Consider the following 45,471-nt stretch of genomic DNA (forward strand, 5'->3'; position numbering starts at 1 on the left):
GACCTCGAAAAGGACCATGACCCCGGCACGGACAAAACAGACTTGACTAAGTCCCGCAATTAAAGGGCCGAAACACAACCTGGACCGTTGGCAGGAAATCGCTGCCCTCAGCGGTCAGGTTGATGCGGTTGGCCGTGCGCTCGAACAGCGGGCGCCCGAGATGGCCAATGCCAATTGCGGATACGGGACTCGATTACCTAGCGATCCGCCAACGTCGGTTGCAGCTTCCTAACAATTATGCCGAAGCCGTCGCTGCTATCCTCTATGAATGTTATGCCAGCGACCTCAAACACCTGCGTTATCGCGCCCAGTGTGGCGTCCCTCAGCAGTTCACCTCTTTCCAGGCGGCTTATCGTCTGCGTCGATACGTTTGCCGCGGCAGCTAGGTCGCGCACACCCCATCCCAAGGCGACACGAGCAAGTTTGCACTGGATACCATTCATTTCACAACACTGTTGTGATTTTTCTTGCTCATTTGGCTTGGCACCGGTACCCTCCTGATTTGCAATCGGCTAGCCCCACGTGTTCGTACCACGCGGGACCAGCCTAACCACAATCTAGCTTACAGGAGCTTGGATCATGGCTGATTCTGAGAATAGCAGAACTTTGCCGGCAATTAAGCTTAGAAAAAAAGGTGCCGACGAAAGCTGCGGCAAAAATCTTCCATACCATATCGATCGTCGCAACCTTCTGCGGATCGCCGCGCAAGTGTTGAGCACGGGCGTTTCGAGAATTGGCGGAAGAAGGGAAAGCGGTCCGACACCGGTTAGGGAACTATGGCCCATCTGGTACACATATTACCAAAGCCGCGTCCGATACGCTCTTCGAAAAAAACGGCTTGCTTCCGACATGATGCTATCATCGGGCAATTTACCGAGTGCTCAGCCGAAAAGTGTTAATGACGGCGGCGCCGATCGATCGCTGGCCGCTCCCGAGCGCGTCGCTCACTTGTATACCGCTCCTGGAGGGGTCGATCTGTGCGAACGTCAGAAAACACGCAAACGGGCTGATAAGTGCACTGCCTATTGTGACATCGCTGCTCTAGAAGAAGAGCTCGCAGAACAAGCATTGTTAACGGGGCGGGTGATGTTGATTGCACCAGTCTCATCGGCGGTGGAAGTTGCCGCGAAGCTGCATTGCCTGATCGTTACGCACGATCCTGGCCTTAAGCTTCAAGACGCCCCTTGGCCACAGTTACGCACCATCCTGAAGGACCTTATCCGTATCGCTGGACGCGAAAACCAAGAGCATTTTTTGCGACCGACAGACGAGTCGATTGGATCAAACTCCAAGGTTTCGCTCTGATGGGGGATTTGCCAAAATGAAGGGCACGAACACTGTAAAAGTGCAGGATTTACTGAGTCTGGCGTCGCAATATCGCGCCGCCGCCTTCAAACTTGAAGTTGCACCACCTCCCACACAACTTCCACAACGGCTTTTGGCTCTTCATGCCATAGAGCTCTATCTCGATGCCCTTCTTCGGGTAAAAGGTATTGAGGAACAACCAATTGGCACCTTTCGACATGACTTGGGTGAGCGGGCGCGAATAGCGGTCAGCACAGGGCTAGTACTTCGCAACCGTACCCTTGCACATTTGCAAACGCTCTCCTCAGCGACCGAATATGTCGTCGTGCGGTATGATCCTAAGCTGACGAGCACGCTCTCGCAGTTAAACCGGGTTATGGCGACGCTCGAGGAGGTTTCGCGGAAGGTATCGAAAATGATGAGGCAAAAAAGGGCCGTTAATGGCACGCAAGTTCGTCAAGCCAACCTCGAAAATTTGCGTGACAGCGGGTGCTACATGGCCGAGGAAGCACGGAATTAAGGGGCAATATTCCACAAAACGCCCTTAGGGGAAACGACTGGAAATGACGGCCACTGCGACCGTTCCCGAACGGGGACGTACTCGTCGCAGGAAACGATGCAAGCCAAGTTTAAAATAAGCGGGGCGGTCGTCCCGCTCCCATCGGCGACCGAAAAACCTTCGTTGCCGCAGGGTAAATCCTGTCGCGGACATTGCGTTGGGCGCGGTGAACATCACATTTCAATCGTCCGACAGCCAACGGCTAGAACAGGTCGACCAACGCGTTAAGAAAGAAGCGAACAGCCCAGATTGGCGCGCCGGCGCACGGGTTAGACAATCGTAACATTGCTACGCTACGGGGAATTCCTTAGGGCAGGCTGGAGTTCCCGCGGCAGATCCACGGTTCACCTATGGCGCTCCTTCGACCCTTTAGCACCGCTGAAGACTTCAGAGTTTCCAGCGAGGGGAGAGGCGCCGTGATTCTCTGGTGTGAATTGTTCGTCTCCCAGAGGGTGAAAGACAGTGCAATTGTGCTTCTGCCTACTTTGAAGCTGAGCTTGTTCCCTGCCTCAAATGGAAAGAACTGGCGCGCGGCCAGGACGGGGTTTCGTCACCGCTTCGACGGATGGCCTCAATCGGCACAGGTGCCAAGGATCGTGGTCATAAGCCGCACATGCGTGTCGATGCGCTCGAGCACTCTGGCGGGAACGACTGTTCGTTCCGGCAACGACCACCAAACTTCGTTCACGCGCTCAACCGTGTCGGTCACCGCCTTGAGTACGGCCGGTTCCGGCAAGCGCGCACGATTGGCGAAGGCTTTCCATCGTTGTGCATTCAACGCCTTGAAGGGGCGCTCGCCGGCAAGCGACAGCGCCATGGCGTCCGAAGGGATGTAAGGTACTGTCGAAAGCACGTCGTAGACAGGCGACAACGCCGGTTTGTCGCCCGCTCCGCGATAGATCAGCGACCAGTTTTTCAGATGCATGTCGCCATTGCCGGTGATTGCAGCGAAAGCCAGCCGGCGGACGAACTCGAGCGCAGCGTCGGACGAAACGGCAACGTTCAGCGCTGCAGCGATGTCATGATAGGCTGCTCCCTCGTATTTGCGGGACGGATAGACACCAAACACCTGCGCGAAGTCCTCGATATGGATCCGCTCTCCGTTTGCGGCACGATCGAAACGTTTGACGAGCAAGACTTTTCCATCGGACAGAGTCTCGAACTCCTTCGGTATACCTTCAAACTCCGATTGCTCGACAAGCTCCCGCTCCGGCACTTCCATGCCGATAGCTTCCGCCAACGCAAGATTGGCATATTCGTTTTCCGAAACGTCGGGAAACGAGGTCGATGGAAACTTCGCTATGTAGGATCCTTGGTCGTCGCCGAGCGGCAAGGTCAGTCCACCACCCTTGCCCGTATTCTTGATGACTGAAAGCTTCATCTGGACGCCGGCGATTGAAAATCGGGCTTTCGGTTTGGAGGTAGGCGGGTTGTCGAGGGGGGTAACCGTCCTGTCGCTCGGCACAACGCGGACGGCGCCTGGCAGATCCGAGCCCAATGCGACGAGCAGATCGAAATCGTTTCCGGCGCGAACGCTCCCTGCGTGGTGTTTTTCCATCGCCTCGCGCAGCTTGTCTTCGGGGAGCAGATTGGCGAAGAATGCCGGCAACGCTCTGGCAACGGGTTTGGGGTCCTTGCGCAGGGCTCCTGTAGCTGCACGGAAAGACAGGCTCAGCACCGGAAAGCCGCCCGTCGCGCGATAGCTCTCCTCGAAGCTGAAGGCGTTAAAGTCGCCAGGCGTCCGGATAACCGTGCCGACCCTCACATCGTTCAGCAGGACGTCGAGCGATGAAATGGATTTCAGGTCATAGGAAGCTTCAGGCATTCTCATCCCCGTCGGGATGAGCCATGAATGCCGGAACATCATCGAGATCGTCATATGGCCGCAGCAGTGCGTCGACAGCCGGAACCATGGTTTGGGGTATAAGCATTAGCTCAAGCCCGAGCGCGCGGCCGATGTTGATCAGGGTCGTCGTGCGCGCGGCACTGCTTCCGGCTTCTATCTCGCGATAACGCGGACGCGATATTCCCGCCATGTCGGCAACCTGCTCCTGCGTCAGTTGCCGGCCTTTTCGCGTAGCCTTCAGCAACTGCCCGATTTCCCGCAGGGCTTCTGACTCAGATTGTGCCATCCTACCTATCAGCCATTGTGCGTGGACGACGCCAATCTATCTTAGACGTTCACGACCAGTCAACGCAAAAGATATGAGTTCAGATCATTATTGAGTAATTGATCTGTTTAGTTGCCGTGAGCGCCATTTTTGCGTAGGAGCATCGCTGTAAGAGGGCCATATTCACCATACATGGGTTGTTGGTCTTGGCCCGAAGCGGTCATAGCCTTGCTCTTGATGGGATGCGAACCAGCGATCCCGTGCTCTTCATCTGCTAAGCTATTGAAGTTTCATCACTCTATGAACTGGGCGTGTCAACTCTCCATGAGTATGCGTGGAGGTGGCGTACCGACTTCAAAGCGGCTTGGTTTTCCGGAGTGAACCCGGCGCAGCGGTTGAGAACGGCGGATAAAGGTTCAGATCGCGTCTCCTACTCGTGAGATCGGAACAACACTCGCCCATATGGTCTTTCTGCTCCACATAAATAGGGAGTCAGTTATGAAGACTATCACAATCGCCATTCTGGCGGCCGGCCTGACATTAACACAGACGCATCCCGCCACTGCTAGCGAAGAGCAGTTTCTCACGTCGCTGAAAGGGCAGTACGAAGGGACAGGACAAGTGCGCCTGCGTACCAATAGGGACCCAATCAACGTTTCGTGCAGCTTTCGCTCCAACACAACTTCAAGCACCCTCTCTCTAAATGGAAAATGTCGAGGACTGGTCGTCGTTTCACGCACGATAAAAGCTGACCTGACGAGCAAGGCCGGTGCTTACCGAGGGTCGTACGTTGGCGCGGGCTCCGGCCCGGCAACCTTGGAAGGCAAGAGAAGCGGCAAAGCGTTGAACCTCACCATTCGGTGGGCAAAGGAAGTAAACGGAGACCGCCAGGCGCGGCTCTCGGTGGCTAAATCCGGTTCTCGCGGGCTCACATTGACGACGACGGATATGGACCCCGCCACGGGTAAGGCGGTCGTTACGAGCAAGATCGTTTTGCAGCGCAAGTAGGTTTGGCTTCTGAGCCTCCTTGACCCTTGCTTGCCCCGATTAGAACATAAAGGGAACAAAGTCGAGGTGCCGATGCAAACAGATGTCATCCAGAAAGCTCTCGAAGCCATTGCTGCCAGCCCCCCGCTACGGGAGCGCAAGTTGGCTGACTGTACTGAATTGCAGCGGAAGGCGGCCGCATCGGCAAAGCCACCGTACGTTCTTAAGTCCAACCGCCAGTTGGGGCCCGACGTTAGTAAAGCCCAATCTGCGGAACGACAGGTCGCCCGCCTCAGGTATATGCGGATTCTGGAGACCGCGCGCGACGCCGGTCGAAAGTATGGCATCACGCTGAAGATGATCTATCAGTCGATCGGCCAGTTGCGCGAAACCTACGGCGGGCGCGACGCTTCAAGCTAGTGGTTCGAGAGCGCTAGCTGGATCAGCTTTGCCGCCATCAACGATCCGGAAACCGCTGACTACATCTCTCGTCGCTGCGGCACGACGACGGTCGAGATCGATTAGGTTGGCCGAAGTTTCCAATCACGTGGGTCGTCGCGGCCCCGCTCAAAGCAGCTGGCCGCCCGGCCACTCATAGAGCCTTATGAGGTGATGCGCATGGCGTCGCCTTAATCGAGCACAGCACGCGATCATGCAATGCGAACTCAACGAGTGTCATGTCACAGCGGTACGGCACACATAGGAAGGGCCATTTCTATAAAAAGCGGCATCAACGTGGCCGGCCATTGCAATTACGACAAAAAGATGACATTGCAGCTCCACTTTATCTCAGGGGGCTTTTTAGATGAAGATTTTCAACGCCGTGTTTCGCCGTGGATTGCAGACAGTATGGCTGGGAGCCATGATGGTTGGTCCCGTGGCTGCGCAGCAGGCGGATCAAGTCTATGAGCTGCCGGCCATCATCGTCACGGGAGGCGGCGTCGAGGGTTCTGCCGAATCCGCATTGATTGCACGTCGCGAATCCCCGAATGCGAAAGTCGTGATCGAGGGTGAGCAGCTCAACCAGTTTAATGATCTGAGTGCGGGCGATGCCATTCGTCGCCTTCCTGGCGTCACCTTTCCCGGCGTGAACCGCCCACGCGAGATCAAGCTGCGCGGTATTGGCAAAGAGTACACGCAGGTGCTTATCGACGGGCGCCCGTTGATTGACGGTGATGCAAGCCGCAACTTTGAAGTTGACCGCATTCCTGCCGCGATGATCGAGCGCATAGAGATCATCCGAAGCCCGTTGGCAAACAGCTCGTCACTTGGTGCGGCGGGAACCGTCAACATCATCACCAAGCGCCAGTTCAAGAAAGATGGCGGTGGTCTTTCGCTGGGTGGCGGCTATCTTACCGAGAACGGCCCGATTGGCGATGCCTCCGGCTGGGCCTCGGGAGAAGAAGGCGCATTCCGCTATTTTCTGGGTGGCCAGGCTCAGCGTCGCCGGGTCAACGAGAGCAGTGCGGAAGACATTTTCGGTGCGAATGGCACGACACCCAACCGCGGCAGCCGGCAGGAACAGGCTCGCGAGTTTGATGAGTACTTCGCGAACGGGCGTTTCGAGTACGACATTACCGACGATGATACCCTCACCTTTGCACCGACTTTCTCGCGATCGCATGAGCTTCGTGAGCAGAGCGAATATCGTCTGAATACGGCTCAGACGGGTTTTGATCGTCGTACGGATGAGATGCGCAACCGCACGCGCCAGACATTTGCAGCCTACAATGAATGGAAGCACGATTTCAGCGCCGAAACCCAGTCTCGTCTCTTCCTCGACTGGCAGACTGGCACTGAGGATACCACCCGCGATGGATCGCAGCAGACGCTCAATCCGATCACAGGCCTGCCAGTCGGTCTTCCATCTCCGGATCAGCGCATCGCGGGGATCAAGCTTGGCAGGACCGCGCCCGGCTTCGTCCTGAATGCACAGATCGATGGTCATGCCATCGAAGGAGGTTTTGGCGCCTCGTTCAGCACGCGCAGGGAGCAGGAGACGCGCTACCGCAACGGAGGTGTCGAACCGAATTTTGGACGAACCTATAAGGTCGGCGAAGACATCTTCTATGGCTACATCATGGATAAATTCTCGCTGTTTGGGCCGGATGAATTTACTGCCGGTCTCCGCATTGAGAACAGCTCGACCAGAACGACCGATGTTCTCGGCAACGACTTCAGCATCGACGAGACATTTGTAAATCCGTCCTTGCAGTACAAGTACAGCATGAACGACGATCTCGATTTCCGCATGGGCGTTGCACGCACATTGCGGCGCCCGGATCTTCGTGACCTCACGCCCACCCTGTCCACCAACAGCGGGACATTGTCCTCACCTGATACCCGCGGTAACCCGAACACCAGACCGGAAGACATCTGGGGTGTTGATGGCGGGTTCGACTGGCATGTCCTCGATGGCAAGGGTATCGTTTCAGCAAATCTCTTTGCCAGAAATTTCCATAACAAGATCGAAAGTGCGCTGAGCCAGGAAGCGGGACGCTGGGTCTCGGATCCCCGCAATGTCGGCGACGGTACGCTCTACGGTGCCGAGCTCGAGGTCCGGTCTTCCCTGGATTTTGTGGAAATGCCGAATTTGACCTTCTTCGCCAACGCGACCGCTATGCGAAGCAGCCTGACGGATCAGCTGACCGGGCAGACGCGCCGTTTCGCGGAAACCCCGAATTTCGTCTCGAACATCGGGCTCGATTATTTCGTGCCCGATTGGAAAATGACATTCGGCCTGAACCTCAATACGGTTTACGGCTACTCGCAGAACATTGCTCAGGCCACCAACACCGCTGGAGTTGTAAACAACGTTCACACCGAGTTTTCGACGCTCAATCGCCTCGACTTCAGCATCAAGACCGCCCTCAGCGAGAACTTCAACCTGTCGTTCAGTGCGCTCAATCTCCTGCGCCCCACCGATAAGCGTGTACGAACGACGTTCGACCGGGATAGCAACATTACCAGCCTGACGAGGTCGAGCGAACCGTCCTATAGCAGCTACTATGTGCGTGCTTCCTATACCTGGTGATAGAGGAAGCAGGTTGTTGCGCATCTTCGGCCAACATCCATCCATTGCATCGGGAAGACGACTCGTCTTCCCGATGGTGTTCGCCGCAGCATTGGCGCTGGCGTCGCAGCCGGCCCTGAGCGGTTCACTTGAGGTCGTATCGTCAGACAGCCAGATGCGAACCGTATCGCACCAGCTAGGACAAGCGCGTATTCCGCTTCATCCGCAACGGGTCGTAACCCTCCATAACATCTTTGCGGAGGCCTTGCTGGTCTGCACAGAGGTGCCGGTCGGAACGGTGGAGCATGGCAGGAAACTGCCAAGCCATCTGGCCGATGCCCTGAAGGGGGCGCATGTAGTCGGCCAGCAGACTACCCCGGATTTCGAGACCATTCTCTCGTTGCAGCCCGATCTGATCCTCGCCACCGCCACTGAACACGGGCATGCCTATCCGCTGCTGAACGCAATTGCGCCGACGTTGCTCGTCGACGAGCCGAAGGAAGACTGGCGGGAATGGTTTCTCGCGACGGGTCGGGCTCTGGGCTGTGCCTCACCCGTTGCAGACGCGATCGCCTCCTACGACCAGCGTGCGAGCGAGGTCAAGGAAAGGCTGAAGATCGCGCATGCCGGGGAAACGGTCCTCGTGCTGCGGGTGCGCGAGAAGGATATCAGGGTTTACGGTGGTGCGAGGCGTTCGGGACAGGTTCTTTTCCGCGATCTGGGCATGGAGCCACATCCACTGGTGCCGCTCGAGGAGAACAATGTCACTGTATCGAACGAGATCATTCCGCAACTTACCGCGGATCATATTTTCCTGATGATCGAGGACGCTGCAAGAATGCAGGGTCTTCAGGCAACCACGCTCTGGCAGAGCCTCCCCGCCGTCAGAAACGGCCACGTCTACGAAGTCGATATCGAGCCGTGGAACCAGTCCAGCGGCCCCATAAGTTTCGGCAGGATCGTTGACGACGTGGCCAGGCTGATTGCGGACAAACAATGATCGGCGGGCGCAGCGTTGTCTTGCTTGCAGCTGCAGCACTGCTGATTGCCGGCACGCTCGTGTCCGTCATGGTCGGTGCCGCAGATATAAAGCCGGGTACGATCGTTGCAGCACTCTTCAGTTTCGATGCGCTCGAACCGGATCATCTTGTCATCCGCGAGTTCCGCCTTCCTCGCACGGTGGCGGCGCTGCTGGTCGGCGCAAGCTTGGGTGCGGCCGGAGCGATCATGCAGGGAATGACGCGCAATCCGCTTGCAAGTCCCTCGCTCATGGGCCTGAATGCCGGCGCAGGCCTCTTGCTTGCGCTTGGCCTCGTCTTCTTTCCGACAATCGGCTTCACCGGACTGATCATGCTCTCCTTTCTGGGGGCGTTTCTCGGTGTCGTACTGGTCTATGGCATCGGCTCGGCTCATCCCGGGGGGCTTGCGCCTGTCAGGCTGGCCTTGGCCGGCGCGGCGGTGTCCGCCCTGTTTGGAGCAATGACGAGCATTCTCGTCATCTACTTCGGGATAGCGCAGGACGTTCTGTTTTATGTTGCCGGAGGTCTCCAGGGCGTGCGATGGCCCCAACTGAACCTTGCGTTTCCCTGGATGACGGCCGGACTTGTCGGAGCGCTGGCGATCTCGCGATCCGTTACGCTACTCTCGCTGGGCAGCGACGTTGCAGCAGGCCTTGGTCAGAACCTCCGCGCCGCGCAGATCGGCGGTGTCGTCGTGACCTTGCTTTTGGCCGGAACGGCTGTAGCACTTGCTGGCGGCATAGGTTTCATCGGGCTCGTCGTGCCACATGTCGTCCGCTTCATCCTGGGCGTGGACTATCGCTGGGTAATCCCTGGTTCGGCGCTCTGCGGCGCTCTCTTACTGGTGATAGCCGACCTCTTTGCCCGCATGGTCAATCCACCCTATGAAACGCCGGTCGGGCTCGTCACGGCGCTCATCGGTGTCCCCTTTTTCTTGTGGCTGATGAGGCGCACCTGAGATGCGCACCCGTAATCTCGTCATTCTCGTGGGTGTTCTGATGCTGGCGACGCTGACAAGCCTCCAGGTGGGATCTTACCCGGTCGGGCCAAGGGCCGCGCTCGAAACGCTCGCCGGCAACGGGACGGAGCAACAGGATCTCGTGCTCTTCGGCATCCGGCTTCCGCGCCTGATCGTTGTCATTCTGGTGGGGCTTGCCCTCTCGCTGTCCGGGGCGATCCTGCAGGCCGTCTCACGCAATGCACTTGCTGATCCGGGCATACTGGGGCTCACGTCCGGTGCGGGTCTGGCGGTCATGCTGCAATTGTATCTCACGCAGGAAAGTATCCTACACCCCACGCTGTCTCGCCCGCTTGCCGCATCATTGGGTGCATTTTCCGCGGCGATCCTCGTTCATCTCCTCACCTACAAGCGCGGACGTCTCGATCCGAACCGTCTGTTACTGGCCGGCATCGTCATAAATGCCGGTCTGACGGCGGTCACATTGATCATCTCCATGCGTCTCGATCGTCGGTTATACGATGCAGCAGTCATGTGGACCTCGGGCTCGGCGTCTGGAAAGGGCTGGCACGATGTCCTGATGATGCTCCCATGGCTCATGCTGCTGATCTCGATGGCTCTGTCACAAACGAAGGCTCTGGACGTTCTCGATCTGGGAGATGAGACAGCCAGTAGCATTGGTCTGCAAGTTCAACCTCGTCGCATCCTGTTGCTTGTAACTGCCGTCGGGCTGGCGGGCACCGCCGTCGCCATCGTCGGGGGCGTTGGATTTGTCGGCTTGCTCGGTCCTCATATTGCGCGCCGGCTTGTTGGCCCCCGTCACGGGCTTCTGCTGATCGCCGCAGCATTGACCGGCGCGACCCTGATGGTTGCGGCCGATGCCGCTGCGCGTAGTGTTCTGGCGCCGGTTGAGCTACCGGTCGGCGTCGTTGTAGCCTTACTTGGCGCGCCGTATTTCCTCTATCTGATGGCAACCGCCATGAAGCGATGATCAGACATGACACTTGAAAGCACGGCTCTCACCTTTACCTACGGAGCGGAATCCGTCCTGACGGATATCGACCTCGTCATCCCCGACGGGCGCATCACCGCTCTCGTGGGTGCAAATGGCTCCGGCAAGAGTACGATCCTGAAGAACCTTGCCCGGCTGCTGAAACCTACCCGTGGTTCTGTCCTCATTGATGGAAAGGACATTCACACGATGGGATCCAAGGAGGTTGCGAGGAGAATATCCATCCTCCCGCAGAAGCCCGAAGCCCCTGATGGGTTGCGCGTGGCCGAACTTGTTGCTTACGGCCGGTTCTCCTGGCAGAGCCCGCTCGCGCAACTGAATGCCCTCGACAAGGACAAAATCTCTTCCGCCCTAGAGTTGACTGGGATGAAGAAGTTCGCAGAGCGCGAACTTTCAACGCTTTCCGGCGGCCAGAGACAACGTGCCTGGATCGCGATGGCGCTCGCGCAGGATAGTAGAACGATGCTGCTGGACGAGCCTACCACATTTCTTGACCTGGCTCATCAGTTCGAGGTTCTGACACTCCTGAAGCATCTGAACAGAGAAAACGGCAAGACCATTGTCATGGTCCTGCACGATCTCAATCAGGCAGCCAACTTTGCGGACAACATGATTGTCGTTTCGAATGGCCGCGTTCTCCGCCACGGCCCACCTTCGGAAGTCATAGTTCCGGAGGTGATTGCCGAAGCATTCGGGGTGGTGGTCGATTTTATCGAAGATCCGAAGTCGGGAAACAGGCTCGTTGTTCCGGTTGCACTCACTGAGCAATAAGCGAGTAGTTCTCAGAACGGTGATGTCACGTTGTTTGCCCGCGTTCAGATCTTCCTTGGCGCGCAGGATCTGGAGGATCAACGCTATGTTTCGCAACTGCTCGGCGATCGGAAAGGCGTGACGGCCGACAACTTTTTTTCGACGGGCGCGACCCTCTTTGATCAGAAGTGTTGGTTTCCACGCAGAACTGAGCCGGCGGTGGGTGAACCCTTCGGGCTGGACCAGCGAGGCGCTTCAAACTAAGCCGCCTGCTGGGCGAGTTGGGTTTCAAATTCTGCTGGCGACATGTAGCCAAGGCCCGAGTGTAGCCGCTTGGCATTGTAGATCTCCTCAATGAACCTGGGCAAGCGTTCGGCTACATCCGCGAAGGTCTCGTAGCCGGCGATGTAGACGTCCTCGACTTTTAGGGTTTTCATGAAGCTCTCTGCCTGAGCATTGTGATAAGGGTTACCGACGGCGCTCATGGACCCCTGCAGACCGGCAGCATCGAGCGCTCGTCGATAGGTCTCACTCGCGTATTGGCATCCGCGGTCCGTGTGGTGGATGCAGCCGGGTGGAGGCTTTCTGTTCTCAAGCGCCGAATGCAACGCTGCCAATGCCAGCGGCGTATCCAAGCGTTTTGACAGACCATAACCGACGACTTTCCGGCTGCAAGCGTCCAGAATGACTGCAAGATAGCAGAAGCCGACGGCTATGCGGATGTATGTGAAGTCAGCCACCCAGACCATGTTAGGCCGCGACGGGATCACATTGCGATAAAGGTTCGGGTAGATCGGTGAATCGTGGTTGCTATCCGTCGTGCGAACATACAGCTTGCGAGGCTTGATTCCGAGGCCGTTGACCCGCATGACGCGGGCGACACGCTTGTGGTTGACCAAGTGGCCTCTTCGCTGAAGCTCGTGCGTTACGCGTCGGTATGAAGATCGATCATTTTGCACCCCCGTCTGATAGAACAGGCCGGGGACCGGTGATGATTGAGGAGTTCCCGCTGTCGCCGGCGATCGGCTGGCGCGGAGTTTTTTTTAACCAGGTCCAGCTCCATGGTAAGCTGGCCGACCTTGCGTTCGAGCGCCGCAATGTGTGCCTCGTACTCGGCAAATAACACTAGCCTCTGCTTCCTCGTCGTTCAGTTCGCCACGATCGAACTGCGTGAGCCACAACTGGATGAGGTTAGCCGAAACGCCATAGGTGCGCTGCGCATCGCGCTGTCCAATGACGCGGTTCCGGATATCCTGGCAAAGCTGCAATTTAAACGGCGTCGAATGCCGACGATATGGACCTCGGGACTTCATGAGCCTTCTCCGATTGAGGCCCGCAGAGTGTATCAGTTTTTCCTTGTCCCGTGGTCCAGCCCGAAGGGTTCACTCCATAACCGGCTCAGTTCTGCGTGGAAACCAACAGAACGAGAGTTAACGGAACATTAACGGAACGCCAAGGCCACAACTAAACCGCGATATTATTCCGAACCGCTACCCTTGTGGCATTTGCTACATAATTCCGGAAAAACGCCAGCGGGGCCGACCGGCCTCGTGTGCGACAATCAGGACCTCAACGCTGTCTGTCCGGAGCGGCAATCAGAAAATGACGAAGAACTCGTCAGCGGCAATCAGCATGATAAGTAGATCCTGACCGCCATCTAAGAATCTCATCCAGATTATCGCCAGCGTCTCATCCTGTTCGCCGCGCTATAGTCCAAGGTCGAGGTTTCGAATTTCTTGGCAAAGCTGCAACTTGACGGTGTCGAGGGCAAGGATACGCAAAGAGACTGCGGCGAACGGTAGGACCCTCCTACGAACACCTGTGTCTGACAGGATGCTTACGGATGATGGGGGGCCGGTCGTTCGCCGCAGGCAGGCAGTTAGAAGCTGACGCCTTCCAGTTTCCCAATTAGCGTGTCGCGATCATCGATGGATTTCAGCCGCACCGTGAGCGCCTCGCTCTTGACCGGCACCTGGGGCGGCAGGGATACGGCAACACCTGGAATGTTCTCGACCGCCCACTGCTTGAAGCGCGGCAATTTATTCGGGCCGCTCATGGGGAAGGTATGGCTGTATCTAAAAGTCATGTCTGGTTCTTTCTGTATATGGGCAACGTCGGCATAGTTAGGCCGGGTTGCTCCGCAGGTTTCAGGATTGAAGAAATACCTGACGTCACTCTTGCGATCGCAGTTAGTGACGCCAGGCAGTCAGCGTCCGACACTGCGCCTGCGGATGGGAAAGGCGGGGGAGATCCGGCACGCGAAACCTGTTGCAAACATCGTGGTTACCTCAGCTTCCGAGTGCATGCGGGCCGCGGAAAAAGACTTCGCCAATTGGACGAACTGCCTGCTTCCAGCCTCTCCGGGTCCGATTCGAGCTCTCTTACGAACTCGGCAAGCTCGACATCGTCGAGCTTGCCCGCCGCCGCTTCGAGAGAAAACCATCGTCGCTGTCTTTGCCCCTTCTCGCACCAATGGCTCAGCGTACCGCGCACGTTCATGCCGAAGACGGTACCGCGGCAGGCAACCTGTGATCCGTCATCCCGGACCTTCATGTATCGATAGGTGGTTACTGGAACAGACGAGATATCACCGATGATCCCTGCCTCCTCGAAGGCTTCTCGCGAGGCCGCGAAGAAGAGAGGATATCCCTTCTTGGGGCACCCATTGGGTACGATCCATCGCCCCCGCCTGCGCGAGGTGATGAGGAACAGCTTCCGCTCGCCAGCACGCCGGATACGCCAAGGGAGAACCCCGACCTGCTGCAACTCTTCCGTATGGCAAGCCATTAGGACGTTATCGCTGGTTATGGTCGCGCAAGTCATAATCGGGCATCCTCTTTGAGCCAGAGGAACGCCTGTCGAGACGCGCTGCGCTTGTGAAAGGCAGCACGGCGGGCACCAGGTGAAGGAATCAATGTCTTACACCAGGGGCAACGCGCCGCAGCCCCCGGCAGATGCCGGTTACACGTGACACAGATGGGACGAGATCGGAAAAGGGACATGGATACGCTCCATTGGAACGTCGCACGAGCGACGCGAAACGAACCGCACTTTCAATTGCATGGTTCCCGGAGCGGCTGGGATTTGTGGCGGCGTTACAGGATCAGTGCTACCAGCTCCGGGTTAGGGAGCGTGCTTGGTCGGTAAGCCTAGAGACGCGGTTGAGCATTGCCTTTTCCATGACGCTTATCTGAGCAGAGATCGCGTAACCTGCAAGGCGACCTTTCGCCACACGGGATTGATCCTCGAGAAAATCGGCCGCGTCTCCTCGCGTCCCGGCCGGGCGGGTCGTGGCAGCACCTCGATTGGCGATTAGAACGCTCCAAGAGATCCCTTCCATCCTCAAGGCATGTCACGCCACACGCCATTAACGCGGTCGGTAATCTTGTCGCCCTCTCAGTCCGATCACTAGAGCGGGTCCATGCTGCCAATAATTCGGCTTTGTTTCCGGACGTATTACCATCTAGGCTCAGGACCTATTAATGGTATGAGATATGATTCACGGTTTCTGGAAGGAGACCGTGATGGGTGATTTGTTTCTGCTGAGCGAACGCCAGATGGCTCGGATCGAGCCGCATTTTCCCTTGGCGCATGGTGTTCCACGCGTTGATGATCGCCGTGTCGTCAGCGGCATCGTCTACGTCATAAAGCATGGCCTGCAATGGAAGGATGCACCAAAAGATTACGGGCCACACAAAACGCTCTATAACCGTTTCATTCGCTGGAGCCGCCTTGGCGTGTTCGACCGCATCTTCGCGGCGCTCGCCGGTGAAGGTTCCAGGCCCGAGCGCATCATGATCGACGCCACGCACCTGAAAGCACACCGCACGGCGGCGAGCCTGCTCAAAAAGGGGATGTTCCCCGTCGTATCGGGCGAACCAAAGGCGGATTGAACTCCAAACTGCACACCGTTTGCGATGGCGAGGGACGCCCGATCATCATGCTGCTCAGCGAAGGCCAGATGAGCGACCATAGGGGTGCTCGTCTCGTGCTGAATGCCTTGCCACCAGCCAAGACGCTGATTGCTGACCGTGGATATGACAGCAAGACCTTCCGAGAAGCCTTGCAGGCAAAGGGCATCGAACCCTGCATCCCTTCGAGCCGCAGCAGGAAGGTGCCATACCCCTATGACAAGGCGCTCTACCAGAAGCGTCATAAGGTCGAGAACCTCTTCGCCAAACTCAAGGACTGGCGGCGCGTCGCAACCCGGTACGACCGCTGCGCACATACCTTCTTCTCAAGCATATGCATCGCACCAGCCGTCATCTTCTGGCTTTGATTTAACGAGATGCTGTAACGGGACCTGCGCCGTGCACCACCGGCTCAAGCATCTTGCAATTGCTCACGGCAAGCTGTCGCTGTTCCCGTATCAGTCTCAATCGGAGGAATACGGGATGAAGCTGTTTATCGGACTGGATGTATCACTGGCGAAGACCGCCATCTGTGTCATCAATGAGCATGGCAAGATCGCAAAGGAAGTGCAGGTTCCCACTGATCCCCAGGCGATCGTGGACTTTGCAAATACCCTGGAGGGAGTGGTCGCCATCATAGGGCTGGAAGCCGGACCGCTGTCCCAGTGGCTGCATCGCGGTCTGGCCGATGCCCGACTGGACGTCGTTCTGATGGAAACCCGACAAGTCAAGGGCGCACTGAAGGCAATGCCGATCAAAACGGATCGGCGCGACGCAGAAGGGATTGCTCGACTGCTTCATCTGGGCTGGTTCAGGCCTGTACATTGCAAATCCGTCTCGTCACAGGAGGTTCGCGCGCTTTTGGCCGCCCGCAAAGCAATACAACAGGGCATGATCGCGCTGGAGCTATCGCTGCGCGGATTGCTGAGAAACTTTGGCTTGAAGGTGGGCGCCATCTCACGCGGCCAGTTCGACGCCCGGATCAGAGAATTGGTGGAAGGCAATTCCATATTGCAAGGAGCGGCCGGGCCGATGTTACGTGCGCGCGCCAGCCTGCGCCATGAACTCGCTGGGCTCGAACGTCAGGTCCGTCTGCTGGCGAAGGACGACGCTGTGTGCCGACTGTTGATGACGATGCCAGGTATAGGGGCGGTTGTCGCCTTAACTTTCCGATCCGCTGTCGATGATCCCCGCGGTTCTCATCGTCCAAGAACGTTGGTCCATGGGTTGGCCTTACACCGTCGCGCAACCAGTCCGGTGAGCGCGACGTGATCGGCGGCATTACGCGAGCTGGGGACGCCAATCTACGACGAGCCTTGTGCCAAGCGGCTACCGTTATGATACATCGAGGTCGCTCGACATGGCTGAGAAGCTGGGCTGCACAAGTTGCCAAACGCCGAGGCACTAAGCGTGCGATGGTGGCTTTGGCAAGGCGCATCGGCACAATCCTGCACCGGATGTGGAAGGATGGCACTGAATTCTCCACCACGGTCCCGTTGATTGGCAAGCCAGTCTGAGCGTTCAGATCAGAACCATGTCGTTGACGTCTGTCTAAGCGCAGACCCTCGAGGTCCCTACCGGGACGCGGTTCCGATGATGCCGTGGTCAGGACTGTCGCAGGCCTCTGGCCGAGCACGCCAATGAGATGGGCACATCGGATCACCGCATTGGACCAGCATCATGTTGGCAGCCATCGCGCTGACCACGGACCGAAGCATGAACCCGGAGTGACCTCAAACCAAGGGCAAAGTAAGCCAGACATCGCCGAAGGGATGCTGTGGGGATATTTAACGCACCGGCGGCATGACAGCGCTGCTGCGGTCTTCAATTTTTGCTTGACTGAAACGGCCCCGTTACCGAAGTCCTGAGCCTAGAAGGCGAACATAAGAATACACGTTCCACGAATTCTATAACGGATGTGTTTTCCTGAACCAAGATGCGCCGGGACTCGTAGTGGTAAGTCTTATGGTTTGAGCAGATCGCGACTGGCGAGATTTCGCATCAGGTCGGCGGCACCGAAAGTCCAGGGTGCTGCCTGATCAGTCGGTCGAACGCGATTGATGAGGGCTCCGAGAGCCGGGGCGCTGATCGTCACTATGTCAGCGGTTCTGTGTGTGAAGCCCTTGCCGGGTTCGTCGCGGTCCTTGATCGGCGCGAACATCGTGCCGAGGAAAAGGACGAGCCCATCGGGATAATGGTGATGGGCATTGATCGCTTGTGCGACGAGGTCTTCCGGATCGCGGCTGATCTGTCTCATGGAAGAGTGTCCCGTCATGTGAAACCCCTCTTGGCCATCGACCGTCAGCGAGAGGTCCATGCACCGCACATCGTCCATCCCGAAGTTGTCGTCAAAAAAGCGGATAAACGGGCCAATGGCACAGGCAGCGTTGTTGTCCTTCGCTTTGCCAAGCAGCAAAGCCGAGCGCCCCTCGATGTCGCGTAGATTCACGTCGTTTCCGAGTGTCGCGCCGACGATTCGCCCTGACGAAGAGACAACTATCACCACTTCCGGTTCGGGGTTGTTCCAGGTCGATGCAGGATGCACGCCTATATCGACGCCCGTGCCGACGGCCGAAAGTGGCTGTCCCTTGGTGAAGATTTCCGCGTCCGGGCCGATGCCGACCTCAAGGTACTGGCTCCACGCCCCCGCTTCAATAAGCGCTTCCTTCAGCTTGGCGGCCTCAGGTGAGCCAGGCTTCAGACCGCGGATATCGTTGCCGACCAGAGAAATGATGCGCTCTCGCATCCCGCTGGCGGCGTGCGCGTCGCCGCGAATTCGTTCCTCAATAACTCGTTCCAGCATGGAGACGACAAAGGTTACTCCGGCCGCCTTTAACGCCTGCAAGTCGACTGGTGCGAGAAACCACGGGGAAACCGGATGGCGTTTATCGACCGGCGTGTTCGAGAGGATGTCTTCCGCCGAGCCGATATCCTCGCCGGCCGCTGACCGCAGGGCCTCCGCCGGCTGTTCCGTTTCGCAGAGATCGCGGATGGTGGCGAAGGCAGAGGTGATATCGACGACGCGGCCACCCGTGATGCGCACGACGGAGGGGCCGGCGACGTCCGGGCGATAGACCCGGCCGGCGAGGCTGGCCTGAGGATTGTCGATAAGGGATTTTGTGATGGCGTCTATCATGTCTGTCACCTTGAGTCGCTTCGAAGCGAGCTATACGAAGCTTTTGCGGTAAAGGGCGTTAAGATCAGCGATGACCGGTCCCGCAGCGTCGCCGGCCTTGAGGCCAACGCGGATGCGTTCGGACGCTTCCGCCTGGAAGGGCATGTAGCGATCATGCCGGGGGCGCACGAATGAACCTTCGAGTGTGGCGCGTGTCTTCCGGTAGAAGTCTGATGTGCGGGCGTTGACTGCATCGTCCTCCCAGGCCCGAGCATGTCCAGGCTGTCCGCCGGCTGCCGCATAGGGGCCGCGCTGCACGTCGGCGGCGGAAATCCAGTAGGCGAAATCGATCGCGGCTGCGGGTCTTTTCGTGTAGGCCGAAACGGCAATGCCGGTTCCACCCAGCGTGCCGCCGATGGGGCCGTGCGGTCCCGCTGCCGGGATATCGGAAAAGTTTAGCCGCTTTTGCCGGAAACCGTTCCAGGCGTAGCTGACATAGCCGTAGGCATAGGGAATGCAGGCGATTTTGCTGTCCGCCTTGGCCATCGCCTCGGAGGCATCGATCGGGTCCATGTCGAAGCAGGCCGGATCGAGATGGGCCACGAGGTCGGCCAGAAGATCATAAACCTGAGCGCCATCGGCCGGCGCGATGAGGTCGCCCTTTTCGGTGGAGCACGGTCGGCCGATGTTCGCGGCCAGAGTATAGAAGGTCATGAGGGCGTGGGGTGCCCGTAGCGGCAGCAGGACACGGCCCTCACGAGCGAGGTCTATGACCTCCTGCCAGCGCGTCGGTGCATTCGCCACAAGGTCCGGACGAAAGGCCTGCACCTGGGTTGCCGCGTCGATCGGAAACGCCCATTGGCGCCCTTGCCAGAAGTAGCTGTGATAGGAAGGCCCAATCGACGCTGCGTTCAAAGCGTCGCGTTCCGCCTCTCGTCCAACAACATCGAGCGGCAGCAGGCAGTTTTCCTGCGTTACCTGACCGACATGCGGATGGTCGATCACAATCAGATCGTAGATACGCGCCAGTTCGTTGACGGGGAAGCTCTCAAAATCCTGAAGGGACCGCTTCTCCCAGATGACCTCGATGTCCGTCTTCTGCCTGTAAATTTCTGAGCAGGCCAACATTGGGTCGTAGCCGCGAGGATGGCTCCAGGTCATGCCTTTCAATGTCACGGTCATGGTCGCAACTCTTGTCTCTTTGTGGATTTGAGGGGGGGGGGGAGCGTCAGCGCCGGGAAAAGACCGGCGCGCGCTTTTCCTTGAAGGCGGCGCGGCCTTCCAGTGCGTCCGCGGTCGCAAAGCAGATCGTCTGGAGATCACGCTCGTATTCGATAGCCTTTTCCTGCGGCATGGCGTAGGCGGCGTGCAGATTGAGCTTGGCCGTTTCGGCGGCGATCGGCGCACGTGACGCAATGGTCTCGGCTATCGCGCGTGCCCGTGCCATCAGGTCGGCCTGCGGCACGACCTCGCTGACCAGGCCCCAGGCGAGTGCCCGTTCCGCCGGGATTGCATCGCCTGTCATCAGCATCAGCGCCGCGTTGGACGCGCCGATGGAATGGGCGAGAAACGTCGTCATGCCGCCGCCGCCGATCCAGCCAAGCTTGATCTCGGGTGCCGCGAACTGGGCGTTTTCCGATGCGATGCGGATATCGCAACTCAACGATGTTTCCAGCCCGCCACCGAAGGCATAACCGTTGACGGCCGCGATGGCCGGCTTCAGCAGCTTGCGCATGGCATCGCAGTAATCCGGCCGGTTGCGGAACTGCCACGGGGTTTCGTAGGTGTCGAGTTCTTTGATGTCGGAGCCCGCGCAGAAGGCGCGTTCCCCGGCACCCGTCACGATGACGCAACGGATCGTATCACTGGCATTCACCGCCTCGACTGCTTCGATGATTGCGTCGGACATGTCCGGCGTGACCGCGTTGAGCTTCTGCGGTCGGTTCAGCGTGATGGTCGCGACGTGCCCGTCAACCGTGAAGAGAATGTCTTCCGTCATGGCTCAGAGTTCCCCCTGCGTGACCACGCCCGATACCAGAAGCTGCTCGATCCGTTCCGCGGAAAAGCCGGCTTCCACGAGGATTTCACGTGTGTGCTGACCGGTGACCGGCGCACCGCGATCGACCCTCGACGGGGTCTTGGAGAAGCGGATCGGGAAGCCGGGCGTCTTGACGTGGCCTTCGGTGGGGTGGTCATATTCGACGAAAGTGCCGTTGTGTTGAATCTGCTCGTCCTTGACCAGATCCTCATAGCCATAGACCGGTCCGCACCAGATATCGGCGGCGCGTAGCAGCGACAGCCATTCGGAGGAGGTCTTCGCCACAAGGCGCTCGCGAGTGCGGGCGAAGATGTGGTCGCGCTGCGTCCAGCTGTCCGTCTCGTCGTCCATCGTCAGGAAGGTCGGCTCGCCGATGATCTCGCCGAATTTCTTCAGCGGCGGGAAAGCGATGATGATGTAGCCATCGCTGGTCGCAAACGCGCCGTATGGCGCGCGGATATAGACGTGGGCATGCGGTTCTGCGGAACGAGACTGCGGCTTACCGGCGACGGTGAAGACCGACAGTTCCTGCATCTGGATATTGGTGATGGCATCGAGCATGTTGACCTGCACGAGCTGGCCTTCGCCAGTGCGCTCGCGGTGAAGCAGGGCTGCCAGCGCGCCTTCGAAGGCGTTATAGGCGGCGACGGCGTCGACCAGATACTGGCCGGCAGCTGTCGGGGCTTCACCGTCACGACCCGCCGACAGCATTGCACCGGACATGCCCTGGAGGATCAGGTCCTGTCCTGGACGATCCAGATAGGGACCGGTCTCGCCGTAACCCGACATGGAGACGTAGACGAGTCCCGGATTGAGCTTCGACAGCGTGTCGTAATCGACGCCGAGACGTGCGGCGACGCCCGGCCGGTAGTTCTGGAGGAAGATATCGGCGTCCTTGACCAGATCAAGCAGTGTCGCCTTGCCTTCCGGCGATTTCAGATCGATCGCCAGCGAGCGCTTGTTGCGATTCAGCGATAGGAAGGAAACGTTGATGCGGTTGCCCTTGGCGCCGCCTGCCGAAACGTGACGCTGCCACTCCCCGGTGACGGGCTCGATCTTGACGACATCCGCACCGAGGTCGCCAAGTCGCTGTGCGGCAAACGGGCCAGCCATGGCGATGGAGCAATCAAGTACGCGATAGCCGGAAAGAATGCCGCTGCTTTTGGTCATGTCGGTAGATCCTTGAATAGAGCTTTGCATGTCGGTGCTCAGTAGAAGTAGTTCGGCAGCCACATCACGATCGGGGACCAATAGGTGATGATCAGCAGCATGATGCCGAGCGGGATGTAGAAGGGCAGGATCGCCCTGATCATCTCCGAGAAGCGGATTTCGGCGATGTGCTGGCAGATGAACAGGATGACGCCCATGGGCGGTGTGATCGCGCCAATCAGCAGGTTTACGATCATGATGACGCCGAGATGGATCGGGTCGATGCCATAGACCGCGGCAAGCGGAAGGAGCGCGGGTGTCGCGATGAGCAGTACCGCTGTCGTTTCGATAAAGAGGCCGAACACCAGCAGCGCGATGTTGACGATCAATAGGAAAACGATCCAGTTGGCGCCGATCGACTCGAAGAAGCCGAGCAGACCGGACGCGTAGTTGCCGACCGAAATGATCCAGCCGAACGGCACGGCGGAGGCGATGATCAGTGTCAGGATGCCGGAGGTGACGGCGCTCTGGCGGATATGCATCAGCAGAGACGAGAAGGTCAGGTCCTTGGTGATGAAGCCGAGCACGACCGCGTAAATGACGGTGAGGGCGCCAAGCTCGGTCGGTGTCGCGAAGCCGAGCAGCATGCCTGCCGTCAGGAAGATCGGGGCGACGAGCGCCGGAAGCGCCTTCCAGAAAGTGATGGCTATCAGCGGGATGTTCGCGCGGGGCTCGGTCGGGGCGGTGACGCGACCGGTTGCGGCAAGTACCCAGACGAGGATCATCAGGGCGAGACCCATGGTAAGACCCGGAATGATGCCGGCGAGGAACAGCTTGGTCAGGGAGACCTGCGCGGTCACGGCATAGACGACCATGATGACGCTTGGAGGAATGACCGGGCCGATAATGGCGGAGGCGGCGGTGCAGGCGGCCGCGAAGGGAGCGCTGTAGCCATGTTCCTTCATGTGCTTGATCTCGATGGTTCCGAGACCCGCAGCATCGGCCTGCGCCACGCCGGACATGCCGGCGAAGACCATGCTGCCGAAGATGTTGACCTGGGCGAGGCCGCCCTTGACGTGGCCGACGAGTGCCACGGCGAAAGCGTAGATGCGTGCCGCGATACCAGCGCCGTTCAGGATGTTGCCGGCCAGCACGAAGAGCGGGATGGCGATCAGCGGGAAGCTGTCGAGGCCAGATGCCATCCGCTGCACGACGATCTGAAGCGGCATGGGTGTGAAGATGTCGATATAGGCCAGCGACGACAGGAAAAGCGCGATGGCGACGGGGACCTCGGCCGCGAGAAGGGCCAGGAAGCCAGCAAAGAGAATGAATATCGGCACGGGATCAGCTCGCGGTTAGGGGGATGTCTTGCTCTTCGACGGGGAACGGCGCGATGAGCGGCGTCAGATCCTTCAGCACGATCAGTCTGAAGAGGCGTGCGAGGCTCGCGAACGCCGTCACGAAGGCGAAGTAGAAGAGCGGCACGGAATAGAACCATGAACGTGGCACATCGATCGGAAGAGCAATCGTTGAGCTCCGGCTTTCGAGCGAGATGACAGCCGGAGCGATCCACGCGAGATAGCCGCATCCGAGAAAAATAATGACGTGGCTGAGGATCGCGATCTTGCGCAGACCTTCTTCGGCGAAATTTGCGCTGAAGAGTTCGACCTTGATCAGTTTGCCCTGTTTGGCGCCATAGCTTGCGCCGACGAACGTGATCCAGATGAAGGCGTAGGTCGCACCTTCTTCGACCCATGTGATGGGGCGGCCAAACGCGTATCGCGTCACGGTCTGGAGCGCGATGGAGGCGATGATGAAGATCATCGCGACGACGAGTGCTGAAATCTCTATGCGGGCAACGATGCGGATAAATCCCGCAAGTATCCCGTCGATTCGTTTAGCAAGCATTGGTTTTACCTTTTAAGGAAAAGCGCCCGCCCGGCAGGCAGGAGAGGTGGCCGGCATGGTCCGGCCACCTGTGTTCGATTACTTCAGAGCCTGGATTTCAGCCCACAGGCCTTTCGGCCAGAAGCCTTCGGATTCCAGCTTCTCGACCGCAACCTCTGAGCGCTCGCGGAGCGGCGACACGTCGATTTCCGCGACGGTTGCGCCATCGGCAACCATCTTTTCGAGCGTTTCGGCTTGTTCTTCGGTGACCGTGTCCGTCTGCCACTTCACGGCGTCCTGCGCCGCTTTGGTCAGCAGGTCCTGAATCTCGGGCGACTGAGACTGGAACCATGCATCGTTGACCGCGATCTGTGCGATGATGCGGACATGATCCGTGCGGGTGACGTTCGTGGCTGCTTCATGGAATTTCGCGCCGTAGATCGACGAGATGCCACCTTCGGCGCCTTCGACGACGCCCGTCGAGAGGCCGAGGAAGGTCTCACCCCAGGCAACGCGCGCCGGCGCAGTTCCCAGCGTTTCCCACAGCGCCAGGTAGGTGCGGATTTCCGGCACGCGCATCTTCAGGCCCTTGAGGTCGTCGATACCTTTGATCGGACGGGTCGACACCATGACGCGGACCTGGCCGGGGCCGGCCGCAAGCACGCGTATCCCCTGGTCGGCACGCAGCTTTTCAACGGCCGCCTTGTAGGTGTCGCTCGCGATGAAGGCTTCGACATGCGCATTGTCGCGGAACAGGAAACCCCAGCTGACGATGTTCAGGTCCGGAACCCAGTTCGCATAGAAGCTGAAGTCGTCACCGTAGAACTGCACGGCGCCGCTCATCACCTGCTCGATGACCTGAACGTCGTTGCCGAGCTGCTCGCCACGGATGAACTCCAGCTTGATCTGGCCTGCGCCGCGTTCGTTGACCAGGTTGACGAATTTCTGGTTCTGGCGGTCGTAAACGCCTTCCAGCGGATCGGCCCCGCCGAAGACAGCGGAAATTTCGGCCGAAGCCGTGCTCACCATGGCCGCCAGCCCCAAGGCGCCGATCAGACCTTTTCTCATCATTTTCATGCTTTCTCCTCCCACTTTCAGCTGAGGCGACACGAGCGTCGCCCTATCTCCCTAAGAAACCTTCTGAATACCTTCCGGAGCTTTTTCGACGACGCGAATGTGATCGCTAACAAGGACGGTTTCGCCGCGCTGATTGACAACTTCGCAGCGCTCGGTGACCCTGCCGTATTGCGGCCTGCGCGGGTCGTCCGCCTTCTCGATCACGGTGACGAGGGTCTGGATCGTGTCGCCGATAAAGACGGGGCGTACGAAACGGAGGCGGTCATGGCCGTAGCTGAAGGAAGCCGGATTGACTTCGGCTGCCGCCAAACCGATCCCTATGGAAAATACCATCGTTCCATGCGCAATGCGCTGACCAAACGCGGTTTTCGCAGCAAACTCCGCATCAACGTGATGCGGGAAGAAGTCGCCGGTATGCCCGGCATGCACAACGATGTCCGTTTCGGTGATTGTACGCGTCGGCGAGGAACGCGTGCTGCCGATAGTGAATTGTTCGAAATAGACAGCAGCAGACATGGAAACCTCCCTTGCAAAACCACACTCGAAAATGCCGTCGGATCATGCTCGATGTCGACGGCGGTCCCCCTATGTGCGGGGAACATGATTTACGGAAATTTTGGTTCTCCTCCCAAAAAATCACATTATCGTGTTAGCGCTATCATAAGTGAGTGTCAATTGGCTCATATAGGCTTTTATGCAGCATCACGCGCTGGCGCGACGGAGAAGCTGGAGAGGGATGACTTTGCGTGACGAGCCCTGCGCAGTGCCGTCCAGTCGTGCGAGTATGGCATTTGCTGCAAGCACGCCGACTTCCTCGAAAGGCACGGCGACAGTCGTCAGTGACGGAACGATGGCGTCGGCGAAATCATAGTTGCCGAAACCGCAGATCGCTAGTTGCTCTGGCACGCGCAATCCTCGGCGGTTGCATTCGAGGAGGGCGGAGATCGCCAAAGTGTCGGCACTGAAGAAGATCGCCTGCGTCAGCGGATCGGTCGCCAGCACGCGGTCAAGCCCTCGAACGCCGTCGCCGGCCGGCATTGGCAGGGTCAGCTCGATTCGGGCGACAGGGGTGAGGCCATCCTCGGCAAGGCGTGCGCTCAGCCCTTCGAAGCGGGCATTCGAGCGGAAATCCTGTTCCGATCTTCCCCCGACATAGGCGATGCGCGTGAGGCCGCGGCTGCGAAACAGCTCGGCGACTTTCCTTCCAGCTTCGAAATTGCTGAAGCCAACGGACATATCCATTGCTGCGTTGTCGCCATCAAAGGTTTCCACCACAGGTACGCCGCTGTTCTTTAGCAACTGCCGCGTCAGGTCAGTATGTTGGGTGCCTGTGAGAATGAAGCCGTCGGGTCGCCTTTCGAGAAAGGACTGGACAAGTCGTTGTTCGCGGATTTCCGAATAGTCGCTGTGGCCAATCACGACGGAGAACGAGCGCTCCTCCAGGACGCGCACGATGTGATGCACTTCCTGGGCGTATACGGTAGCGGAGAGGCTAGGAATGATAACGGCAACGATGTGGCTGGCGCTGGAGGCGAGAATCCGAGCCGCGCTGTTGGGAATGTAATTCAGTTCGCGGATGGCCTCCTCCACCATGCGACGGGTCTCGTCCGCCACGAGTTCTGGCCGACTGATGACGCGCGATACGGTCTGCATCGAGGTGCCCGCCAACCGGGCGACATCTATCATCCTAACCCCGCCGCTGGATAGGCGGCGGCTGCGTGGCTTCTTCTCAACCGCTTCGGTCATGACTGCCTCTTGTTTCAGCCGATGGGGTAAAGCCCTGAAACGGCGTGGTTAAGGCTTAATTTAAAGATTGGCTAGCATAGCGGCAACAGGAGCTTCACCAAGGTTGTGGATTGGACGTCTCTCCCTGTCTGTAAAATGCCTGCGGGTTGAGTGGCTCAGTTCTACGCGAAAACCAACACTTGGTTGAAAACCTCTGGCAGTTCATGCGCGACAACTGGCTCTCACACCGGGTCTTTAACTCATACGAAGTCATCGTAGACCATTGCTTCAATGGTCCGACGGTCCACGATGAGGCCCAGATGCCTTTCGCCGCGTTAAGAATTCGGGTTACGGTCGCTTCTGCGGCAAAGCAGCGATCGCGGAATTCACAGATCTCCGTTGGATCACCATCGAGGACCCGCATCAGCATTATCCTTTCTGAGTGCGCGGGCCGGGGGATTCAGTCCCGGCCATCACCCTCTGGTTGATCGCACTGATCGCCTAGAGTTGCCAGCTATTTGATCCCCTGGGCGTTGTCACGTTGTTTCACCGAGGCCGCACGAAGCGCTTTCAGTTTACTCAGGCTGCTTCGCCGGTCGCGGCCTTCCACTGCGCCATAGCGCGGATCCGATGAATATGGGTGGCGAGGGCGGTGTGCTTTTGGTGCGGTGGGACGAACAGATTTCTGATTGCCGAAAAGACGGAGATGAATCGTTGCAATCCGCCAGCCGATCGAAAGCCCTGCATCACCCGTTCTCGTTTACGCAGTGGCATGTGGGAATTTTCCGCCCGGTTGTTCAGCCCTTTATGTGATCGATGTTCGACGGTCGGAATCACATCTCGCTTTGCCGCCCCGTATGAACGCAGTTTATCGGTGATGATCCGCTTCGGCGTGAGGCCTTGCTTCTTCAGCAGCCTGAGCAGCAATCGCTTGGCAGCCTTGGTGTCGCGACGGACCTCCACGATCTCGTCGAGAACATATCCGTCCTGGTCGACGGCTCGCCAAAGCCAGTGCTTTCGACCGCCGATTGTCACCACCACCTCGTCCAGATGCCAGATATCCTTGCGCGACGGCGTCTTTCTGCGTAGTCGCTTTGCGTAGGCCGCACCGAATTTGCGGCCCCAGCGCCGGATCGTTTCGTAGGACACGACAATGCCGCGCTCCAGCAGCATTTCTTCCACCAGCCGCAGGCTTAACGGAAACCGGAAATACAGCCAGACCGCATGGGCGATGATCTGCGGTGGGAAACGGTGGTTCTTGTAACTGAGAGGTGGTTGGCTCAATCTCAGCCAACTATCCGCAAACCGTTAAGCCACGGACAACGTGACAGCTCCCATGTACCATATGTCTTGTCCGAAATTCGCTGATATCGATTGAGAGCCGGTATGCCGGAACACGCAGAGAACTACTGCGACGAACGGCAAGGCCCCTCCTATAGCCACCTGGTGTAACAGAATGCTTATAGGACGATGGCGGGCCTGCCGTTCGCCACGAGCCGGGCCGTTAGAGGCTTACGCCTTCCAGTTTACCGATCAGCGTGTTGCGATCCTCAAGGGATTGGCGCGCCGTCGATCAGGATGGCTTCGTGCTCGACGTTCTTGTCCAGAGCCAGAGAAGCGCCAAGGCGGCCAAACGCCTGATGCGAGACTGTTGAAAGGCCAATTCGGGCGATTTTAGCGGCAAGTGTGTTGGTTTCCACGCGGATGTCAGGCGAAGTGAGAAACTGACCCCCTAGCGAAATAAAGAACTGCCCCCTCGTTTCAGAACGAGGAGAGATGGATGATGAGCATGATTTCAGCGCATCCTGCATTGTCGCGAACGATGCAGGGCGAGGATATGCTTCAGGCAGATGAGGTGGTGGCAATGTTGCGGCTTCACGAGCTTGGCTGGGGTGCAAAGCGCTTATCGAAAGAGTTTGGCTGTGCTCGCAACACTGTCCGGCGATATCTACGGGAGGGCGGAGCATCGCCATTTAAAAAGCCGGTTCGCCGTACTGCTTTCGATGGCTTGGATGACTGGCTGCGCGAACGCTTCTTCCGGCACGACGGCAATGCCGATGTGATCCGGCAGGAGCTGGCCAGCGAGCATGGAATTATCATCGGTTTGCGCTCTGTAGAGCTTCGGGTCCGGGAATGGCGGCGCGAACTTAAAGCGCAGAAGCGGGCAACAGTCCGGTTTGAGACACCGCCAGGCCGTCAATTGCAGATCGACTTTGGGCAGACCCGTGTCTGGATTGGCGATGAACGAATCCGGGTAAACGTCTTTGTGGCCACGCTGAGCTATTCCCGACGCATCCATATACGTGCCTCACTGCGAGAAGGACAGACCGACTGGTTCGAGGGCATGGAAGGCGCGTTCCTTCGGTTCGGCGGCGTTCCTGGTGAGGTCCTGCTGGATAATGCGAAGGCGCTTGTCGAACATCACGACGCGGTTAGCCGGGAGGTCCGCTTCAACGCACGGCTATGGGCATTTGCGCGTTACTGGGGCTTCATGCCACGCGCATGCGCTCCATACCGGGCTCGGACAAAGGGAAAGGATGAGCGCGGGGTCGGCTACGTCAAAAAGAACGCCATCGCAGGTCGCCGGTTTGAGAGCTGGGCCTCCTTCGAGGCACATCTGGATCGTTGGATACGTGAGGTCGCCGATCAGCGCGACCACGGCACGACTGGCGAACCTCCAATTGAGCGCTTTGCCGGCGAGGTCGATGCCCTTCGGCCTCTGTCAGGCCGTGCACCGTTTGGTCAGCTGCGCGATCTCGTGCGCAAGGTCCAGGCCGACTGCGCCATCGATCTCGACACCAACAGTTACTCCGTACCCTGGCGTCTCATAGGTGAAAGCGTCCAGGTCATTGTACTTGCGGGTCGTGTCATCGTCCGCCACGCCGGCCATGTCGTAGCTGATCATGCTCTGTGCCAGGGACGGCGACAACGGATTGTGGACCGGACCCACTTCGTCGGCGTTGCGGGTATGGAAGGGCTGGTTCGTTCCGTTCCAGTCGAGACGACGCCAGCAGCCCTGCTGCGCCCGCTTGCAGAATACGAGGCTGTGGTTGGAGGTGGCTGGTGATGACAACCGTAGACAATGATCTACTCATCGCAACGCTCGACCGCCTGAAGCTGACAGCAATCCGCGATCAACTCGACAGCCTGCTAGACGAGGCCGCTCGCTCGAAAATGACGCTGCGCGAGGCATTGGCGTTCCTGGTATCGCGCGAGATTGCACGGCGCGATGAACGACGCATCTCCATGTCGAGCAAACTGGCGCAGTTCCCGTTCGTGCGCGAACTCGACGGCTTCGACTTCGAGGCACAGCCATCGGTGGATCGCGGACAGATTAGAGAGTTGGCAACCTGCCGCTGGATCGCTCACGGCGATACGGTCTTATTCCTGGGGCCACCCGGAACTGGAAAAACTCATCTTGCCGTCAGTCTCGGCCGCGAAGCGATCCGCCAAAATTACAATGTCCAGTTCGTGACCGCAGCCACGCTCGTCGCCATGCTGGCAAAGGCCCACAGCGACGGAACCCTAGACAAGCAATTGACTATCCTGTCACGACCGAAACTGCTCATCATCGATGAGCTCGGATATCTGCCTTTCGAAGCGAACGCGGCGCACCTGTTCTTCCAACTGGTCTCTCGCCGCTACGAGAAAGGATCGATCCTGATTACATCAAATCGATCAGTCGGAGAGTGGGGGAGCGTCTTCGGAGACCCCGTCGTCGCCACCGCGATATTGGACCGCCTTTTGCACCATTCGACAGTGATCACCATTCGAGGTGACAGCTACAGGCTTCGCGAAAAGCGCCGTTCCGGCCTTCTGCAGAAGGCCGGAACGGCGCTCGAGACAAACGAAACAGCAAATCAATGAAGGGGGTCAGTTCTTCGTTTCGCCTACGGGGTCAAATCTTCACTTCGCTTGACAGTCCGCGCATTTTACAGGATGACGACGCCCTGATCCGAGATGTTGGGGCTTACCCGCCGGCAGACTGGCGAACCGCAGCTCCCTTTGATGACCAAGCGAGACTGGGGGACTTCGAATTCCAATATCGGGGTATGGAGTGGCGCTGGACAGGCTACTACAGAAAACCGGATCGATTGTAAGCCTGTGCTCAAAATGACAGATCGTGTCGAGAAAGCCCTCCGCGCAGGCGCTGCCATCGACCGGGCCGGCTGGCGCAGTCAAAACCCATTCTCTTCAAGGATAGCCTGGCGCTGTGTGATCGGCACTCCAGCAGCGAAATGGGACGCCGCGACCGCATCAAGTCTTTGGCGGGGTGCACCGGCACCAATTGAGCCAGAAACGCCTCGCCGAGAGCGACAGAAGCACGAGGTGCCTTGTGCCGCCAACAGAAATAACCGGCGAAGGAAGATGCTATCACAAAAAGCGTCGTGCCATGCCAAGTAACAGCAGATTCCAGATCAAAAGCTCCGGTCCCGTTTCTGATATGAGACGCGGCACACTTTCAACCTTATTGACGATCTAATTTTCCAAGGTTTGTCTCAAACGGGACGTCGAACAGGTAAAGCTCCAGCTCCGTTGCGGAAGAGGGTGTAGATATGTCAGCTAGGCGCCTAGCGCTTATTGGGATGTACTTTCTCGTCACATGCCTGACTGGCCCATCCCATGCACAATCGGCTCTGGCGCCAGAGGAGGTCGCCCCCGCGCTTTCTGCTGACGTTAAGCGGTTCGTCGCGGAACTTTACGCGGAAACGGAGGACTTCGCGGTTCGCATAAATCGATGTGAGGGTCGCCTCGGCGAATTTTCAGATCAAATCTACTATGTGTGGGTCGGCTGGAGAGGTGTCGCTGCTGGTACGGCAGGCAAACAGCTAGTTGACCTTCGCTCGCATTGGTCCGCCACCGGTTGGCAAATCACCAGAGATCGGAAGCTGGACAATGGCGGCATCAACTTGGCCGCAATCGAGCCGGTGACTGGCAACACCTATGCCTTTGATTCCGGCTTCGAGGTGGGGCCTGACAGCTACATCGTGGGCTATTTCCACAGCCCTTGCTTTTTTAGCCCGACGGGACCAGTGCAGTTCGGTCCTTGGCATAAGCCATAGAGCGCGCTGATTGCCGAGCCAGCTTGGTCCCGCCTCAAAAGCTGCGGTTCGCTGATATGTGGTACGAACCATTACTTCGATGGTATCTGCACGTAATCTGCACAATATCTCGATGATTGCTGCACACGCACCTGATGATCTTGTCCCGGGCCGGCTTTCGGTCGTGTCTATGATCATCTGGGTCCGCCATGCCATCCTTCCGCCTTGCAATTGTCCTGCCTGCCGTCTTGCTGGCGGGTTGCTCCAGCCTGACCACACCATATGTCCGGCCGATGCTGCCCAATGCGCCCGCCTGGACGGATAGCGCAGGCACCGCCAATCCGGTAGCGGCCGTGAATAAGTCATGGGCATGGCTAAGCGTCGCCTATTCGGTCGCAAGGAGAACTGGCGGCACGGGGTGGATTGCGAAAAGTCCGCTGACCGTCGCATTATGACAGCAGAGGACATTTGACATGGTCGATCCGACAAATCCCAACAACGCTCAGGCCTCAGCAACTGCCATTTTGATAACCTGGCGATACGGTGTTGTCGGTCGCTCGATCAATGCGCTCAACTGTCGGGAATTGTCCTCCAACTCACCCCTTGAAGCACCGATGTCTGCTTCCGCAATCAGTTCGGCCACCACGTCAGGAAGCCCCATCCCGGTAAGGGCCTGCTTGAACTTTGCCTTAGGAAGATCCTGATAGCTCACTGGCTTGCCGGCCGCCGCCGAAATCGTGTTGGCCAGATCGGCAAGATTGTAGCTCTCGTCACCAGCCAACTCATATATGCGTCCAGCCTGGCCATCCGTGGTCAAAACGATAGCCGCGGCCTCGGCATAGTCGGCACGCGTCGCGGATGAGAATCGTCCCTGTCCGGCGCTGCCGATCACTGCTCCATATTGTAGCGCAGGTTGCACGGAAGGCATGTGGTTCTCGGTGTACCAGCCGTGCCTAAGCAGGACGAAGGGCTGGCCCGAGGCCCGCAAGGAAGCTTCCGTGCTCTTGTGGTCGTCGGCGAGGCCGGACGTCGCCCAATTGGCATGCAGCAAGCTGGTATAGGCGAGCAAGCCAACATTGGCAGCCTTGGCAGCCTTGATGACGTTCTGGTGATAGGCAACGCGCTCGCGCCCGGCGGTTGACGAGATCAGCAGCAGCCGATCAATCCCGTCGAAGGCCTTGGCGAGAGTGTCGGGCTGGGCATAGTCGGCGACGCGGACCTCGATGCCGTCTGCGTTGAATTGCCGAATAACCTCTTGGTCGGGGGAGCGGACGCCCGCCACAATGTGGCTTGCCGGGACACGCCTTAGCAACTCCCGGACAATCAGGCGCCCAAGCTGGCCGGTTGCGCCGGTGACGAATAGGCGGGGCTGAGTGTTATCAGACATGTTAATAATATCTTTCTTGACCAGAAGTGCCGTCGGAAAGGCCGTTGCCGTGCCGTTTAGTTTTGCGCGGTGTGGAAGGTGATGGCGTAGCCGTCAGGATCGCCGGCCACGAAGAACCGGCCGAACGGGCCATCATTGATGGGGGCCAACACTTTCCCACCGCGTTCAACAATGAGGTCGTGAAGGGCGTCCGCATCGTTGCAGGCGACCCATAAGACCACGCCGGTTCCCAGGGGACCTGCTTCGGGCAGCGGGCGCAGCGGCTCGCGCAGCGCCAGGGCAATGGGCTTTGTTACAAAGACGACGGCACCTGGCGGGTTTCGCTCCTGAGCCATAAAGCCGAAGATTTCACTATAGAATTTGGTGGACGCTGTGAGGTCACGAACCTGCAGGGCAATAAAGGATGGGCCAATTGGCATTGTCATAATGTGCGCTCCCGGATATTATCAGCTTCCTTACATAAATATCAGGACCCTGATATGTCAATGCGCAAAATGACTCCGTCAAGTGAGGAGGTTTGGATCGGATACAGTTTGAAGATCGCCCAGCATCGCCTGCGCCAGCGGCTGGAGGCCGAGCTGTCGGGAACCGGTGTCTCGGCGGCACAGAATGCGGTACTGCTCGCTATCGGCGACAATCCGCGCATCTCCAATGCCGCTCTGGCACGCGCAGCGTTTGTTACACCTCAGTCTATGCAGGGCGTGCTGGTCACTCTTGAGCGGGATGGATTTATAGTGCGGACGCCGCACCCTGAGCATGGGCGGATCATCATGACGGAACTGACGGAGAAAGGTCTAGCGGCAGCACATGCTGGCATGATTGCTGCCGAGATGGTCGAGCGACAGATGCTTGCCGGCCTGACGGCGGATGAAGCAAAATTGCTGGGTGAGCTATTGCAGCGCTGCGCTCAAGCGCTCGAACCTGACAGTTGACGACTGGACGATGATGCCCGCTTCAGGCAGCCGGACCATGAGCATTTACGGCCGCAATGGGGTCGGGAGTTGCCGTTTGCCGGCCTTCAAGATCTACCGGGCTGTAGCGCGGAGTCGGCGGTTCCGCATACCGGTTGGCGGTGTGCGGTGATCGGCGGCAACATCGCGCTGTAGAAGACCATCGGCGGTATTTGGCGCGCTGAACCCGGTGAAGATGACAATTGTGTCTACGCTGTAGCCCTCTAAATTCAAAAGCCGCAATCAAATCGGAAATCGCTGAAACAGCGGTAACCTTCAGTCTTCTCCCTTATCCAAATTTTCATCCCAAGCGCCGAGCTTGCGCGCCTGAAGTTCGAAGTATACTTACCGAAAAACCGGAGTCATCGATGCCGGGATAAGCGTTGAATATGCCTTCGTTACTACAAGCCTGTGAAGAAAGAATAAGATTTCATATCAAAGGCATACGCCCGAACGCCTCTCAAAGCTGGAGGCCCTACCAAACACAGAATACCAAAAGGAAACGGCCTGCACCGGAGGCAGGCCGTTCGGTCTCAAATGCTGTTTGCAGCGATATTACTCGGTCGCGGCACCGACAGCCTGCAGGCCGGCAATGGCGCATCCGGCGTCGATATCACCCGAGGGGGCACCGCCCACGCCGATGCCACCGACAAGCGCCGTGCCGAACTTGATCGGCAGGCCGCCACCTTGGATGACCATACGGCTATCCATGTCGCGCAGGCCGTCATTGGCGGGCTGGGACGCGATGAACTCCGCAAGGCCAGCGGTATCGCGACCCATGGCGGCGGAAGTGAAAGCCTTGCCGGTGGCGCTGGAAGCCGTATGGGGCCCGGAGTTGTCGGCCTTCAACAGCAGCTTGGTGGCACCGTCGCGAGCCACGATGGCAACGCTCACATTGTGACCTTCGGCAGCGCACGCCTTCAGCGCGGCGTCGGCAGCCTGGGTGGCCAGCTCAAGTGGGAGGTACGGGGCCGTCGGCAGGTCTTGTGCGGAGGCAGCCAGCGGAGCAAGAAGCGCGGAGGCGAAAACGAGGGTGCGGATCATCATGGTTTCCTTTGCTGTTGATGATCATCATCTAGACAGCCCCCGTTTTCCCCGCCATTCGTAGGCCTTGTGAGCCTTTTCCGTAGTTCTACGGAGTTTCGCGCCCCTCAAGCCAAAGCCGTGTCATCTCGGCCTGCGAGACGGTGCCAAGTTTGGCACCGATGGCGGCGCGGTGGCTGTCCACGGTGCGCGGCGACAGGTCCAGCCCCTCCGCGATCTGGCGCGTGGTGAACCCTTCGGCAATACGGTCCAGAACCTCGCGTTCGCGCGGCGTGAGCGCGGCGAGCAGGGCCAGCGTTTCCGCCTGTTCCGCGCGCCGGTCCAGCGTGCGCGTCAGCGCTTCCTGTCCACGCTGGATAGCATCGATAAGGTCCTGCTCATCGACCGGCTTGGGCAGAAAATCGACTGCGCCATTGTGGAAGGCGCGCCGGCAGGCTTCTATGTCGCCATGACCCGAAATGACGATGGTGGGCCAGTTGATTCCCTGTGCCGCCAGTCGTTCCTGCAATTTTAGGCCAGAGATGGTCGGCATTCTGATATCGAGGATCAGGCAGCCAGGGGCAAGTTTTGGCACCTCGGCCAGAAAGGCCTGAGGATCAGCGAACCCTTTCGTGGTGATGCCAACAGTGGACAGGAGCAACGCCAGGGCCTTGCGTACCGCCTCATCATCATCCACGAGATAGACCGAATGGATCATCGTTCGGCCCCCCGCGGTTCCGGTTTGGGCGGCAGCGCGACCCGAAAGGCTGCTCCCGCGTCGCTGTCAACCAGCGCGATTTCGCCTCCGGCCCGCTCCACCAGCCGCTGGCTGAGCGCAAGACCAAGCCCTGTGCCGTCGGGGCGAGTGGTCATGAAGGGCGTGAACAGGCGCGGCCGCAACTGCTTCGGCACACCAGGGCCGTTATCGACTACCTCAAGCACTGTGTGGGACGCATCCTGCCGCAGGTTGATGGAAACGCGCCCCCCGCCGCTGCTGGCGTTGCCCGTGGCGTCAATAGCGTTGCGGACCAGATTGAAGACGACCTGCTCCATTTCGATGGGGTCGCCGGCCACCAGCACCGGCTTTTCCGTCATCTCAAACTCTAGCCGCACGTCACGCTGCACTGCCTGTGGCTCCAGCAATGCCCGTACGTTGGCGACAGCCTCACGCAGATCGAAGGTTGATGTTGGTCCGTGTTGCGGCCGCGACCAATTGCGGAAGCGTTCCAGCATGGTGGACGCCCGTCGCACTTGCGTCACGGTGTCATCGATTGTGGACGCGAGCGCTGCAGTGTCGCCGCGTGCCAGCAATCGCCGCCCGGCCTGGGCTTGCGCAAGAATTGCGGTCAGAGGCTGGGTGAGTTCATGGGCAAGCCCGCTTGCCATCTCCCCCAGTGTATTGACGCGCGATGCATGGGCAAGGCGCGAATCCAGCGCGCTGAGACGCGCCTGCTCCAGTGCACGGCGGGTGCGGGCCCGCTGGCGCAGCATGATAAGCGCCGTCACATAGGCGAGCGCCACCACCAGCAGCACCACCACGGTCTTGGCTGGCGGAAACAGGTCTACCAGGCTAACCTCCATCCCAGTTTGCAATTGCAGGGGTTGCGAGGCGCTGCCAAGCGGCTCGGAAAAACGGATCTCTTGCGGCACCTCGCCATAGGCTATAAGCTTCTGGCCACCAGGCAGTAAAAGTCCAAGCGCTGCGCCCGGCCGCAGCCAGAACGATCCCGCCTCGTCAAGCAGCCTTTCCGCATCGATGCCCAGCATCAGCCCGTAGCGCGCCGCCTCCGTATTGGGACTGCGCTTGACCATGATGTAATGATGCGGCTTGTCTGGATGCGGTAACACGGCAGTGCTGCCATCAGACGCCATTGCCGCTGCTCGGATCGTATCGGCCAGTGCGGGATAGAGCTTTTCGGTGCCTGTGGTTTCGTCCCCATGAAACAGCGGAACGAGCTGCACCTCATCGATACGCGGATAAAAACGCGAGATCGTGGCGGCAACGTCAAGAAAAAGGTCGTGTCGTGCGCCATCAGCCGCAAGCGCGATCGCCGACAGGGCAGTCATATGGGCGTCATGCTGGTCGGCTCGCTGCGATGCGAGGCGGTGCAGGATCGCGCTCTGCTGCTCCAGTTCGGCAACCAGGGACTGTCGCTCCACCATCGCCAGAATGCTGGCCGTGCAAATGAGCAGCAACACGCCAACGACAATCAGCCTGAACTGATTTTCAAGGATCAGCCTGCTGCCTTTCATGTACGAATACTCACCGGTTCCGTGTGTGGCTGAAATAGCGCGGCCCGGGCGGCAAGGGTGGCCTGCATGGCGTCGACCAGCTCCAGAACCGCCCCTGCTCCCTCCCATGAATACAGCGCAACAACCATAGGTGTTTCCATGCCGAACGGCGCATAGCGGCGGACGCGGTAATCTTGCGCTGCATGGACGGGGAGGAGCGATAGGCCGAGCCCCGCCTCGACGGCGACCAGTACATTGTGGAGGCTGCTGGCCGCAAAAGCGACATACCAGCGACGCTCTTCGCGCTCGATGCGCTCGAACATCGCTTCGCGATAAAGCCCGCCCGGCTGGAAGGCGACGAGCGGGATTGGAATTGCCCGCTCCTTCGCCATCTCCAAGCCCATCGGCACGTCGATGCTCTCAAACCAGGCCATGGGCTCGGCAAAGGCGGCCCGGCAATCCGGGTCCGGCTGGCTTTCCTTGAAAACACCGATGTCGAAGTCGCTGTTGCGATAACGTCTCTTGAGATCGCGGCTCAAACCCGCTGTGACGTCCAGCCGAATATTACGATGTCGGCGAGCAAAATCGCTGAATGTACTGGCCATTGCTGCATTGAAAATATCTTCGGGCACGCCAATGCGGATGGAAGCGGTGCCCACCGGGTCGCCCATGGCGGCCTCAGCCTCCTGCTGGAGGGCAAGCAACCTTCGAGCATATCCCAGAAGCCGCTCGCCAGTGGCGGTCGGTTCAACCGGGCGCAATGAACGCTCGATCAGGATAGCACCTACTGCATCTTCTAGTCGGCCAAGCTGCTGACTGATTGTGGATTGCGTCATATGCAGACGCTCGGCCGCTAGGGTGAAACTTCCCGCATCAACGATTGCAGTAAAGGCGCGAAGCAGTCGAGGATCGAACATATAGGTTACGTCGGCAGAGGAAGCCATTCACATTGGCGATGCAAAACATCTGAATATTTAATTTTCAAATGTCAACTCTCCACGATACCCGAAATCAAAGCCTGCTGGCCTGTTGTGCCCATCAATAGGAGTTTCATTATGCGCCGCCGTACGATCATCACAAGCGCCGCCAGCTTGGTTTTGGCGGCATCCTTCATTGGACCTGGAAATGCTATGAGCGATACGCAATTGCATGCCGCGGCTGAGCAGAACGACGCCACGCTCGTCACCCAGCTTCTGACTGACGACGCCAAAATCGATGCACGCGACAGCAACGGAGCGACAGCGCTGCTGCGGGCGACCCATGCCAATGCAGTCGATTCCGCCCGCGCCCTTATCGAGGCTGGGGCCGACGTCAATGCCAAGGACAAGATTGATGACAGCCCCTACCTCTATGCCGGGGCGCGAGGTCATCTTGAAATTCTCAAAATGACACTGGCGCATGGGGCCGATCTGAAAAGCACGAACCGCTACGGAGGCACTGCGCTGATCCCGGCTTCGGAACGCGGCCATGTCGAGACGGTTAAAACGCTGATCGAGGCTGGTGTTGATATTGATCACGTCAACAACCTGCACTGGACCGCGCTGCTTGAGGCAATCATCCTTGGCGATGGCGGCAGCAACCACCGGCAGATCGTGGAACTGCTGGTCAAGGCCGGTGCCAATGTCAACCTGGCGGACGGCAATGGCGTGACGCCGCTTCAACATGCACGCAGCGCCGGCTACAGCGACATCGAGAAAATCCTTGCCGCCGCTGGCGGCCGATAGACCGTGGAGGTTGCAATGAGCGATGCAAAAGGGTTTTTGCGCCAGGCGGTTGAGCTAGCGCGTGAGAATGTCGAGGCTGGCGGGCGTCCGTTCGGGGCTGTGGTGGTGAACGGCGGCAAGATCATCGCCACTGCCGTCAATGAAATGCATTTAAGCCATGACGTCACCGACCATGCTGAACTTCTGGCTATTCGCGACGCCGTCCGCACGCACGGCCCGGACGCGCTGCAAGGCAGCTCCGTCTATGCCAGCGGCCACCCCTGTCCGATGTGCATGGCCGCCATGCGGCTGGCCGGGGTGGCCACCGTGGCCTATGCCTATTCCAACGAGGATGGTGCGCCGTTCAACCTGTCGACCTCAGATATCTACGCCGACCTGAAGCGCCCGTTTGCAGAACAGTCCATGGCAATCAGCCATCTGCCGCTGGAGAGCAAGCCCGGACAAAACCTCTACAAACAGTGGGCCGAAGCCCGCGACAGTCGAAAATAAGACGATGAAACAGGACTCCGCACCGGTTTCCGGTCGCCTGCTGTTGCTTGCGGCTATTGTGCTGGTGGGGCTAAATCTGAGGCCGTTCATCACTGGAGTCGGTCCGCTCGCCGCCGGTATTTCCTTGCAGACCGGTCTCGACTTGCAAGGACTCTCGTTGCTGACGCTGGTGCCGATGTTCCTGATGGGGGCGGTAGCTTTTGCGGGCACGGCCTTGCAGGCACGGGTTGGTGCTCGGCATTCCATCCTTGTCGCGCTTGCGGTGCTGGCGGCCGCCTCATTGTTGCGACTGTTCGTGTGGACCGGCTGGCAGATGGTGGCCACGGCGGCACTGCTCGGCCTTGGCGCGGCAGCGGTTCAGGCCATGTTTCCCGGCATCATGAAGCGGCATTTCCCCGACCATGTTGGCGTCGTGATGGGGCTTTACGCCACCATGCTGATGGGCGGCGGCGCGGTGGGCGCACAACTGGCTCCGCTGATTGCGGCTGCTGCCGGCGACTGGCATGCGGGGCTAGCCTGGATAGCGCTGCCGGCGCTTTTGGCGCTGTGGCTCTGTGCGCGCAGCCTTTCACCAGACGCGCAGAGCGTGGGGGGCATCAGCAAGACCGGCGCTCCTCTCAGACGCCCGCGCACCTGGCTGTTGATGGCCTGTTTCGGGCTCGTCAATGGCGGCTATTCCACTGCGGTGGCGTGGCTTTCCCCCTTCTATCGTGATCTCGGCTGGAGCGCCTCCGCCAGCGGTAGCCTGCTGGTCGTGTCAATGGATAGGCTTGGTATGCCCGACGTGCCCGGTCAGGGATACTGTTTTTTGAAGTCCCAAAAAGCCCCAGGGCTTGCTTGCTCAACGTCTCTCTTGCTGAGCCCGATGTCCTCCAGTTGCTCGTCCGTGAGTTCCCGAAGATCGCGAATCTGTTTGTACTTTTCCAACCGCCGGTCAACTGCGACAACGATAAGGAGAACCAGTCTTACCAAAGAACCCCAGCGATCAGGAGTGGGCGTGATATCAGAAGCCGCCTCTATACTCCGAGCCGATTTCGGCGGGGCTTGTCTTCCTGGGGGGGCGGCGGGAAGCGCCGGGCCCGAATCCTTGACGATGTCCGTCGTGCTCATTGTGAACAATCCTGAAGAAGTTATGATTGCCTAAGCCTAGCCTTTAACAACTCGGCCTACCGCTTGGGGTATGCCGTTAAATTATGCTAATAGGCCAAAATGGACGGCTTCGATCTTTCGACATTTGACGACAGCGTCCCGCGCGAAATCGTGGCGCTGGGTATCACCTATCCAGACGGATATATCGAAGAAAAGCACAGCCACCGCCGTGCGCAGTTGCTTTACGGAACATCTGGCGTGCTGATGCTGACGACGCAACGCGGCGCATGGATGATGCCACCGCACCGCGGCATGTGGATACCGCCCGGGACAGAGCACGAGGTTAAGATGCTCGGTTCAGTCGCAATGCGCAGCATCTATATCGAACCGGCCGCATCGAAGGCGCCTTTCGACCACTGCCAGGTTGTCAGCATCTCGGGCCTGATGAAAGAACTCTTGATGGAGGCCGCAACGATGCCGCGCCACTATGACAAAAGTGGCCGCGATGGTGCTGTCATGGATCTCATCCTGCATGAGCTGCGACGTCTCAGTCCGGTGCCACTAACACTACCGCTGCCGGGTGACGCGAAGCTATCGTCGTTGTGCCGCGACTTTCTGCTCCATCCGAACTCGCAGGAAACCGTCGACGATTGGGTTGAGCAGGCAGCCATGAGCCGGCGGACCTTCACGCGCCGCTTCAAAAGCCAGACTGGCCTGAGCTTTGTAGCTTGGCGCCAGCAGGCTTGCCTCATGTCGGCGTTGCCAAGGTTGGCTCAGGGCGAGGCGATCACGACAGTCGCATTTGATCTTGGATATGAAAACCCGGCGTCGTTTACGGCGATGTTCGTCCGTTTGCTTGGCATCGCGCCCCGCGAGTATCTTAGATCAGGCATTGCGACACCTGCGCAGCCTGTTGTGGAAGACAAATGAACACAGGTCGTACGACCCAAGGATCACATACTTCTTCACCGGCGCGCTAATCGCTCTCCGAAAAGCAGGGCAAGTCCACCCCTCGGGACTTCAAAGATAGCGTAAGACCAGAAAACCCGCATGCGCAATTTTTCGAGGTCACGCGCTCACCGGATGCGCGCTCTCACACCCGGCCTGCACAAGCGGATCTTAGTCATGACGAAGGTGCGCAGCACATATCCGCGCGGAAGGCTGGGGATACCGCCCGGCCGCCCTTTTGCCGCGCCAAGGGGGCAGCGCCCCCAAGAAACGGCCCGGTCAGAGCGGAGCGGAGGCCGGGAAGAAGATCTGATCGGGATACGCAAAGCCTGAAAACCGGAAAGCCGTGCATCCCGATTTCCGTATTCCCTAAAAGGCGGCCCGCGCCGAACTCGGTGGCGCCGGCGAAGATTGCCGAAATAGCCAATCTTGAGAACTGCTTGGCGCCGAGCGCCGATTGCCCTCCATAGCTCTCCCAAAGATCGAAAGCCGTTGCGGGCTGTCATCGACCTGAAGGTTGGGCCGGGGCGGGTGCCGCCTTACACACGGCCATGACTGTGTCTCGCAGCCAGGCTCCAGCTCGAGCACGGCTGATCCCGGCAGGACTGCCGACGGAAGCGACCGTCGCTCATGTGCTCGTTTCCAAGTATGCGGACCACCTTCCGCTTTACCGTCAGGCCCAGATCATGAATCGCCAGGGCATCGATCTCGACCGCTCCACACTTGCAGCGTTCGAATTGGCCCGTTGTGATGGCTGTCATCCTGGCGATCGCTTGGCAGCTCGCCGGCTTCCGCGTCTTCCACCTCACCTTCGTCGCGATCAGCTACCTCGCCAGCCGCGTGATGTCGGCGGGAATGGCGACACTTGGCTGCCGCAGTCCACCGTAGACGTCCGTGACATCGCCGATGTTTCCAGCCGCGTCGAAGCTGAACGCGACGATCCCGATCTCGATGATTTCGTCCTTGCGGGCGTTGAGGCCTGTAGTCTCCGTATCGACGATGACACCGCGCAAAGGAAACCCGGGCCGTGGTGCATTCGCAATGGCGCGTGCCTCCAGTTTCCGCAGAACACGATAGAGGCCAGTTTCTTCGAGCCGGCGGACCATGTCGATCTCATCCTGAACACCTTGCACGCCGTCCCTAGGGACGGACTGGGCCTTTACTTCGGGCTCCCTCACCTCCCCTGTCCCGAACAAGTCGAACTGCTGCTTCATTCCACCTATCTCGTATTGGCTAGCGCGTAACGCCGCGCGCTTGAGGGCTTCTTATAGAGCCTGCAGTGAACATTCGAAACTAGAGCACATGAAAGCCGCAAACCAGGGCCGCGCTTGCTGCCCGGATTCTGAATCAGGTATGGGAGACGGCATAGCTCTCCTATTAAAATCTTGATGGATGTAGCACTTGGTGCTATATAGACCGATGTCAGAACGAGTGTTCAAGACAGCGTGGTTTGCCAAGGCGGCAAAGAAGGCGCGCATCTCCGACAAGGCGTTGTCGAAGGCAATCGGGCAGGTTGCCCTTGGACAGGCCGACGATCTCGGCGGTGGCGTCTTCAAGAAGCGCCTCAACGACAACATGCTTCGTTCTGGCGAAGGCCGGAGAGTTCTGGGTGTTCGCCTATCTCTTCGCCAAGAAGGATCGGGCGAACATCGATGACGACGAGCTTCTGGCGTTCCGGAAACTCGCAGACCTCTACCGGGGCAAGGCGAAAGCCGACCTCGAAGCGGAACTTCAGATCGGCGCCTTACTGGAGATTGATCATGGCAACTAAACGCAAGTTCAAGAGCGATGCGTTCGAGGCAATCCATAGCGCTGGCGAGGGCATGTTTGCAGCTGGGACTATCGACAAGGAAACGATGCGGACCTTCGATGAGGATTGCCTTGTGATGCCGCAGGAACTGTCGCCCGGCGAGATCAAGGCGCTCCGCGAGGATAACCATGTCAGCCAGCCGGTCTTTGCCCGCTATCTGAACACAAGCCAGTCGACGGTTCAAAAGTGGGAAACAGGTGCCAAGCGCCCGAGCGGGCCAGCGCTCAAGCTCCTCTCTCTCGTGCAAAAGCACGGGCTGCAGATGCTTGCGTAACTGAACCGCCACTGAAGTGGGGCAGCGTTCGAACGTTGAGCAAGTTCGAGCAGACCCATACCACCCGGTGCATTCAAATTTCCGGGTTCCAGATGACAAAGCACCTTTGCCGGTCTTATTGCCGACGCTGGCATAGCAAAGGTTCCCCGACACACTGGATATAGCGTCGCCGCCCTCTGCACCTTAGACGCGACCTGCGAGTGTGTTGCTCTCCCCTCCCTTCTTGATTTTGCCCTTCCCTTGAATGCCGAGATTTCTGACGCTATATTGCGTCATAATGACTGGCGTCGACATTGAGGTAAAAGCCATGGGAATTGCGCAATACGCTGACGAGGGGCTTTTTTCGCCGCGGAAGATCGCCAATGTACTGCGGACGACGAGTGAGGAAATCGCCCGCACGGCCGGACTCGGCAAGGATGCGATCCAACGGAAGGACCGGATCCGGTCCGACAGGACGCAGCGCCGTCTGCGCGAGATGACCGAGGTCGTCAACAAGGTGGAACCGCGCTTCGGGTCGGCGCTGATGGCCTATGCCTGGTATCGCTCCGAACCGTTGCCGGGCTTCTCAGGAATGACAGCGATGCAGTTGGTCCGGGAGGGCCGCGCCGACGAGGTTCTCGACTATATCGACGCGGTCGATGCCGGCGTCCACGCCTGACAAGACGATGCGGTATGAAGGCGCGCTCTTTCGAGCACTGAACCCGATCTTTGCTCGCGAGCCAATGTCCGGGCGCGGGGCGGAGTTGTATGGCGGCCGCTTCAACAAAAAGGGCACGCCAGCGCTCTACACCTGTCTGACGGTAATGACCGCCCTTCGCGAGGCCAACCAGGCCGGCAGCTTGCAGCCGACTACGCTAATCTCCTACGACGCCGATATCGGTCGGGTATTCGACACCAGGGACGAGGCCGCATTGCTGGATGAAGGGATGGCGCCGTCATCTCTCGCAGACCCTACATGGCGAGAGCAGATGAAGGCGAGCGGCGAGGCCCGCACCCAGACTTTTGCCCGACACCTCGCCGCCGCAGGCTATCACGGCCTGCTTGTCAGGAGCTTCGCGCCAGGCGCCAATGCGGACGATCTCAACTTGGTCCTGTGGCAATGGGGCGCCGCCGCCCCCGCGCGCTTAACGCTGATAGACGACGAGAAGCGGCTGTCGCGGTAGTGACAACCGATCGTCCCAGCCTGGCCCCAACAGATAGGCAAGCTCCACCACCGCTTTCGAGGAAAAAGCTGGTCGTCGGGTGGAAAGCCCTTTGGTGGCCGAAAACACCTTCCAGCCGGGACCGGATCGTCACCAGCGACCGACAGCAGAACGGCATCGCGCAACGCCGGCTTGTTCTCGCTGCGTCCCATCAGCCGAACCGCGAAAGCGGCGCATTTCAGGGCCTGGCGACCTCGCCAGCAGCCGGCCCAGGCGGGCTCGGAGCGAACAAGATCGCACAACGACTTCAAAGCGATGCGGGCGGCGAAGGCGGCAGTAAGCTCGCCCGGCCTGCGACCACGCGGCAGCTCCAACCGGGCAAGACGAGGGTGAACGTCGGAGAGGAGATGCATGGGATAATGGGCGAGCCCATAACTGCAAGCACATACCAAATTTGCGGTTTATGCTATTTATGGCGATTAAACCGCACAGGTTGTCTTACACATATAATGATGCATAATCTTGCATTATCGTTCATTATGCTCTTTAATAGAGAAATGCGCCCTATCGTCGAGCAGAACAGCGAAAATCACCCTCAGGAGAGCTCAGCGCCGTCTGACAGCACGGCTGTTGGCGGTGGGGATTTGGCTGCCTTGCCGCCGGATGGTGGATCGGGGGCTGTGCCGGCGCATCTGCGGGATCTGACGGAGCGGGCGCGTGGTTATGTGGAGGCGGCGAGTTCGGC

At 58.8% G+C, this 45,471-nt stretch carries 42 protein-coding genes and 10 pseudogenes; 28 read left to right on the top strand and 24 right to left on the bottom strand.

The genetic code is table 11. The annotated features are described in order from the left end of the window. Positions 1-197: 197 nt before the first annotated feature. Positions 198-443, bottom strand: coding sequence for a helix-turn-helix domain-containing protein (locus tag MKI86_RS18120; RefSeq protein WP_241603750.1), 246 nt, complete (start codon positions 441-443; stop codon positions 198-200). Positions 444-579: 136 nt separating this feature from the next. Between MKI86_RS18120 and MKI86_RS18125 the strand changes: the two genes are divergently transcribed. Both MKI86_RS18125 and MKI86_RS18130 read left to right on the top strand, forming a co-directional pair. Then, the gene (locus tag MKI86_RS18125; RefSeq protein ID WP_241603753.1) at positions 580-1,305 is read left to right on the top strand and encodes a hypothetical protein; all 726 of its coding nucleotides are present in this window, start codon (positions 580-582) and stop codon (positions 1,303-1,305) included. A gap of 16 nt (positions 1,306-1,321) precedes the next feature. Then, the gene (locus MKI86_RS18130) at positions 1,322-1,825 is read left to right on the top strand and encodes a hypothetical protein (RefSeq protein WP_241603756.1); all 504 of its coding nucleotides are present in this window, start codon (positions 1,322-1,324) and stop codon (positions 1,823-1,825) included. Positions 1,826-2,435: 610 nt separating this feature from the next. On the opposite strand, the gene MKI86_RS18135 is transcribed toward MKI86_RS18130, so the two are convergent. Further along, positions 2,436-3,689, bottom strand: a complete 1,254-nt coding sequence (locus tag MKI86_RS18135; protein WP_241603759.1) for a type II toxin-antitoxin system HipA family toxin — start codon at positions 3,687-3,689, stop codon at positions 2,436-2,438. After that, complete coding sequence (locus tag MKI86_RS18140; protein WP_241603762.1) at positions 3,682-3,996, bottom strand: helix-turn-helix domain-containing protein; 315 nt, start codon at positions 3,994-3,996, stop codon at positions 3,682-3,684. Before MKI86_RS18140 ends, MKI86_RS18135 begins: the two co-directional genes overlap by 8 nt. 477 nt (positions 3,997-4,473) lie before the next feature. Between MKI86_RS18140 and MKI86_RS18145 the strand changes: the two genes are divergently transcribed. The 8 genes and pseudogenes from MKI86_RS18145 to MKI86_RS18180 all read left to right on the top strand — a co-directional run bounded on the left by MKI86_RS18145 (position 4,474) and on the right by MKI86_RS18180 (position 11,978). Then, complete coding sequence (locus MKI86_RS18145) at positions 4,474-4,983, top strand: hypothetical protein (protein ID WP_241603765.1); 510 nt, start codon at positions 4,474-4,476, stop codon at positions 4,981-4,983. 258 nt (positions 4,984-5,241) lie between these two features. After that, a pseudogene (locus MKI86_RS23890) lies at positions 5,242-5,583 on the top strand (type IV secretory system conjugative DNA transfer family protein); the annotation flags it as partial. Between the two features lie 184 nt (positions 5,584-5,767). Continuing rightward, on the top strand, positions 5,768-7,996 hold the full coding sequence (locus MKI86_RS18155) for a TonB-dependent receptor plug domain-containing protein (RefSeq protein ID WP_241603768.1): 2,229 nt from the start codon (positions 5,768-5,770) through the stop codon (positions 7,994-7,996). A 16-nt stretch (positions 7,997-8,012) separates the two neighbouring features. After that, positions 8,013-8,975: an ABC transporter substrate-binding protein gene (locus MKI86_RS18160; protein ID WP_241603771.1), complete on the top strand. Its 963-nt coding sequence runs from the start codon at positions 8,013-8,015 to the stop codon at positions 8,973-8,975. After that, on the top strand, positions 8,972-9,952 hold the full coding sequence (locus tag MKI86_RS18165; RefSeq protein ID WP_241603774.1) for a FecCD family ABC transporter permease: 981 nt from the start codon (positions 8,972-8,974) through the stop codon (positions 9,950-9,952). The genes MKI86_RS18160 and MKI86_RS18165 overlap by 4 nt, the downstream gene beginning before the upstream one ends. A gap of 1 nt (position 9,953) precedes the next feature. Further along, complete coding sequence (locus tag MKI86_RS18170; RefSeq protein WP_241603777.1) at positions 9,954-10,943, top strand: FecCD family ABC transporter permease; 990 nt, start codon at positions 9,954-9,956, stop codon at positions 10,941-10,943. A gap of 6 nt (positions 10,944-10,949) precedes the next feature. Next, the gene (locus MKI86_RS18175; RefSeq protein ID WP_241603780.1) at positions 10,950-11,735 is read left to right on the top strand and encodes an ABC transporter ATP-binding protein; all 786 of its coding nucleotides are present in this window, start codon (positions 10,950-10,952) and stop codon (positions 11,733-11,735) included. Positions 11,736-11,765: 30 nt separating this feature from the next. After that, positions 11,766-11,978, top strand: a complete 213-nt coding sequence (locus tag MKI86_RS18180; protein ID WP_241603783.1) for a hypothetical protein — start codon at positions 11,766-11,768, stop codon at positions 11,976-11,978. Here the strand turns inward: MKI86_RS18180 and MKI86_RS18185 are convergent. Then, positions 11,975-12,673 carry an IS3 family transposase gene (locus MKI86_RS18185; RefSeq protein ID WP_256465746.1) on the bottom strand — a complete coding sequence of 233 codons (699 nt, stop codon included), beginning with the start codon at positions 12,671-12,673 and terminating at the stop codon, positions 11,975-11,977. The two genes, MKI86_RS18180 and MKI86_RS18185, sit on opposite strands and share 4 nt — an antisense overlap. 32 nt (positions 12,674-12,705) lie before the next feature. On the opposite strand from MKI86_RS18185, the gene MKI86_RS23805 reads away from it, so the two are divergent. Next, the gene (locus MKI86_RS23805) at positions 12,706-12,837 is read left to right on the top strand and encodes a hypothetical protein (RefSeq protein WP_256465747.1); all 132 of its coding nucleotides are present in this window, start codon (positions 12,706-12,708) and stop codon (positions 12,835-12,837) included. A gap of 756 nt (positions 12,838-13,593) precedes the next feature. Here the strand turns inward: MKI86_RS23805 and MKI86_RS18190 are convergent. After that, a complete protein-coding gene (locus MKI86_RS18190; RefSeq protein ID WP_241603788.1) occupies positions 13,594-13,800 on the bottom strand; it encodes a hypothetical protein in 207 nt (68 codons plus the stop codon). Between the two features lie 197 nt (positions 13,801-13,997). Beyond that, a complete protein-coding gene (locus MKI86_RS18195) occupies positions 13,998-14,537 on the bottom strand; it encodes an NUDIX hydrolase (RefSeq protein ID WP_306424473.1) in 540 nt (179 codons plus the stop codon). A 701-nt stretch (positions 14,538-15,238) separates the two neighbouring features. Here MKI86_RS18195 and MKI86_RS18200 point away from each other — a divergent pair. Next, a protein-coding gene (locus tag MKI86_RS18200; RefSeq protein ID WP_241603791.1) for an IS5 family transposase occupies positions 15,239-15,993 on the top strand; the annotation gives its coding sequence in 2 pieces (ribosomal slippage) (positions 15,239-15,572 and positions 15,572-15,993; 756 coding nt in all). A 115-nt stretch (positions 15,994-16,108) separates the two neighbouring features. Then, positions 16,109-17,142, top strand: a pseudogene (locus MKI86_RS18205) (IS110 family RNA-guided transposase). A 446-nt stretch (positions 17,143-17,588) separates the two neighbouring features. Here MKI86_RS18205 and MKI86_RS18210 read toward each other — a convergent pair. The 9 genes from MKI86_RS18210 to MKI86_RS18250 all read right to left on the bottom strand — a co-directional run bounded on the left by MKI86_RS18210 (position 17,589) and on the right by MKI86_RS18250 (position 26,637). Beyond that, complete coding sequence (locus tag MKI86_RS18210; RefSeq protein ID WP_241603794.1) at positions 17,589-18,761, bottom strand: fumarylacetoacetate hydrolase family protein; 1,173 nt, start codon at positions 18,759-18,761, stop codon at positions 17,589-17,591. A 30-nt stretch (positions 18,762-18,791) separates the two neighbouring features. Further along, positions 18,792-19,922, bottom strand: coding sequence for an extracellular solute-binding protein (locus MKI86_RS18215; protein WP_241603796.1), 1,131 nt, complete (start codon positions 19,920-19,922; stop codon positions 18,792-18,794). A gap of 46 nt (positions 19,923-19,968) precedes the next feature. Next, the gene (locus MKI86_RS18220) at positions 19,969-20,739 is read right to left on the bottom strand and encodes an enoyl-CoA hydratase/isomerase family protein (protein WP_241603799.1); all 771 of its coding nucleotides are present in this window, start codon (positions 20,737-20,739) and stop codon (positions 19,969-19,971) included. A 3-nt stretch (positions 20,740-20,742) separates the two neighbouring features. After that, positions 20,743-21,948 carry a CaiB/BaiF CoA transferase family protein gene (locus MKI86_RS18225; protein ID WP_241603802.1) on the bottom strand — a complete coding sequence of 402 codons (1,206 nt, stop codon included), beginning with the start codon at positions 21,946-21,948 and terminating at the stop codon, positions 20,743-20,745. Positions 21,949-21,986: 38 nt separating this feature from the next. Next, a complete protein-coding gene (locus MKI86_RS18230; protein WP_241603805.1) occupies positions 21,987-23,267 on the bottom strand; it encodes a TRAP transporter large permease in 1,281 nt (426 codons plus the stop codon). Between the two features lie 4 nt (positions 23,268-23,271). Then, on the bottom strand, positions 23,272-23,835 hold the full coding sequence (locus MKI86_RS18235) for a TRAP transporter small permease (protein WP_241603808.1): 564 nt from the start codon (positions 23,833-23,835) through the stop codon (positions 23,272-23,274). A 78-nt stretch (positions 23,836-23,913) separates the two neighbouring features. After that, entirely contained in the window at positions 23,914-24,891 is a 978-nt protein-coding gene (locus tag MKI86_RS18240) for a TRAP transporter substrate-binding protein (protein ID WP_241603811.1), read from the bottom strand. 51 nt (positions 24,892-24,942) lie between these two features. Continuing rightward, positions 24,943-25,407 carry a MaoC family dehydratase gene (locus MKI86_RS18245; RefSeq protein WP_241603814.1) on the bottom strand — a complete coding sequence of 155 codons (465 nt, stop codon included), beginning with the start codon at positions 25,405-25,407 and terminating at the stop codon, positions 24,943-24,945. Between the two features lie 186 nt (positions 25,408-25,593). Next, positions 25,594-26,637: a LacI family DNA-binding transcriptional regulator gene (locus MKI86_RS18250; protein WP_306424474.1), complete on the bottom strand. Its 1,044-nt coding sequence runs from the start codon at positions 26,635-26,637 to the stop codon at positions 25,594-25,596. A 269-nt stretch (positions 26,638-26,906) separates the two neighbouring features. Between MKI86_RS18250 and MKI86_RS18255 the strand changes: the two are divergent. Next, positions 26,907-27,058 (top strand): annotated as a pseudogene (locus MKI86_RS18255) (salicylaldehyde dehydrogenase); the annotation flags it as partial. A gap of 137 nt (positions 27,059-27,195) precedes the next feature. Here MKI86_RS18255 and MKI86_RS18260 read toward each other — a convergent pair. Continuing rightward, positions 27,196-27,947: pseudogene (locus MKI86_RS18260) on the bottom strand (IS6 family transposase). Between the two features lie 228 nt (positions 27,948-28,175). Here MKI86_RS18260 and MKI86_RS18265 point away from each other — a divergent pair. The 3 genes and pseudogenes from MKI86_RS18265 to istB form a co-directional block, all read left to right on the top strand. Further along, positions 28,176-28,279, top strand: a pseudogene (locus tag MKI86_RS18265) (DDE-type integrase/transposase/recombinase); the annotation flags it as partial. A 117-nt stretch (positions 28,280-28,396) separates the two neighbouring features. Beyond that, a complete protein-coding gene (gene istA / locus MKI86_RS18270) occupies positions 28,397-29,683 on the top strand; it encodes an IS21 family transposase (protein WP_241603822.1) in 1,287 nt (428 codons plus the stop codon). Continuing rightward, entirely contained in the window at positions 29,683-30,483 is an 801-nt protein-coding gene (gene istB, locus MKI86_RS18275; protein WP_113356041.1) for an IS21-like element ISSme2 family helper ATPase IstB, read from the top strand. Before istA ends, istB begins: the two co-directional genes overlap by 1 nt. A 1,677-nt stretch (positions 30,484-32,160) precedes the next feature. Here istB and MKI86_RS18280 read toward each other — a convergent pair. After that, complete coding sequence (locus MKI86_RS18280; protein ID WP_241603825.1) at positions 32,161-33,045, bottom strand: SDR family oxidoreductase; 885 nt, start codon at positions 33,043-33,045, stop codon at positions 32,161-32,163. Between the two features lie 56 nt (positions 33,046-33,101). Beyond that, positions 33,102-33,470: a VOC family protein gene (locus MKI86_RS18285; protein WP_241603828.1), complete on the bottom strand. Its 369-nt coding sequence runs from the start codon at positions 33,468-33,470 to the stop codon at positions 33,102-33,104. A 108-nt stretch (positions 33,471-33,578) separates the two neighbouring features. Here MKI86_RS18285 and MKI86_RS18290 point away from each other — a divergent pair, with 108 nt between their 5' ends. After that, positions 33,579-33,977, top strand: coding sequence for a MarR family winged helix-turn-helix transcriptional regulator (locus tag MKI86_RS18290; protein WP_306424475.1), 399 nt, complete (start codon positions 33,579-33,581; stop codon positions 33,975-33,977). A gap of 573 nt (positions 33,978-34,550) precedes the next feature. Here MKI86_RS18290 and MKI86_RS18295 read toward each other — a convergent pair. The 4 genes from MKI86_RS18295 to MKI86_RS18310 all read right to left on the bottom strand — a co-directional run bounded on the left by MKI86_RS18295 (position 34,551) and on the right by MKI86_RS18310 (position 38,167). Next, positions 34,551-35,039 carry a GlcG/HbpS family heme-binding protein gene (locus MKI86_RS18295; RefSeq protein ID WP_241603834.1) on the bottom strand — a complete coding sequence of 163 codons (489 nt, stop codon included), beginning with the start codon at positions 35,037-35,039 and terminating at the stop codon, positions 34,551-34,553. Between the two features lie 88 nt (positions 35,040-35,127). Then, positions 35,128-35,736 (bottom strand): response regulator transcription factor, encoded by a 609-nt coding sequence (locus MKI86_RS18300; RefSeq protein ID WP_241603837.1) that lies wholly within the window; start codon positions 35,734-35,736, stop codon positions 35,128-35,130. Beyond that, positions 35,733-37,271 carry a sensor histidine kinase gene (locus MKI86_RS18305; RefSeq protein ID WP_241603841.1) on the bottom strand — a complete coding sequence of 513 codons (1,539 nt, stop codon included), beginning with the start codon at positions 37,269-37,271 and terminating at the stop codon, positions 35,733-35,735. Before MKI86_RS18305 ends, MKI86_RS18300 begins: the two co-directional genes overlap by 4 nt. Then, entirely contained in the window at positions 37,268-38,167 is a 900-nt protein-coding gene (locus tag MKI86_RS18310; RefSeq protein ID WP_241603844.1) for a LysR family transcriptional regulator, read from the bottom strand. The genes MKI86_RS18305 and MKI86_RS18310 overlap by 4 nt, the downstream gene beginning before the upstream one ends. Positions 38,168-38,380: 213 nt before the next feature. On the opposite strand from MKI86_RS18310, the gene MKI86_RS18315 reads away from it, so the two are divergent. The 5 genes and pseudogenes from MKI86_RS18315 to MKI86_RS18335 all read left to right on the top strand — a co-directional run. Next, positions 38,381-38,974, top strand: coding sequence for an ankyrin repeat domain-containing protein (locus MKI86_RS18315; RefSeq protein WP_241603847.1), 594 nt, complete (start codon positions 38,381-38,383; stop codon positions 38,972-38,974). A gap of 15 nt (positions 38,975-38,989) precedes the next feature. Further along, positions 38,990-39,463: a nucleoside deaminase gene (locus MKI86_RS18320; protein WP_241603850.1), complete on the top strand. Its 474-nt coding sequence runs from the start codon at positions 38,990-38,992 to the stop codon at positions 39,461-39,463. A gap of 4 nt (positions 39,464-39,467) precedes the next feature. Then, positions 39,468-40,607: an MFS transporter gene (locus MKI86_RS23960; protein WP_241603853.1), complete on the top strand. Its 1,140-nt coding sequence runs from the start codon at positions 39,468-39,470 to the stop codon at positions 40,605-40,607. Positions 40,608-40,672: 65 nt separating this feature from the next. Next, on the top strand, positions 40,673-41,482 hold the full coding sequence (locus MKI86_RS18330; protein WP_241603856.1) for an AraC family transcriptional regulator: 810 nt from the start codon (positions 40,673-40,675) through the stop codon (positions 41,480-41,482). A gap of 587 nt (positions 41,483-42,069) precedes the next feature. Beyond that, positions 42,070-42,228 (top strand): annotated as a pseudogene (locus tag MKI86_RS18335) (IS66 family transposase); the annotation flags it as partial. Positions 42,229-42,333: 105 nt separating this feature from the next. Here the strand turns inward: MKI86_RS18335 and MKI86_RS18340 are convergent. Continuing rightward, positions 42,334-42,714: pseudogene (locus MKI86_RS18340) on the bottom strand (exonuclease domain-containing protein); the annotation flags it as partial. A 205-nt stretch (positions 42,715-42,919) separates the two neighbouring features. On the opposite strand from MKI86_RS18340, the pseudogene MKI86_RS18345 reads away from it, so the two are divergent. The 4 genes and pseudogenes from MKI86_RS18345 to MKI86_RS18360 all read left to right on the top strand — a co-directional run bounded on the left by MKI86_RS18345 (position 42,920) and on the right by MKI86_RS18360 (position 44,747). Beyond that, positions 42,920-43,271: pseudogene (locus MKI86_RS18345) on the top strand (type II toxin-antitoxin system RelE/ParE family toxin). Beyond that, a complete protein-coding gene (locus MKI86_RS18350; protein WP_241603858.1) occupies positions 43,261-43,584 on the top strand; it encodes a helix-turn-helix domain-containing protein in 324 nt (107 codons plus the stop codon). The pseudogene MKI86_RS18345 and the gene MKI86_RS18350 overlap by 11 nt, the downstream one beginning before the upstream one ends. Before the next feature lie 307 nt (positions 43,585-43,891). After that, positions 43,892-44,242: an MbcA/ParS/Xre antitoxin family protein gene (locus tag MKI86_RS18355; RefSeq protein WP_241603860.1), complete on the top strand. Its 351-nt coding sequence runs from the start codon at positions 43,892-43,894 to the stop codon at positions 44,240-44,242. A 7-nt stretch (positions 44,243-44,249) separates the two neighbouring features. Beyond that, positions 44,250-44,747: an RES family NAD+ phosphorylase gene (locus tag MKI86_RS18360; protein ID WP_241603861.1), complete on the top strand. Its 498-nt coding sequence runs from the start codon at positions 44,250-44,252 to the stop codon at positions 44,745-44,747. Between the two features lie 161 nt (positions 44,748-44,908). On the opposite strand, the pseudogene MKI86_RS18365 reads toward MKI86_RS18360, so the two are convergent. Continuing rightward, positions 44,909-45,139, bottom strand: a pseudogene (locus MKI86_RS18365) (DUF1403 family protein); the annotation flags it as partial. Between the two features lie 6 nt (positions 45,140-45,145). On the opposite strand from MKI86_RS18365, the pseudogene MKI86_RS18370 reads away from it, so the two are divergent. Beyond that, a pseudogene (locus MKI86_RS18370) lies at positions 45,146-45,471 on the top strand (hypothetical protein); the annotation flags it as partial.

Origin of the sequence: Shinella sedimenti (genome assembly GCF_022601905.1) — a bacterium.
Classification (GTDB): Bacteria; Pseudomonadota; Alphaproteobacteria; order Rhizobiales; family Rhizobiaceae; genus Shinella; species Shinella sedimenti.

What these genes read in the sequence shown, in the direction of transcription:
- MKI86_RS18355 (WP_241603860.1), top strand. Translation starts at nt 43,892, where the DNA reads ATGGGAATTGCGCAATACGCTGACGAGGGGCTTTTTTCGCCGCGGAAG.
- MKI86_RS18165 (WP_241603774.1), top strand. Translation starts at nt 8,972, where the DNA reads ATGATCGGCGGGCGCAGCGTTGTCTTGCTTGCAGCTGCAGCACTGCTG.
- MKI86_RS18295 (WP_241603834.1), bottom strand. Translation starts at nt 35,039, where the DNA reads ATGATCCGCACCCTCGTTTTCGCCTCCGCGCTTCTTGCTCCGCTGGCT.
- MKI86_RS18140 (WP_241603762.1), bottom strand. Translation starts at nt 3,996, where the DNA reads ATGGCACAATCTGAGTCAGAAGCCCTGCGGGAAATCGGGCAGTTGCTG.
- MKI86_RS18285 (WP_241603828.1), bottom strand. Translation starts at nt 33,470, where the DNA reads ATGACAATGCCAATTGGCCCATCCTTTATTGCCCTGCAGGTTCGTGAC.
- MKI86_RS18240 (WP_241603811.1), bottom strand. Translation starts at nt 24,891, where the DNA reads ATGAAAATGATGAGAAAAGGTCTGATCGGCGCCTTGGGGCTGGCGGCC.
- MKI86_RS18280 (WP_241603825.1), bottom strand. Translation starts at nt 33,045, where the DNA reads ATGTCTGATAACACTCAGCCCCGCCTATTCGTCACCGGCGCAACCGGC.
- MKI86_RS23805 (WP_256465747.1), top strand. Translation starts at nt 12,706, where the DNA reads ATGATTGAGGAGTTCCCGCTGTCGCCGGCGATCGGCTGGCGCGGAGTT.
- MKI86_RS18190 (WP_241603788.1), bottom strand. Translation starts at nt 13,800, where the DNA reads ATGACTTTTAGATACAGCCATACCTTCCCCATGAGCGGCCCGAATAAA.
- MKI86_RS18225 (WP_241603802.1), bottom strand. Translation starts at nt 21,948, where the DNA reads ATGACCAAAAGCAGCGGCATTCTTTCCGGCTATCGCGTACTTGATTGC.
- MKI86_RS18245 (WP_241603814.1), bottom strand. Translation starts at nt 25,407, where the DNA reads ATGTCTGCTGCTGTCTATTTCGAACAATTCACTATCGGCAGCACGCGT.
- MKI86_RS18330 (WP_241603856.1), top strand. Translation starts at nt 40,673, where the DNA reads ATGGACGGCTTCGATCTTTCGACATTTGACGACAGCGTCCCGCGCGAA.
- MKI86_RS18195 (WP_306424473.1), bottom strand. Translation starts at nt 14,537, where the DNA reads ATGACTTGCGCGACCATAACCAGCGATAACGTCCTAATGGCTTGCCAT.
- MKI86_RS18170 (WP_241603777.1), top strand. Translation starts at nt 9,954, where the DNA reads ATGCGCACCCGTAATCTCGTCATTCTCGTGGGTGTTCTGATGCTGGCG.
- MKI86_RS18360 (WP_241603861.1), top strand. Translation starts at nt 44,250, where the DNA reads ATGCGGTATGAAGGCGCGCTCTTTCGAGCACTGAACCCGATCTTTGCT.
- MKI86_RS18320 (WP_241603850.1), top strand. Translation starts at nt 38,990, where the DNA reads ATGAGCGATGCAAAAGGGTTTTTGCGCCAGGCGGTTGAGCTAGCGCGT.
- MKI86_RS18220 (WP_241603799.1), bottom strand. Translation starts at nt 20,739, where the DNA reads ATGACGGAAGACATTCTCTTCACGGTTGACGGGCACGTCGCGACCATC.
- MKI86_RS18135 (WP_241603759.1), bottom strand. Translation starts at nt 3,689, where the DNA reads ATGCCTGAAGCTTCCTATGACCTGAAATCCATTTCATCGCTCGACGTC.
- MKI86_RS18305 (WP_241603841.1), bottom strand. Translation starts at nt 37,271, where the DNA reads ATGAAAGGCAGCAGGCTGATCCTTGAAAATCAGTTCAGGCTGATTGTC.
- MKI86_RS18315 (WP_241603847.1), top strand. Translation starts at nt 38,381, where the DNA reads ATGAGCGATACGCAATTGCATGCCGCGGCTGAGCAGAACGACGCCACG.
- MKI86_RS18120 (WP_241603750.1), bottom strand. Translation starts at nt 443, where the DNA reads ATGAATGGTATCCAGTGCAAACTTGCTCGTGTCGCCTTGGGATGGGGT.
- MKI86_RS18300 (WP_241603837.1), bottom strand. Translation starts at nt 35,736, where the DNA reads ATGATCCATTCGGTCTATCTCGTGGATGATGATGAGGCGGTACGCAAG.
- MKI86_RS18155 (WP_241603768.1), top strand. Translation starts at nt 5,768, where the DNA reads ATGAAGATTTTCAACGCCGTGTTTCGCCGTGGATTGCAGACAGTATGG.
- MKI86_RS18350 (WP_241603858.1), top strand. Translation starts at nt 43,261, where the DNA reads ATGGCAACTAAACGCAAGTTCAAGAGCGATGCGTTCGAGGCAATCCAT.
- MKI86_RS23960 (WP_241603853.1), top strand. Translation starts at nt 39,468, where the DNA reads ATGAAACAGGACTCCGCACCGGTTTCCGGTCGCCTGCTGTTGCTTGCG.
- MKI86_RS18215 (WP_241603796.1), bottom strand. Translation starts at nt 19,922, where the DNA reads ATGACCGTGACATTGAAAGGCATGACCTGGAGCCATCCTCGCGGCTAC.
- MKI86_RS18310 (WP_241603844.1), bottom strand. Translation starts at nt 38,167, where the DNA reads ATGTTCGATCCTCGACTGCTTCGCGCCTTTACTGCAATCGTTGATGCG.
- MKI86_RS18235 (WP_241603808.1), bottom strand. Translation starts at nt 23,835, where the DNA reads ATGCTTGCTAAACGAATCGACGGGATACTTGCGGGATTTATCCGCATC.
- MKI86_RS18210 (WP_241603794.1), bottom strand. Translation starts at nt 18,761, where the DNA reads ATGATAGACGCCATCACAAAATCCCTTATCGACAATCCTCAGGCCAGC.
- istB (WP_113356041.1), top strand. Translation starts at nt 29,683, where the DNA reads ATGACAACCGTAGACAATGATCTACTCATCGCAACGCTCGACCGCCTG.
- MKI86_RS18130 (WP_241603756.1), top strand. Translation starts at nt 1,322, where the DNA reads ATGAAGGGCACGAACACTGTAAAAGTGCAGGATTTACTGAGTCTGGCG.
- MKI86_RS18145 (WP_241603765.1), top strand. Translation starts at nt 4,474, where the DNA reads ATGAAGACTATCACAATCGCCATTCTGGCGGCCGGCCTGACATTAACA.
- MKI86_RS18125 (WP_241603753.1), top strand. Translation starts at nt 580, where the DNA reads ATGGCTGATTCTGAGAATAGCAGAACTTTGCCGGCAATTAAGCTTAGA.
- MKI86_RS18250 (WP_306424474.1), bottom strand. Translation starts at nt 26,637, where the DNA reads ATGACCGAAGCGGTTGAGAAGAAGCCACGCAGCCGCCGCCTATCCAGC.
- istA (WP_241603822.1), top strand. Translation starts at nt 28,397, where the DNA reads ATGATGAGCATGATTTCAGCGCATCCTGCATTGTCGCGAACGATGCAG.
- MKI86_RS18175 (WP_241603780.1), top strand. Translation starts at nt 10,950, where the DNA reads ATGACACTTGAAAGCACGGCTCTCACCTTTACCTACGGAGCGGAATCC.